Origin of the sequence: Veillonella sp. CHU110 (assembly GCF_003992255.1) — a bacterium.
In the GTDB taxonomy this organism is placed as follows: domain Bacteria; phylum Bacillota; class Negativicutes; order Veillonellales; family Veillonellaceae; genus F0422.
Genome location: NZ_RQVA01000011.1, coordinates 1 through 57,671, shown reverse-complemented (window position 1 = coordinate 57,671; position 57,671 = coordinate 1). Strand labels below are relative to the sequence as shown.

Annotated in this window: 64 protein-coding genes (1 of these 64 running past the window's edge); 8 read left to right on the top strand and 56 right to left on the bottom strand. The window is 41.0% G+C overall.

Annotated features, from left to right (window positions below):
• From EO122_RS06030 to EO122_RS06010, 5 genes are all read right to left on the bottom strand, one after another.
• A protein-coding gene (locus tag EO122_RS06030) for a DUF3290 family protein (protein WP_127009793.1) crosses the window boundary here: on the bottom strand, positions 1-336 show its 5' portion. Its footprint begins 126 nt before the window's first position; the window shows 336 of its 462 coding nt (coding positions 1-336); it begins with the start codon at positions 334-336; its stop codon lies off the left edge, out of view.
• A gap of 18 nt (positions 337-354) precedes the next feature.
• Positions 355-906 carry a TIGR01440 family protein gene (locus EO122_RS06025; RefSeq protein ID WP_127009792.1) on the bottom strand — a complete coding sequence of 184 codons (552 nt, stop codon included), beginning with the start codon at positions 904-906 and terminating at the stop codon, positions 355-357.
• Between the two features lie 210 nt (positions 907-1,116).
• Complete coding sequence (locus EO122_RS06020; RefSeq protein ID WP_127009791.1) at positions 1,117-1,827, bottom strand: lactate utilization protein C; 711 nt, start codon at positions 1,825-1,827, stop codon at positions 1,117-1,119.
• Between the two features lies 1 nt (position 1,828).
• Positions 1,829-3,274, bottom strand: a complete 1,446-nt coding sequence (locus tag EO122_RS06015; protein ID WP_127009790.1) for a LutB/LldF family L-lactate oxidation iron-sulfur protein — start codon at positions 3,272-3,274, stop codon at positions 1,829-1,831.
• An 11-nt stretch (positions 3,275-3,285) separates the two neighbouring features.
• Positions 3,286-4,023, bottom strand: a complete 738-nt coding sequence (locus tag EO122_RS06010; protein WP_127009789.1) for a (Fe-S)-binding protein — start codon at positions 4,021-4,023, stop codon at positions 3,286-3,288.
• 526 nt (positions 4,024-4,549) lie between these two features.
• On the opposite strand from EO122_RS06010, the gene EO122_RS06005 reads away from it, so the two are divergent.
• Positions 4,550-5,722 (top strand): S-layer homology domain-containing protein, encoded by a 1,173-nt coding sequence (locus EO122_RS06005; RefSeq protein WP_127009788.1) that lies wholly within the window; start codon positions 4,550-4,552, stop codon positions 5,720-5,722.
• 182 nt (positions 5,723-5,904) lie between these two features.
• Here the strand turns inward: EO122_RS06005 and dapF are convergent, their stop codons facing one another.
• Complete coding sequence (gene dapF / locus EO122_RS06000; RefSeq protein ID WP_127009787.1) at positions 5,905-6,744, bottom strand: diaminopimelate epimerase; 840 nt, start codon at positions 6,742-6,744, stop codon at positions 5,905-5,907.
• Between the two features lie 227 nt (positions 6,745-6,971).
• Between dapF and EO122_RS05995 the strand changes: the two genes are divergently transcribed.
• Positions 6,972-7,727, top strand: coding sequence for a DeoR/GlpR family DNA-binding transcription regulator (locus EO122_RS05995; protein WP_126937958.1), 756 nt, complete (start codon positions 6,972-6,974; stop codon positions 7,725-7,727).
• A 178-nt stretch (positions 7,728-7,905) separates the two neighbouring features.
• On the top strand, positions 7,906-8,349 hold the full coding sequence (gene mscL / locus EO122_RS05990) for a large-conductance mechanosensitive channel protein MscL (RefSeq protein WP_127009786.1): 444 nt from the start codon (positions 7,906-7,908) through the stop codon (positions 8,347-8,349).
• A 503-nt stretch (positions 8,350-8,852) separates the two neighbouring features.
• Here mscL and EO122_RS05985 read toward each other — a convergent pair.
• Complete coding sequence (locus tag EO122_RS05985; RefSeq protein ID WP_127009785.1) at positions 8,853-10,787, bottom strand: ESPR-type extended signal peptide-containing protein; 1,935 nt, start codon at positions 10,785-10,787, stop codon at positions 8,853-8,855.
• A gap of 360 nt (positions 10,788-11,147) precedes the next feature.
• Positions 11,148-12,479 carry a putrescine-ornithine antiporter gene (potE, locus tag EO122_RS05980; RefSeq protein WP_127009784.1) on the bottom strand — a complete coding sequence of 444 codons (1,332 nt, stop codon included), beginning with the start codon at positions 12,477-12,479 and terminating at the stop codon, positions 11,148-11,150.
• A gap of 270 nt (positions 12,480-12,749) precedes the next feature.
• On the opposite strand from potE, the gene EO122_RS05975 reads away from it, so the two are divergent.
• A complete protein-coding gene (locus tag EO122_RS05975) occupies positions 12,750-14,174 on the top strand; it encodes a sodium:alanine symporter family protein (RefSeq protein WP_127009783.1) in 1,425 nt (474 codons plus the stop codon).
• Positions 14,175-14,369: 195 nt separating this feature from the next.
• Here the strand turns inward: EO122_RS05975 and addA are convergent, their stop codons facing one another.
• The 7 genes from addA to EO122_RS05940 form a co-directional block, all read right to left on the bottom strand.
• Positions 14,370-18,203 (bottom strand): helicase-exonuclease AddAB subunit AddA, encoded by a 3,834-nt coding sequence (gene addA, locus EO122_RS05970; protein WP_127009782.1) that lies wholly within the window; start codon positions 18,201-18,203, stop codon positions 14,370-14,372.
• Positions 18,190-21,579 (bottom strand): PD-(D/E)XK nuclease family protein, encoded by a 3,390-nt coding sequence (locus tag EO122_RS05965; RefSeq protein WP_127009781.1) that lies wholly within the window; start codon positions 21,577-21,579, stop codon positions 18,190-18,192. The genes addA and EO122_RS05965 overlap by 14 nt, the downstream gene beginning before the upstream one ends.
• A gap of 113 nt (positions 21,580-21,692) precedes the next feature.
• Positions 21,693-22,190: a preQ(1) synthase gene (queF, locus tag EO122_RS05960; protein WP_126938411.1), complete on the bottom strand. Its 498-nt coding sequence runs from the start codon at positions 22,188-22,190 to the stop codon at positions 21,693-21,695.
• Complete coding sequence (locus tag EO122_RS05955) at positions 22,183-22,683, bottom strand: QueT transporter family protein (protein ID WP_127009780.1); 501 nt, start codon at positions 22,681-22,683, stop codon at positions 22,183-22,185. The genes queF and EO122_RS05955 overlap by 8 nt, the downstream gene beginning before the upstream one ends.
• Before the next feature lie 191 nt (positions 22,684-22,874).
• Complete coding sequence (locus tag EO122_RS05950) at positions 22,875-23,540, bottom strand: hypothetical protein (protein ID WP_127009779.1); 666 nt, start codon at positions 23,538-23,540, stop codon at positions 22,875-22,877.
• Positions 23,541-23,556: 16 nt separating this feature from the next.
• Entirely contained in the window at positions 23,557-24,273 is a 717-nt protein-coding gene (locus EO122_RS05945; RefSeq protein ID WP_127009778.1) for a hypothetical protein, read from the bottom strand.
• A complete protein-coding gene (locus EO122_RS05940) occupies positions 24,266-24,754 on the bottom strand; it encodes an ECF transporter S component (RefSeq protein WP_127009777.1) in 489 nt (162 codons plus the stop codon). The genes EO122_RS05945 and EO122_RS05940 overlap by 8 nt, the downstream gene beginning before the upstream one ends.
• 185 nt (positions 24,755-24,939) lie before the next feature.
• On the opposite strand from EO122_RS05940, the gene EO122_RS05935 reads away from it, so the two are divergent.
• Both EO122_RS05935 and EO122_RS05930 read left to right on the top strand, forming a co-directional pair.
• On the top strand, positions 24,940-25,617 hold the full coding sequence (locus tag EO122_RS05935) for a response regulator transcription factor (protein WP_127009803.1): 678 nt from the start codon (positions 24,940-24,942) through the stop codon (positions 25,615-25,617).
• Positions 25,618-26,985, top strand: coding sequence for a cell wall metabolism sensor histidine kinase WalK (locus EO122_RS05930; RefSeq protein WP_127009776.1), 1,368 nt, complete (start codon positions 25,618-25,620; stop codon positions 26,983-26,985).
• Positions 26,986-27,129: 144 nt separating this feature from the next.
• Here EO122_RS05930 and EO122_RS05925 read toward each other — a convergent pair whose 3' ends face one another.
• From EO122_RS05925 to EO122_RS05910, 4 genes are all read right to left on the bottom strand, one after another.
• A complete protein-coding gene (locus EO122_RS05925; protein WP_127009775.1) occupies positions 27,130-29,376 on the bottom strand; it encodes an autotransporter outer membrane beta-barrel domain-containing protein in 2,247 nt (748 codons plus the stop codon).
• Positions 29,377-29,740: 364 nt separating this feature from the next.
• Positions 29,741-30,949, bottom strand: a complete 1,209-nt coding sequence (locus tag EO122_RS05920; protein WP_127009774.1) for an MFS transporter — start codon at positions 30,947-30,949, stop codon at positions 29,741-29,743.
• 156 nt (positions 30,950-31,105) lie between these two features.
• Positions 31,106-31,543 (bottom strand): MarR family winged helix-turn-helix transcriptional regulator, encoded by a 438-nt coding sequence (locus EO122_RS05915; RefSeq protein WP_126938402.1) that lies wholly within the window; start codon positions 31,541-31,543, stop codon positions 31,106-31,108.
• 31 nt (positions 31,544-31,574) lie between these two features.
• Positions 31,575-31,991 (bottom strand): Rrf2 family transcriptional regulator, encoded by a 417-nt coding sequence (locus EO122_RS05910; protein WP_126938401.1) that lies wholly within the window; start codon positions 31,989-31,991, stop codon positions 31,575-31,577.
• Positions 31,992-32,323: 332 nt separating this feature from the next.
• Between EO122_RS05910 and EO122_RS05905 the strand changes: the two genes are divergently transcribed.
• Positions 32,324-33,694 (top strand): NCS2 family permease, encoded by a 1,371-nt coding sequence (locus EO122_RS05905; protein ID WP_127009773.1) that lies wholly within the window; start codon positions 32,324-32,326, stop codon positions 33,692-33,694.
• A 119-nt stretch (positions 33,695-33,813) separates the two neighbouring features.
• Here EO122_RS05905 and EO122_RS05900 read toward each other — a convergent pair whose 3' ends face one another.
• The 6 genes from EO122_RS05900 to EO122_RS05875 form a co-directional block, all read right to left on the bottom strand.
• Complete coding sequence (locus EO122_RS05900) at positions 33,814-34,122, bottom strand: hypothetical protein (protein ID WP_126938399.1); 309 nt, start codon at positions 34,120-34,122, stop codon at positions 33,814-33,816.
• A gap of 136 nt (positions 34,123-34,258) precedes the next feature.
• The gene (truA, locus tag EO122_RS05895; RefSeq protein ID WP_127009772.1) at positions 34,259-35,038 is read right to left on the bottom strand and encodes a tRNA pseudouridine(38-40) synthase TruA; all 780 of its coding nucleotides are present in this window, start codon (positions 35,036-35,038) and stop codon (positions 34,259-34,261) included.
• Between the two features lie 8 nt (positions 35,039-35,046).
• On the bottom strand, positions 35,047-35,853 hold the full coding sequence (locus EO122_RS05890) for an energy-coupling factor transporter transmembrane protein EcfT (RefSeq protein WP_127009771.1): 807 nt from the start codon (positions 35,851-35,853) through the stop codon (positions 35,047-35,049).
• A complete protein-coding gene (locus EO122_RS05885) occupies positions 35,843-36,712 on the bottom strand; it encodes an energy-coupling factor transporter ATPase (protein ID WP_127009770.1) in 870 nt (289 codons plus the stop codon). Before EO122_RS05885 ends, EO122_RS05890 begins: the two co-directional genes overlap by 11 nt.
• The gene (locus EO122_RS05880) at positions 36,697-37,539 is read right to left on the bottom strand and encodes an energy-coupling factor transporter ATPase (RefSeq protein WP_127009769.1); all 843 of its coding nucleotides are present in this window, start codon (positions 37,537-37,539) and stop codon (positions 36,697-36,699) included. Before EO122_RS05880 ends, EO122_RS05885 begins: the two co-directional genes overlap by 16 nt.
• 410 nt (positions 37,540-37,949) lie before the next feature.
• Positions 37,950-40,823 (bottom strand): YadA-like family protein, encoded by a 2,874-nt coding sequence (locus EO122_RS05875; RefSeq protein WP_164725973.1) that lies wholly within the window; start codon positions 40,821-40,823, stop codon positions 37,950-37,952.
• 384 nt (positions 40,824-41,207) lie between these two features.
• On the opposite strand from EO122_RS05875, the gene EO122_RS05870 reads away from it, so the two are divergent.
• Positions 41,208-42,953, top strand: coding sequence for a class I SAM-dependent methyltransferase (locus tag EO122_RS05870; protein WP_164725972.1), 1,746 nt, complete (start codon positions 41,208-41,210; stop codon positions 42,951-42,953).
• 113 nt (positions 42,954-43,066) lie between these two features.
• Here EO122_RS05870 and rplQ read toward each other — a convergent pair whose 3' ends face one another.
• From rplQ to EO122_RS05715, 31 genes are all read right to left on the bottom strand, one after another.
• Positions 43,067-43,405 (bottom strand): 50S ribosomal protein L17, encoded by a 339-nt coding sequence (rplQ, locus tag EO122_RS05865; RefSeq protein ID WP_009353923.1) that lies wholly within the window; start codon positions 43,403-43,405, stop codon positions 43,067-43,069.
• Positions 43,406-43,419: 14 nt separating this feature from the next.
• The gene (locus EO122_RS05860) at positions 43,420-44,427 is read right to left on the bottom strand and encodes a DNA-directed RNA polymerase subunit alpha (RefSeq protein ID WP_127009767.1); all 1,008 of its coding nucleotides are present in this window, start codon (positions 44,425-44,427) and stop codon (positions 43,420-43,422) included.
• A gap of 51 nt (positions 44,428-44,478) precedes the next feature.
• Positions 44,479-44,868 carry a 30S ribosomal protein S11 gene (gene rpsK, locus EO122_RS05855; RefSeq protein ID WP_009353912.1) on the bottom strand — a complete coding sequence of 130 codons (390 nt, stop codon included), beginning with the start codon at positions 44,866-44,868 and terminating at the stop codon, positions 44,479-44,481.
• A gap of 15 nt (positions 44,869-44,883) precedes the next feature.
• Positions 44,884-45,252, bottom strand: a complete 369-nt coding sequence (gene rpsM, locus EO122_RS05850; protein ID WP_009353922.1) for a 30S ribosomal protein S13 — start codon at positions 45,250-45,252, stop codon at positions 44,884-44,886.
• 22 nt (positions 45,253-45,274) lie between these two features.
• A complete protein-coding gene (gene rpmJ / locus EO122_RS05845) occupies positions 45,275-45,388 on the bottom strand; it encodes a 50S ribosomal protein L36 (protein WP_007391661.1) in 114 nt (37 codons plus the stop codon).
• 26 nt (positions 45,389-45,414) lie between these two features.
• Positions 45,415-45,633, bottom strand: coding sequence for a translation initiation factor IF-1 (gene infA / locus EO122_RS05840; RefSeq protein WP_127009766.1), 219 nt, complete (start codon positions 45,631-45,633; stop codon positions 45,415-45,417).
• A 22-nt stretch (positions 45,634-45,655) separates the two neighbouring features.
• The gene (map, locus tag EO122_RS05835) at positions 45,656-46,426 is read right to left on the bottom strand and encodes a type I methionyl aminopeptidase (RefSeq protein WP_127009765.1); all 771 of its coding nucleotides are present in this window, start codon (positions 46,424-46,426) and stop codon (positions 45,656-45,658) included.
• A 3-nt stretch (positions 46,427-46,429) separates the two neighbouring features.
• Complete coding sequence (locus tag EO122_RS05830; protein ID WP_126938391.1) at positions 46,430-46,993, bottom strand: adenylate kinase; 564 nt, start codon at positions 46,991-46,993, stop codon at positions 46,430-46,432.
• Between the two features lie 11 nt (positions 46,994-47,004).
• Positions 47,005-48,267, bottom strand: a complete 1,263-nt coding sequence (gene secY, locus EO122_RS05825) for a preprotein translocase subunit SecY (RefSeq protein WP_127009764.1) — start codon at positions 48,265-48,267, stop codon at positions 47,005-47,007.
• Position 48,268: 1 nt separating this feature from the next.
• A complete protein-coding gene (gene rplO / locus EO122_RS05820; RefSeq protein ID WP_009353906.1) occupies positions 48,269-48,709 on the bottom strand; it encodes a 50S ribosomal protein L15 in 441 nt (146 codons plus the stop codon).
• A gap of 19 nt (positions 48,710-48,728) precedes the next feature.
• On the bottom strand, positions 48,729-48,908 hold the full coding sequence (gene rpmD, locus EO122_RS05815; protein WP_009353936.1) for a 50S ribosomal protein L30: 180 nt from the start codon (positions 48,906-48,908) through the stop codon (positions 48,729-48,731).
• 14 nt (positions 48,909-48,922) lie between these two features.
• Entirely contained in the window at positions 48,923-49,423 is a 501-nt protein-coding gene (rpsE, locus tag EO122_RS05810; protein WP_126938389.1) for a 30S ribosomal protein S5, read from the bottom strand.
• Positions 49,424-49,441: 18 nt separating this feature from the next.
• Positions 49,442-49,804, bottom strand: coding sequence for a 50S ribosomal protein L18 (gene rplR, locus EO122_RS05805; RefSeq protein ID WP_126939411.1), 363 nt, complete (start codon positions 49,802-49,804; stop codon positions 49,442-49,444).
• 31 nt (positions 49,805-49,835) lie between these two features.
• Entirely contained in the window at positions 49,836-50,381 is a 546-nt protein-coding gene (rplF, locus tag EO122_RS05800; protein ID WP_127009763.1) for a 50S ribosomal protein L6, read from the bottom strand.
• A gap of 24 nt (positions 50,382-50,405) precedes the next feature.
• Entirely contained in the window at positions 50,406-50,804 is a 399-nt protein-coding gene (gene rpsH / locus EO122_RS05795; protein ID WP_126938386.1) for a 30S ribosomal protein S8, read from the bottom strand.
• 28 nt (positions 50,805-50,832) lie between these two features.
• Positions 50,833-51,102 carry a 30S ribosomal protein S14 gene (rpsN, locus tag EO122_RS05790; RefSeq protein ID WP_126938385.1) on the bottom strand — a complete coding sequence of 90 codons (270 nt, stop codon included), beginning with the start codon at positions 51,100-51,102 and terminating at the stop codon, positions 50,833-50,835.
• Between the two features lie 17 nt (positions 51,103-51,119).
• The gene (gene rplE, locus EO122_RS05785; protein ID WP_127009762.1) at positions 51,120-51,659 is read right to left on the bottom strand and encodes a 50S ribosomal protein L5; all 540 of its coding nucleotides are present in this window, start codon (positions 51,657-51,659) and stop codon (positions 51,120-51,122) included.
• A gap of 28 nt (positions 51,660-51,687) precedes the next feature.
• Entirely contained in the window at positions 51,688-52,005 is a 318-nt protein-coding gene (rplX, locus tag EO122_RS05780; protein WP_126938383.1) for a 50S ribosomal protein L24, read from the bottom strand.
• A gap of 16 nt (positions 52,006-52,021) precedes the next feature.
• Positions 52,022-52,390: a 50S ribosomal protein L14 gene (rplN, locus tag EO122_RS05775; RefSeq protein ID WP_009353930.1), complete on the bottom strand. Its 369-nt coding sequence runs from the start codon at positions 52,388-52,390 to the stop codon at positions 52,022-52,024.
• A gap of 24 nt (positions 52,391-52,414) precedes the next feature.
• The gene (rpsQ, locus tag EO122_RS05770; RefSeq protein WP_009353932.1) at positions 52,415-52,675 is read right to left on the bottom strand and encodes a 30S ribosomal protein S17; all 261 of its coding nucleotides are present in this window, start codon (positions 52,673-52,675) and stop codon (positions 52,415-52,417) included.
• A 39-nt stretch (positions 52,676-52,714) separates the two neighbouring features.
• Positions 52,715-52,915: a 50S ribosomal protein L29 gene (rpmC, locus tag EO122_RS05765; RefSeq protein WP_009353915.1), complete on the bottom strand. Its 201-nt coding sequence runs from the start codon at positions 52,913-52,915 to the stop codon at positions 52,715-52,717.
• Entirely contained in the window at positions 52,905-53,342 is a 438-nt protein-coding gene (gene rplP / locus EO122_RS05760; protein WP_126938382.1) for a 50S ribosomal protein L16, read from the bottom strand. Before rplP ends, rpmC begins: the two co-directional genes overlap by 11 nt.
• Entirely contained in the window at positions 53,342-54,007 is a 666-nt protein-coding gene (gene rpsC, locus EO122_RS05755; protein ID WP_126938381.1) for a 30S ribosomal protein S3, read from the bottom strand. Before rpsC ends, rplP begins: the two co-directional genes overlap by 1 nt.
• 18 nt (positions 54,008-54,025) lie before the next feature.
• The gene (gene rplV, locus EO122_RS05750; protein ID WP_009353926.1) at positions 54,026-54,361 is read right to left on the bottom strand and encodes a 50S ribosomal protein L22; all 336 of its coding nucleotides are present in this window, start codon (positions 54,359-54,361) and stop codon (positions 54,026-54,028) included.
• Positions 54,362-54,372: 11 nt separating this feature from the next.
• Positions 54,373-54,654, bottom strand: a complete 282-nt coding sequence (rpsS, locus tag EO122_RS05745; protein WP_126938380.1) for a 30S ribosomal protein S19 — start codon at positions 54,652-54,654, stop codon at positions 54,373-54,375.
• A 22-nt stretch (positions 54,655-54,676) separates the two neighbouring features.
• Positions 54,677-55,507, bottom strand: coding sequence for a 50S ribosomal protein L2 (rplB, locus tag EO122_RS05740; protein WP_126938379.1), 831 nt, complete (start codon positions 55,505-55,507; stop codon positions 54,677-54,679).
• Between the two features lie 23 nt (positions 55,508-55,530).
• On the bottom strand, positions 55,531-55,815 hold the full coding sequence (rplW, locus tag EO122_RS05735; RefSeq protein WP_009353943.1) for a 50S ribosomal protein L23: 285 nt from the start codon (positions 55,813-55,815) through the stop codon (positions 55,531-55,533).
• Complete coding sequence (gene rplD, locus EO122_RS05730) at positions 55,815-56,438, bottom strand: 50S ribosomal protein L4 (protein WP_126938378.1); 624 nt, start codon at positions 56,436-56,438, stop codon at positions 55,815-55,817. Before rplD ends, rplW begins: the two co-directional genes overlap by 1 nt.
• Positions 56,439-56,463: 25 nt before the next feature.
• Positions 56,464-57,105 (bottom strand): 50S ribosomal protein L3, encoded by a 642-nt coding sequence (gene rplC, locus EO122_RS05725; RefSeq protein WP_009353879.1) that lies wholly within the window; start codon positions 57,103-57,105, stop codon positions 56,464-56,466.
• Positions 57,106-57,124: 19 nt separating this feature from the next.
• Positions 57,125-57,436 (bottom strand): 30S ribosomal protein S10, encoded by a 312-nt coding sequence (gene rpsJ / locus EO122_RS05720; protein ID WP_126938377.1) that lies wholly within the window; start codon positions 57,434-57,436, stop codon positions 57,125-57,127.
• A 159-nt stretch (positions 57,437-57,595) separates the two neighbouring features.
• Positions 57,596-57,671 (bottom strand): hypothetical protein (locus EO122_RS05715; RefSeq protein WP_164723757.1); only part of this gene is annotated, 76 nt, incomplete at its 5' end.

Sequence of the window (57,671 nt, the reverse complement as noted above, 5' to 3'; positions counted from 1 at the left end):
AATCATACGATCATGAACACGCAAGGAGTTCACACGAACTTTTTCTTTGTTAACATGCTCTGTTTCACTGAAATTATTCAGAAACTGAACCATATAGTTGGATTCTTCAGCATTATCTACATCTCGCGTATAGTCATTGACTTGTAGGCCTAGTAAAAAAACTAGCCCTAGTACAATAATAATTCCTAAATCACGAAACTTCGTATCGAAACGATTGTACATCACTTTCACACCTACCACTAGTAAAGCCACTAGCAAAATAGATGTCACAATGTATTGTAATAGAGATGTAAATTCTCCTCTTTGCACCACATAGGCATAGGTATAAAATTCCACAGATACCTCACAACTTTCTTACTTTAACGCCTCATTATAATGAGCTCGGTCGCCCCCTACAAATTTAGGTCGTACACGAGCTGCTGTCACATGGGCCGCTCCAATTTCTTTCACGGCTAATCGTACGGGAACTACTACATGTTTTAAATGCATACCGATGAACGTATCTCCAATGTCGATACCTGCATCAGCTCGCACACATTCTACCGCCACAGGGTCAGACCACTTCTCATAGGCCGTAGTCGCCATGGAGCCCCCTGCATGTTGTACAGGCACTACATTCACTTCTTCATATCCTCTGACTTCCGCTGCAGCACGTTCCATCAATAAGGCCCGATTTAAATGCTCACAACATTGGATAGCCACATCAAATCCATAGTCTCTTTGTACTTCTGAAAGAGCCTTGAATAATTCCGCTGCCACATCCAAAGAAGAATCCTTGCCAATATGACCACCTCGTACTTCACTAGTAGAACATCCAATCACAAGCAACTTACCTTGTCCTAACTTAGCTGCAACCGCTAATTCTTGCAACGCAGATTTCATTTGTTCGTATACAGATTCTTTCATAACAAGCACTCCTTTCTATCATCATAATGGTCAACGTATAACACCTTCACGTGACCCTCCTTAACTATTAGTATACACCATTTCAAGAGTCAATCAATAGTGCTTTATAGCATACTCGAGGCTTTCTCTCGTTTCCTAATACTCATCTATCTTATAATAAGCGACAAAAAACGCGATTTGCAAAAGCAAACCGCGTTTAATAAAATTAGCTTATTTTACCAAGATGAATGTTACATTGATAGGACCATGTACACCAACGACACGAACTAATTCGATATCAGCTGTATTGGATGGGCCAGAAATGTGAACCACATTCGTAGGGAACTTAGCTGGATCATTACGATAGATCTTTGCTAATTCTGCCATCGTTTGTGTCATACGTGGATGAATATTTTCAGTACGTAACACAGAAATATGAGTCAATGGCAATAACCCTAGGGAACGACCAGATTCTTCTGTACTTGGTTGGATTACTGTTGCTGTTTCCGCAATACCCAAGATTGGGAATGTAATACCAATGTTAGAATCTTTCGCTACATTGATATTCGCTTCGCGACCTTTTGTAGCATCCCATTGATAGAATGTAGCTTGGTCTTCACTCAATTGTTGGAATGCTGCTTCTAAACCATATGTTTCTACTTCTGCAGATTTAGGGTACACAACACTACCGCCACCACGAGCTACAATTTCGTCCACCAAAGCTTGGCTTAATTGAGAAGCCTCCACTTCGATAAGTTTAGTACCTAAGCGTTCTGCTTCGGTTTTGAACATCTCTACTACTTGTTCATGGCTAAGATCAGAATACATCGTTTCTTGAGGTCCTTTTGAAAAATCAAAAGGTGTTACAGATGTAGGAATTGAGTCACGGCCTAACGCACGAGATAGGCGACCTAAAAAGGCTTGTTTTTTTGCTTGATCCATTTTATTTCTCCTTTCCCTTTTGTGCTACGTGTTTCGCATATTCATCACGGAATTTACTCATTTTGAGTACGCCCATGTCTTTAGCTTTCACCCAGCCACCAACTACTGGTAATACTTTTGTCCAATCTGCCATATGACCATTTTTACTCATTAGCTTCATGCCGATGGCACCCATTTTGGTACCCATATCGAACAAGAAGGAGTTTGAGAATACTGTTGCCACTGTGTGGAAGATGCTACGTTCAATAGCTGGACGCATTTTCAATTTATCTGCAATCACTTGACGATGTTTCAATAATAGTTCATGCAATGGAATCTTAACTGGGCAGTGTTCCCAACATTCGCCGCACAATGTGGATGCGTAAGGAAGATCGCCAGCTTCTTCATAACCAACCAATAGTGGAGTTAATACAGCACCCATTGGTCCTGGATAGATAGAGCCATAACCATGACCTGTAATATGACGATATACAGGGCAAATATTCATACATGCACCGCAACGGATACAACGTAACATTTCTTCGAAATCGCCACCTAAAATACCAGAACGGCGGTTATCAATGATGATGATATGTAATTCCTCTGGACCGTCAGCTTCACCTTCACGAGCAGGACCTGTAATCATGGAGAAGTAGTTAGAAATTTTAGCGCCTACAGAGGAACGAATCAACATTTCCATCATAACATCCAAAGAGGCAAAGTCTGGCACCAAACGTTCCATACCCATCAACGCGATTTGTGTTTTAGGCATGGAGCTCGCCATACGACCATTACCTTCGTTGGATACGATAGTAATAGTACCTGTTTCAGCAACACCAAAGTTACATCCAGTGAATCCTACATCAGCGCGCAAGAAACGATCACGGATATATTTACGTACGAAACGTGTCATTTCTTCTGGATTTTCAGTACCTTGGTAGCCTAATTTTTTCGCAAATGTATCACGAATACGATTACGTTCGAAATGCAATGCTGGCACTACGATATGAGATGGAGGGTCAAAGTCTGCTGTTTGAAGAATAAATTCCGCCAAGTCAGTTTCGTTAACTTCGATACCCGCTTTAATTAATTCATGGTTCAATCCGATTTCTTCAGATACCATTGTTTTAGATTTAACAACCATTTTTGCTTCTTTTGCACGAAGTACTTCCATGCAAATTGCTGTTGCTTCTTTATCATCAGCTGCAAAGTGCACATGTGCACCAGCTTTTTCAGCATTTTCAGCAAATTGATTTAAATAGTAATCTAAGTTCGCCAATACATGGTCGCGCAAATCAGCAGATTCATTGCGGAAGTCTTCCCATTCTGCTACTTGATCGACTACAGCTTTACGTTTTTCATAGAATACATCCTGTGCTGTTTGAATGGCTTTTACTTTGAAGTCATTAGCAAGCACATCATTAACGCGTGTCTTAAACGGACGTTTATCGTACACAATATTACTCATGGTGACTCCTCCTATCGACTATTCAATAATTCCGCAATATGCATTACACGGATATGACGATCAATTTCGCCTTCTTTGTAAAGTCGATCTAGCATACCTTCAATATTCATCAAGCAAGCCATATCAGAGCCTGCTACAATGTTAGCGCCAGAATCAGCAATATTCAATGCTTTTTCTTTTGTCATAGCAGCTGAAATTTCAGGATTTTTCACTGTGAAAGTACCACCAAAGCCACAGCAACGCTCTGCACGATGCAATGGTAAGTATTCTAACCCTTGAATATTTTCCAATAATTTCATAGGTTGTTCTTTGATTTCCATCAAGCGTGTTACGTGACAAGATTTATGGTATGTCACTTTATCATTAAAGCGCGCTCCCACATCAGTGACACCTAATACGTCAACGATGAATTGCGTGAACTCATAAATTTTAGAGCTCAATTTTTCAGCTCGTGCTAACCATTCTGGTTCATCTTTTAAAATATGATGATATTCATCACGAATCGCAAATGCACAAGAACCAGACATGCTCACCACATAGTCAGCATTCTCGAATTGTTCAATTGTGTTCTTAATAGCCCCTTTGGCAGCATCATTGTAACCAGAGTTAACAAACATCTGACCACAGCATACTTGTTTTTTAGGAACTGTTAATTCGCAGCCAAGGTTTTCAAGTACCTTTACACCTGCCATGCCTACATGAGGGTAGAACATATCAATCAAACATTGTTGAAATAAATGAATTTTCATTTCTTCACATCCTCAACTTTAAAGTAAACTACTATCACTTGATTGGCAAAATGCAGCAATCGTAACATCTATGTCCTATAATAGAATCTTCCATCCTATATAGTCTCCGATGATATTATTATATAGTAATTTTTATGTAATTACAAAAGACTTGCAATATTAGCAAGAAGCCATTTTTATACCTTTTTGCTAGTCATTATCAATCAGCTATTTTTGTAGCAAAAATCACACTCTATCCGCATTCTATCAAGCCTTATAAGAACAAGGCTTATATTATTTTTATGTATTTTAATACATTCAATTTCTACTTTAAAAATACACCTGTCTTTTATTTTTTTAATTCCTACTTGTAAACAGGTTTATAACCAAAACTCATGATAGAGATAACTATTCCTATATAATTCATCTCCTATGAACCCCTATACATTGACATTTGTCACTCTTTTTGCATAGTAGCATTCTTTTAAATATGGTATGATAAACATAAGAAATTCATAAGTAGATTCCAATAGTCAGGAGGTATTTGATGAAACGTATATATACAGCTTTAGTACTCACATTAATTCCAACATTCCTATTGCAGGCTAAGGAAGCGTCTCCTGTATTCACGACAACTCCTTCTACGCAAGTATCTGTGAATGGGCCAACAACATTTACCTATTCGCAACCAAATAGCCTACAAACCTTTGAACGCATTCAAAAGTATCGTTTTACAGATGTAACCCCTCAATTTTGGGCCTATAATTCCATTACAAAGATGACTAAAGAAGGATTTATGAGTGGATACAAAAATGGAACATTCAAACCGAATGATCCACTTTCTCGCGAAGAAGCTGCTTCTTTATTTAGTAAAATGATCGGTGAGCCACCATCTATTATGTTGGCTAGTTCTTTCACTGATATCACATCCGATCGCTGGTCTTCTCTCGCTATTGAAAGTGTAGCTAGAGCTAATATCATCAGTGGCTACGGGGACAAAACATATCGCCCTGAGCAATATATGTCCCGCCAAGAATTTGCTGTAGTAGCCGACAAATATCTACACTACCAAGGATATAGAACCGAAGATCCTACAGCCCTCGACAACATTCATTTTAGCGACCAAAAGTTTATCGCTCCTTGGGCCCAATCTTCGGTCCGTGAATTAGCCTTATTTGGATTTATCAACTACAGTAACACCGGGCTGTTTAATCCAGAGAAATATGTTACTCGCAGTGAAGCTGCGGAAATTACATATCGTATGCTCTATTCAAAAGCAGCTGAGACATTACAAGCCACCATCTCCCAACAACAAATGGAAGAAACCGCTCGTAACCTTATCAAAAAAACATTTGGCGAATCCTATGACTTCCACAATCGCGGAGCTATGTTCTGGCGTGATGGAAATCTAGTCATTTCCTTTACATCCCCTAACGATGTAAAAGCCATTACTGCAGAAACAGCTTACATCCAAGATAAACACTTCTTGGACAATCATATTATCACCACTGGCTCCTATAGCTTAGGTGACTTTGATACATTACAAACTGATGCTGCCTTTTTATATCGTCAATTAGAGCCAAGTGGTACCATCCTAGGCGTGACACCAACCCCAAATGTAGATGGTCTTATCGTAACAGTAGATACCGTAAAACCAGCTACCCTTACGGCCTTCACTAAAAAATTTGGCAAGAAAATTCAGTTAAAAACTAATTCATAAGGTATGGATTCATTGACACGATTCTATGGAAACTGAACTAATACAGCCAAGCGTATCTGATGTAAAACCGCACTATACTATTAGATTTATAATAGTATGATAACTCACACAAAAAGAGGAAAGTTGACACAGCTTGATCAACTTTCCTCTTTTCTTTTATATACGTACATGCTAGCACCTATCTAGCAAGTTACATCCTCCAACTCCAGGCTAAACACTTCTGTAGCAGGCCCAGTCATATATACCGTGCCATCTGCTTCATAATCGATGCGCAATGTGCCCAAGTACAATTCTACATCTACAGACCGTCCAGTGAATCCCTTCTCATGGGCCATGACAGCGCTGGCGCAAGAGCCTGTACCACAAGCGAGCGTAGCTCCTGCTCCACGTTCCCAAGTACGGACTTTTACTGTCCTATCATTCACAACTTGCACAAAATTTACATTGGTACCTTTTGGAAATAATGGGTGCTTTTCAATCTTTGGTCCCAATACTGTAAGAGGTACTGCTGTCACATCGTCCACAAACACTTCGGTATGCGGCACACCTAGTAGGACAGAGCTCACCTCATAAGACACACCCTCTACATCAATCGTATGTGATAATACTTTTTCAGATTCAACATTCATAGGAATGTGGCTAGCCTTAAATGTAGGTTGGCCCATTTTTACTTTCACTAATTGTGCCACACCTTGCTCTGCAATAATTGTGGGCTCCATAATCCCTGCCAATGTTTCTACAGTGAATGTCTCTTGTCCGATAATTTTGCGATCATAGGCATATTTTGCAAAGCATCGAATGCCATTCCCGCACATTTCTGCTTCACTGCCATCGGAATTGATGATACGCATTTTTACATCGGCTACTTCGGATGGCATAACAATTACCAATCCATCGGCTCCGATGCCGGTATGGCGATCACACAATCGTCGGGCCATCGTTGTCACATCTAATGTGGTAGTACCATCATCAAAAAACACAATAAAATCATTTCCTAAACCGTGCATTTTTGTTAATTTCATACGTATCTCCTTATCTGTATTATACAATTCCTATCCGCACAGAGCGGATTATTAATTTATCGCAAAATATGGCCTTTACTTTTATACATTTTGATGAAATCCACCATAGCCTACTATAATTTATTTGCCATTTATATTACCATGAATATAGGAAAATGAATAGACGCAATGCGTTATATTTCCCTATCGTAGTACTAGGTTAATCATACATTGGAGGTGATTTTACTATGCTTCCTGAAGAACGTTATGCCGCTATTCTACGTCGCATCAAGCAAAATCGAGTTGTTACAGTACATGAGTTAGTGCAAGCTTTGTCTTCTTCTGCCCCTACTATTCGAAGAGATTTGGCTCACCTACACAACAAAGGGTTGCTGCAAAAGGTTCATGGTGGGGCTACGAGTCTGACCCCGGATCATAGTAGTATGGAGTTAGATACACTTCCTAAATCCATTACCTATCGAGATGCCAAAGAATCGATTGCCTTAGCTGCTTCTGAATTGATTAGCTCCACAGGCTTTATCTTTATCGACGCAGGCAGCACTACAGAAATGGTATTGCATTACTTGCAGCATACTCATGCTACATTCGTTACAAATGGCATTCACCATGCTACACTATTAGCTTCACGCCATATGAAAGTTATTCTTTTAGGGGGTACGGTCAACCCCATTTCTTCTTCTATCGTAGGAAGTGTGGCCCTCAACCAACTAGAATCCTATAATTTCACACAAGGATTTTTTAGTACCCACGGCATCAGTTTCCGCTCTGGTTTTACAGCAGAAGATCCATTGGATGCAGCGGTGAAAGAAAAAGCTATACAAAAATGTCGTACTGCCTATGTATTGGCAGATCCTTCTAAATTTGACCATATTTCTTCTGTTACATTTGCTACGATCGATAAAGCATCCATTATTACTACAAAATTACCAAATGAGCTCTATCGAAACTATGCCAATATCCAAGAAGTAGATCATCATCGTTAATACAAAAGCTGTCATTCATTGGGCTTATCCCATATGGTGTGACAGCTTTTTTGCAATCTATACATCATCGCTTATCTAGCCATCTAAACTTCTGTCTTTATATCTATCTTTTTCGATGTAATTGCAGTATAATATAGATTATGTCTTTTATATTATGCATTTTGAAATGGAGATTATAATGAGTTTTTTAAAAGATTTCAAAGACTTTGCTATGCGTGGTAATGTAGTAGATTTAGCAGTCGGTGTTATCATTGGTGCTGCGTTTGGTAAAATTGTTACTTCTTTAGTAAACGATGTGGTGATGCCTCCTATCGGTTTATTATTAGGCGGGGTAGACTTTTCGAATTTATTTATCCCTTTAACTACTGGTGCCGCTCCCACTACCTTTGCAGAAGCAAAAGCAGCTGGGATCCCTATGATAGCCTATGGTCTTTTCTTGAATACAGTGTTTGAGTTCCTTATCATTGCGCTCTGTATTTTCACTGTTATCAGCCAAATCAAGCGATTTACACCTGCAGAAGCACCGGTGGAAGCCCGCAAATGCGACTATTGCCGTGAAGCTATTGCTGACGATGCAACACGTTGTCCTCACTGCACAGCCGAACTGGCTATCAAAGAATGATAGATTCCCCAAATACTAGCATCAATCTTTTTGAATTTTAACTTTATTTAATGCTAATAGGAAAGGACTGACACAAGTGTCAGTCCTTTACCTATAATTAGTATTATGTGAAATGCATAATGCATGATCACAACAAACTTACAATCTACCTTTATATGTACATTGCTTTTCAAATATAGCATAACTAGATATTTAAAATCAAGTTTTAAAGTATTCATTTCGCAAAGGTCTACAACCCCCTTAAGATAAGGCTTTATCTAGACTATACGCAACCATCCATAACAGTAGATAACCCTGATAAATACAGGTTTATATATGCGACAATTATCATCTTGATTTCACCTGTTTAACGAATATATCCCCCTACATATAAATTGTATTTCACAAATCATAAATTCTACCTGTTATACAGCCCCATTTATTTTTTATATATTTATAAAAAAGAGGAAGATTGACTTTTAATCAGCCATCTTCCTCTTTTTCATATTCACTTTAGTTTTTTATTATTTTCCTGCTTGTTGTATATTTGCCATAGCATTCATCAACATAGCAATTTTTTGATCTTGTTCTTGCAATTGAGCTTTTAAAACATCAATTTCTTGAGCCATAGCCTTTCTGGATTTGGATACACCATTATGTTGGCCTAATTTAAGGCTCACGCCTACATTGACCATATTTTGGCCATTGCCCATAGCACCACCAATGCTGAACATAGTGTCTTCATTAGGACGGTAGAAAGCACCTAATGCTAGCGCATTACCGCTGCCATAACTACCATAGCCTGCCGCCACATTCCATTTGTCATTTTCATCAAAATCTAATGGATGTAATGCTGCCAAGGCTGCAGAACCAGCTACTGCTTTGTCCATGCGAGAGTTTACACGGTTTTCTAAGGCATTCATATTTTGACTGGTATTAGATGTATTAGCATTGATCTCTTTTATTTTTTCGTTAATTGTTTCTTCAATGCTGTCTTTCATAGTAGATACATCATTTTTCACTGTATTCACGTCTTGTTTCACCTTAGAAACATCTTTCTTAATATTAGAAATCTCAGTTGTATTTTTTCCAACAGCCTCTTTAGTTGTGGATACATCTTTTTTGATAGTATTTACAGTCTCTTTAACAGTATTCACATCTTGTTTCATTGTATTTAGCTCAGATTTATCAGCCTTTTTCTCAAGTTCACTATGTAATTGTCCGCCATTCACAGCATCTTTAGAATCAGCTACAATACTTCCATTACCCACATTGGTAACAGCTTGGCCATTTGCATTTAATCCATTAGAGGATACATAATTTTTACCACCAATAGTAACACCATTAGCATCTACTTTTGTAGTACCTGTTGTAACACTATTCAATGTAATATCGTCTTTAACTGCCACGGTATACACAGATTGGCCATTTGCACCAGTAGATGGAGTTACAGTTACATTTTTCCCTGCTGCTACTTCTGTTTTTGTTGCTTTAATAGATTCTTCAATTGTATTCTTGCCTGTGCCACCAATATTTGTCATTGTAATAGCACCTGTGTCTGCTACGGCTGCATTGCCGCCTAAGATAGTTTTTACAGACCCTGCGATAGTGCTCATCGTGCTTGCTACAGCATGTAATTGGCTACCATTCACTGCATCTGTAGATGTAGCCGTAATTTGACCTGCTGCTACATTTTGGATTTGCTTTTCTTTACCCGCTGTACCAATAGAGACAACAAATCCTTCTCCATTCGCTTTTCCATCACCTGCAAAGCCAGTGAATTTTAAGGATGTACCATTTGCTGTCACTGTAGCTTCTGCTGTATCTACTGCTGCCGTTGTTTTTGCATAAGTACCCAATGCGACAGAATGTGGCATCGTTGTTCTAGCTGCTTCTGCTGCATTGTAACCACCACCAATGGCGACACTTGTAGGATTTGCTTCTACACGAGCACCAATAGCAATACCATACCAAGAAGATTTGGCACTATCCCCAATAGCAACTGCACGATTGCTTGTAGCTTGCGCACTACCACCAATAGCTACGGTAGACTGTCCACTATTACCAGCACTACCAGATTTACTACCTGTGCCAATAGCTACTGCATTTTCACCTGTAGTACTAGCATTCGCACCAATAGCAACACTATTCGCTTCTTTTGCTAGAGCCCCTACGCCTTGTGCCACTGTATTAGCCCCTTCGGTACTAGCATTATTACCGATAGCTACGCTATTAGCTCCTTGTGCTGAGGAGGCTTCTCCAAAAGCAACATTTGAGTCTCCACCAGTACCCGCTTCATTCAATGCAGCATGTACAGGCCCTACAAAAGCTGTTACTGCTAAAACAGCACCTAATACGCCTGCTTTCACTGCTTTACCATTGACAGTACTCGCCAATTCAGACACTACTACATACATATTTTTTGTTTTGTTCCATACAACTCGATACATTTGATTCATTTCTATTCACCTTTCTATCACTCAATACGTATGTGTATCTTCCCATTACATACATGACACTACCATGTATATGCCCAGTATACATATAAATTTTACAACTATTGTTATACCTCTATATTTGATATTTATCTTTCATCAATGGATAGTAGGAACATAGGATTTAACTTCAAAAAAATTCCTTATCCTCATGACTATCGACACTATGAAAGAAAAAAGAAATACTGTACCAAAACGTAGTTCTTGATACAGTATTAACACTTCTGAGAATATAATACACAATATTTATGAAAGTTTCATGAAGTTTTACAAAATATGACTAAACTTTTATATGTGCATGCATTCACTTTATATTCTATTTTATTAATTTGCGCCCTTACCAATGGCTTTCACCAAACGAGGTCTCCAATGAAATGCCGCTTGATATGCCACATAACCAAAGGCAATCACAATGGCACCCCCTTGCATTGGCATGGATCCACTCGCATAGATAGCATAGCTATCATAGACGATAGCAATAAAGCTCATCACATAGATCAATCGACGCAACGATACAGGAGCTCCTTCTACAGCAAGCATTTTGTTTACCGCAAAGCAGCATAGAATGTAAGGGAATACATTCGTCACTACCGCTAAGTTCACCAACTCTGCAAACTGTTCACTCAAGCTTTCATCGGTCGTCATCAAGGCCATGACCCCTTGCAACACCAAGAGAATCACGATCCCACGCACTGGTGAATCTGCTCGGTTTACACGAGCGAATACCTTAGGAAAGAATCCTGCCTCTGCACAGCCTTTGAAGACACGGCTCAATGTGAATTGCCATCCCATGATAGCACCAAAGCAGGAAATTGCCATCAAGGCCATCACAAATTTACCTACTACACCATCAAACATGTAGGCAAAAACAAGACCAAATGGCGCCGTAGAGTTCACTAACTCTAGGTTAGGAATAATCCCGGCCATAATATTTGTCGATACAATATACACCACGGCTACTGCCAAAGTGCCAAAAAATGTCGCAATGGGAACGTTTTTCTTAGGGTTTTCTACGGCATCTGCATTTGCTGCAGCAGATTCAAACCCTAAAAATCCCCATAATGTCAATGAAATCGATTGACTTACCGCATCAAATGTTGGTAAGTGTTGCGGATTCCATGCAGATAAATACATATCTAAATCAAACCAATACCAGCCAAAGGCCCCAATAAATAAAACTGGTAGCATGGTGCCCCAAATGGTAATGTTACTAATACGCCCTGTGCTAGCATTACCTCGTACATTGACGAGTGCTGTTACTATGAGCAAAATAATGGTGGCTACACTGACTTCTAATGGCGTCGGTGTCAAGTCAAATAGCACAGCTCCATAGCCAATGATTGAAATTGCTATCGCTACATTGGCGATCACCAAGGATATGGCATAGGAATAGTTTGCCATAAAGTGTCCTGTGCGACCAAAGCCATATTCTACATAGCCCCCTAGGCCTCCATGCTTTTTCGTAAATAGCCCACATTGAGCAAAAATATATGCTAAAGTTAACGACCCAAACACGGTCACTAACCACGATAAGATAGATATGGTACCTACCTGTGCTAACTGAGATGGTAGCATAATAATTCCAGCACCCAACATATTAGCTGCCACAATGGACGTCAGTTGGAATACAGACATTTTTTTAGCGGTGGTGTTCATGTATCAAGCCCCTTTCCAAACATCACTTGAATCTATTTCAAGTTTCCGTATCATCAAAACCGCTAGCATAGCTAGTCCTTACGGAATGAGTTTGGATGTAGCTACGCAGTCCCATTTATATATCGATTCATTGTAACACCTTTTTCACCTCATGGATAGATATTTTTTCATATTTTATTGGTATCTCTACAAGTTTCTAGAATTTATAAGCCTTCCTATGATATACTATAGAATATATGCTTTGTCCATGTGAAAAGAAAGGATGTCCTTATGCAAGAACAAATCTCACAACTAATTGGCGATGTCAATGGGTTTCTATGGAATTACATTATCATCGCACTTCTCATCATTGCAGGATTTTGGTTTACGTCTATCACAAAATTTGTGCAAGTACGTAAAATTCCTGAAATGTTCCGTATCTTAAAAACGGGCGCTATTGAAAAAAGTAAAGGTGATCATCACATTTCCCCATTCCAAGCATTTTGTATCAGTGTCGCTTCTCACGTAGGTGTAGGCAACATCGCTGGTATTGCTATCGCTATCTCACTAGGTGGCCCAGGCGCTATCTTCTGGATGTGGTTCATCGCTATTTTAGGTTCCGCTACAAGTTTCATCGAGAATACATTAGGGCAAATTTACAAAGAACGCCGTCCTGATGGGTCCTTCCGCGGTGGTCCTTCCTACTACATTCGTCATGGATTAAACAGTCCATTTCTATCCATTGTATTTGCAATTCTCATCAGTGTAACCTATGGTTTAATCTATAACTCTGTGCAAGCAAATACAATTGCTTTATCGTTACAACCATGGAATATTGATCCTTCCTTATCTGGTATTATCGTAGCCGTTTTATCCGCTCTTGTTATTTTCGGTGGTGCAAAACGTATTGCCCAAACAGCTGAGTTTTTAGTGCCATTCATGGCTGGTCTATATGTGTTAATTTCTATATACATTGTCCTTGCTAACATCTCTGTGTTCCCATCCGTTATCGCAGCTATCTTCACAAATGCTTTCACATTTGATTCTGCCGCAGGTGGATTTGTGGGCGCTGCTGTTATGCAAGGGATCAAACGTGGTCTATTCTCCAACGAAGCCGGCGAAGGTTCTGTACCAAACGCATCTGCTTCTGCTGATGTAAACCACCCTGTAAAACAAGGTTTAATCATGTCCCTTGGAGTATTCGTAGATACAATTCTTGTATGTAGCGCTTCTGCATTCATCGTCTTAGTATCTGGCGATTATGCTCACACAGATTTAACAGGGATAGCATTAGTACAACATAGTATTGGTCAACAATTAGGCTCCTGGGCGCCTGCTTTGATTGCTTTATTTGTATTCATGTTTGCCTACAGCTCCATCATCGGCAACTATTTCTATGGTGAAGTAAACATTGCACACATGACAAAAAACAACAAGTTTGCCATCAATCTATTCCGTGCTCTTGTAATTATCATGGTATATATCGGTTGTGTATCCGAATTAAACTTTGTTTGGAATTTAGCTGACTTATTCATGGCCTTCCTAGTATTATGTAACGTAACTACTATCCTACGCCTAGGAAAATTAGCTACCATTGCATTGAAAGATTACTTTGCTCAAAAAGCAGAAGGCATCGAAGATCCAATCTTCGTCCGCGATATCTTACCAACTCAAAAAGGTATTACTTGGTGGCATAAAGGTCACGAAAACGAATAATGACATACTGAAAGGGTCCTTCGGGACCCTTTTGCCTATTAAAATATAAAAAATAGAGGAAAGTTGATACTTTTTGATCAACTTTCCTCTATTTTATTGGGAACTATTTTGTTACCGCCCCTCGTATGTAATGCTATTCCCTGACAACCCCTTATATTCTATAGCATCTATTGTATGTTGCTTAAGGAAAGTCATTTACACAGGTATAGATCGTTCTAATCGGAAGGAGTAAATATATACTTCTTTTACAGGGTATGGTGTCAATCGTTCCAACGCCTCTTTATAGAGCATCAACTGGATACGATACCGTTCTATTAATTCTGCTTCTTCTAAACGGTCCGTTTTGTAATCTACCAAGACCCACGCATCCTCTTCTAAGAACGCCGTATCGATGATCCCTTGTAGGAACAATTCTTCTCCGTCTACCATCTCTGGATACACACGATTGGCTGGAAATAGCATACTAAATGGCAACTCTCGTTCCACACGCTTAGATCTGAGCAATCGCTGTCCTAGTTCACTATGAAAGAAATCATACACACGCTTTTCACTAATAACTTTTCGTTCATCTTCGGATAGATATCCTTGTAAGGTTAAAGTATCTAAGGCTTTACGCAGCGCGGGTCGTGTATAGGATTGTAATGGCAACCACTGCATCACAGTATGCATCAATGTGCCCCAACGAGCCCCACTTTGCATAGGTACAGTTTCTTCCATCGATTGTAAGGTCACTGCAAAAGGTCCTAAGTCCTCTTCAAAGTCCTCTATTCCTAAGGTATCTAGCTCCATAGGAGTACCCTGCATAGGGAATCCTATACTTTCATCCTCTATCACAATATCATGTGCGTCATATTGAGCATCACTTGGTACCGCGACCTGCAGCCTTTCTACTCCATATATTGGTTCTATCATCTGTTTGGCTAATTCTTCTAGCTCTACAAAGCGCCGTTTAATTTCCGATACAGAAATCTTTGCTGCTCGTTGTGTGGAAGTTTCATACGGATAGGTATGGGTAAACCGTGCTTCCAATGTTGGTTCTAATGGAGGTGTCTCGACGGGCTCTTGGCGTTCCACTAGTTGCAATTTACCATCTGCTGCAGGCCGTTCCGCCTCCATCACCGCATAGTCATTCCCATCATGCACGTGTAGTACAAACGGACACTCTTTATAAGGAATATCTGGGAACTGTGGACTTTCTACTTCTGCAAAGCGACGTAAGTCCGTTCCCCCTTGCACATGACGAGCCATACTGCGCAATATCCAGTCTAAATAGGAATTGCAGTCCAAAATATGCTCTTTCGTTAATGCCGCTTCTCCCCACTGCAAGATAGGCGCCACTAGTTCCCCCATCTTTTTCGTAGCTGGACGGTCGGTAGAACCATTGATGGAACCTTTCATGAATCCTGTAATAAACAGTTTATCTTTCGGCCGAGTCAAGGCTACATAGAGGATACGTTCCTCTTCTGCTTTTAAGTCTTCCTCCAATACCTGTCGCACAAAGAGCCACGGCAACGAACTATAAAGGACTCGTAAATCTGGGAAGTATCCCTTTAAGCCTAATCCATATTCCTTATGCAACAGCAAGGAACGGTTTAAGTCCATTTTGTTAAACTTCTTTTGTGTTCCCATGAGGAATACCACAGGAAACTCCAAGCCTTTACTTTTATGAATCGTCATAATGCGCACTACATTGTCTGCTTCGCTGACAGTTTTCGCCACGCTCAAGTCTTGGCCCGAAGCCTGTAAACTTTCAATAAAGCGCAAGAACCGGAATAGACCACGGTAATTGCCACTTTCATATTGTTTCGCCCGATCATAAAGAGCCAGCACATTACCACGGCGCACGAGACCATTTGGCATGGCGCTCACGTATTCTACTACGTGCAATGTTTCATAGATGTGCCAAATTAAATCGGTAATCCCTTGGCGGCGAGACATGGTGCGCCACGTATCCATAGAATCCACAAAGCGAATCCAGGCAGGATTTCCCTCGGTCTCTACAAAGTGACGGAGACCGCTCCATAAACTATCCTCACCTACGGCGATACGAAGTCGCCCTAAATCGTTTGCATCCATACCAATCAATGGAGATTGCAACACGATGGCCATCGGTAAGTCTTGCTCTGGATTGTCGATGATTTGTAACAAAGACAAGACAAATTGCACTTCCATAGCGCTAAAATAGCCCGTTTTTTCCTCTGCATAGGCAGGAATCCCTGCATGGCGAAGCAATTCTATCATACGATTGGCAGAGCCTGAAATGGATCGTTTTAAAATGACAATATCTCGCCATTCCATAGGTCGGAAGGACCCATCCTTATCTTGTACAAGGGCCCCTTGTTCACGAAGTTCTTGAATTTTCTTAATGACAAAGAGCATTTCTTTTTCATCATTTTCTAACTCTTCTGCTTCCTCATCCTCTTGGGCCTTATCTGTATCACAGCATAAGACATGCACTTCTACATCGCCACCAATCCAATTCGAAGGAGGGTCCTCTACCACACGTCCTGTATGGAGTGCTTCCGCCTCTCCATAGGTAAGACCTGCACCGTCTTCCGTCATGATTTGCGAAAAAATAAAATTCGTCACCGCCAATATAGCATCATGAGACCGGAAGTTTTGAGATAGATCGATGCGTCGTGTCATGCTATTTTCGTCATGACTAAAATGGTGATACTTGTCCATAAATAGCTGTGGATCTGCCATGCGGAATCCATAAATGGACTGCTTCACATCGCCCACATAAAATCGATTATCTTCCTTGGACACAAGGTTCACAATCGCCTCTTGTACTCCATTTGTATCCTGGTATTCATCGACCATTACCTCTTTGAACGTATCTTGCAACTCCAAGGCTACTTCAGAGGGCAGCAACGTTTCCTGCGAATCAGGGTCTACTAACAAGGCTAAACAAAGATGTTCCAAATCGGAAAAATCAATCATCCCCGCCTCTTGTTTGACCTCTTGAAAGCGCCCATGAAAGTCTTTTACAAGGCCCATAATTCCTTCCACTAAAGGTAGCAGCGTTTGAATTTGTTCTTGCCAATCTGCTTCGGTGATACCAAAGGCACCTACCGCCATACCTTGTAATAGAGTTTTTCCTTCGGTAAGTATGGCTTTGATTTCACTGAGGATGGCCGGGTCACCTTCATTCATCGCTTTTGTGGCTCGCAACACAGGAAAGCTAAACCCACTAATCCCTTGCACCGCCACTTGCATGGCATCCCATTCTGTGGCCTGTGCCATGGCTTGCAACAGCGTTTGCAATTCGCTGACCTTCTCCATCCACTTATCAAACCCTTGCCCCATAGCGGCTAACTGTTGGGCTCGTTCAAATCGTCCTAATAGGTATTCAATTTGACGTTGCTGTTCCTTCCAAAATGCACTACCCCACAGAGTCTCTACCATAGGCATCGTTAAGGCTTGACGATATCGATCACAAGCCGTTTCTAACCATCGCATAGGCTGACTTTGGGCTAAGGCAAAGAAATAGATCTGCAGTAACATCTCTCGCAACTGCCCATCAGATCGGTCTGTACTGAACATATCACTCACATCATAGATGTTGTGCGCCCCTGTTTCATAGGCCTCTAGCAACACCGCATCCAGTACGTCTTGTCGCATGAGTGCCAATTCGCCTTCATTGCCCACTGTGAAAGAGGGATCAATATCTAATTTATAAAAGTAACTGCGAATGACCCATTGGCAAAAGGAATGCAATGTAGAAATATGGGCAGATGGCAACATATTCAATTGTTCTTCTAAATACGGATCCCTTGTTTCCTGAAACTCTTCGGCTAATTTCACGCCAATACGAGCTTTCATTTCTGCTGCTGCTGCCTTTGTAAAGGTCACCACCATCAACTCTTGAATGGTCAATTCTCTTCGTTTTAATCGCTGTATCATACGCTCTACTAAGACTGCAGTTTTACCAGATCCTGCAGCGGCAGATACTAGCACCGTTTGTGATGGTAAGGCTCCAGGTTTGGGAGCATCAATCGCACTTTGTTGTGCCTTAGTCCATTTCATAGGTCGCTCCTCCTGTACGAACTTCTTCCATTTTTTCCAACGCTTCTTCCTCTGTCATAGTCCGAATATATCGATATTGCTTCTGTCCCGATTCAAATCGGCACAGTGCCTGATATTCACAATATTGGCAAGGTCGTAACTTATCCTTTTGATATGGGCTGACTGGGAAATGTCCTGCCATCATCTGTGTACCACTAGTGGAGATAATCTGCTTGGTATATTCTTTCATAAGACTAAATTGTTCCATCGTTTTCAAGTGCTTAGAGGATCGACTATCTGGGGTTCCATCTTTCTTGACAACGATTGGTACATAAGGAGAATTGCTTTGGTAGCCCCGTGTCATATCCATAGATTGTAATACATCACCATCTACGAAATAGCCACTATTCTTCAATACCTGAGAACCTTCTTTTTCCAGTTCTGCCTGTCTATGATTCACCACTTCTCCTAACTTGATTTGCGGATTTTGTACATAGGTGTAGACTGCTGCCGCTGTACCAATAGAATCTTCTGTATTCTTTTCCAGTGCCAGTAAATAGGTCATCAACTGCAGTTTCAATCCATAGTAAATTTCATCGGCCCGCACAGTGGTGCCTCCCGATTTGTAATCTATGACCGCCGCATAATGCCCTAAGGGTCCACGGTATTCATCGACCCTGTCGATTTGTCCACGAAGTAAGATACTTTCCCCTACACCTTCTCCTAAAGGAATGCGAACAGAATGCCAATCGGATTGACCCATGCCAAAGCTCTTTTCCACTTCTGTGGTAGCAAATTCACTCTTTTTCGACCAATCTACTAATCTCGACACCGTTGCCGATAAGGTAGACGTCAATCGACTATATAGTTGTGATTCATAGGCATTTCGCTCGTCTGTCCCCATCACTGCATCCGCCGCTTCATGGCACAGTTGTTCTTGTTCCTCTTCTGTCAAATCACGCCATTGTCGTTTAGTCCTCAATAAAGCTTCCCCTAAATACCGCAATGTATCATGTAGGAAGGTACCAATTTCAGGAGCTCCAAACGATTTTACTTTTCGTGGAGCTAACCGCAGTGCATATTGCGCATAGAAACTGTACGGACATCGATGGTATCGCTCTAATCGTGTGACAGACCCGGACAATACGTCACCACGCAATAATAATTGTCTCACAATATCTTTTGTAATCTGTGGGACTACATTGGAATCAAAAGCCCCTCGTGTAGCAAAGAACACATCTCCACGATACGAACTTTGAAGACCCCAATTATACAAACTCCACCAAATCGAGCTAATAGGTTCCCCTTTTTTCACCATACTCATACGGCTAGACAAAAGGCCTAAACTTTGTTTCACATTCCAAAGATACTCTCTTTCCTTATCTTCCGGTATAGATAGTGGTGCTTCTTCTACTGTTTTCACATACCCGTACTGTTGCAATCGTCGCACTACCAATGATGGTTCCATGCTCGCACCTTCTGCATCCGAAGTAGCATAGGACAAGTACAATCCTTGACTCGCCCGTGTACAAGCTAAATAGAACAAGAAGTTTTCGTTGAACATTTGCCCTAGTGCACCAGCTGCCAATTGCACGCCTACTTGTGCTAGCGCTTCTCGTTCACCATCTTTTAATATTCCCTCATCTCCCATTTTTTGTGGAAATACACCTTCATTGAGCCCCAATATATAGACTTCCTTTGCCTCTGTCATATAACTGCGGTCAATGGTGGTCACTATTACATGATCCAAAGATGGTGGCACGATGGAATAAGTTACCTCACTTAATCCTTCTTCTAACAGTAGGCCCATTTCTTCTGCGCTGAGGTAAGCTGTACCTGCGACTGCCATACATTCTTCTAAGAGTTGTATGGTGTGCTTATATAACTGCAGATGGCTAGCACTTTCCTGGACATCTCCTTTAGCTTCTGCCTCTGTGTACCATTGGTGCAATTGATTTGGAATACGCCAATCCTGCATGGTCTGAAATAAAAATTCGCCCCACTCTTGTGCCGTATGAGATACTTTGCAAAAATCATAGAAAGGACGCAATCGTTCCATCACTCGGTGACGGAGATGGTTCATTTCTTCTTGTAACTCTACTTCGCTCTCTTCCCCATAGTGCCAGCTTTCACGCAACCAAGCAGCCCCCGTAATGCCATGAGCTAAGCAATAGTTTTCTAAACGATCCACTTCACGGCGTTCTAAAGGAGCAAAATCCGTTTTCAACAAACGAAACACTCCATCATGATCAAAAAAGGTTCTAACACAGTGAAAGATGCCCTGCAAAAATTCTGCCAACGGATGGCTCGTCATCTGTTTACGTTGGTCAGAAAAATACGGGATTCCATAGGTAATACAGGCTTTTTCCAATAGATCTCCATAGGCTTCCATATCTCGCAAGATAATAGTGCAATCTTTCCAGCGATGCGCTGGATCCTGCTGATACGCTAAGATACGACGACATACAGCATCCACTTCTCGCTCACGATGATAGGCACGCACCATAGGAATCGATAGTTCCGTTGTATTTGGCTTCATCGGTGCAGAAAAAAAGTCTCTGTTCAATTGTTGTAGTACAGGTGTGCCTCGATACACCGTCTTCATCTCGTGAATGATCGCCTGTGGATACCATTTCATCAGGTCTTGATAGGTCTCCCAAGTTCGGTAATACAAGGATCCTTTACGACCATGTATATTGGCATCCAAGGATGGTAACGTCAATGTAATATGGCAGGATTCGCTCAAGGAAAATAAACGTTGCACCAACTTGTATTGGATGGGTGTAAACCAGTGAAATCCATCCACAAACACATGCACATGCTCCATGAGAGGTGACTGCGGCAATACAGCAATGAGGTCTTCCAAGGAATCTCCTACACCTAGTTCCTCCAAGGCCTCTTCATAACGACCTAAGAGCAAGGATAATTCTTCTAACTTCCTCCCCAAAACCATGGAGTTCACTTGCTTTGCTGCCTGCCCTAACTCTGCCGGTGACACGCCAAAGGCTTTGCATTCCGTAAGCACACTTTGCAATACATCCCCAAAATGGGCTTGCTTTGCCGCTTGCTTAAATAAATCTAGTTCTCCTTGTGATTGTTTTAAAAGCACTCGCAACAGCAATTTACGGCCCATGTCTGACAGCCCACGTTCTTTCACAAGCCCCAAGGATTGATACACTTGGTATGCCAAGCGTGTAATCCCTACTACGCGCACCGTGGTGAATCCTTTTTCACGGCGGAACTCAGCTAGTTTCCGCTCCATCATATATGTAGCAGGGTCCGGCACCAATAGAATGATCTGATGTTCCGGATGGTCCTGTAAAATACGTTCTATCTCTTGGAAGCAAGCCCATGTTTTCCCCGTGCCAGCTCTGCCTATATATACATATGGTTCCATGTCAAGCTCCTTTCCCTAACTCATGGTACGATGTATTCTATCTCTATCCTATCATGTATGACATACTTAGTAAAATTGCCAGGCCGCATCGACCTGGCAATGTATATATGTAATTACCGATAAGCCACTCTCTTCGGTTGCATATCATGGAAATGCAGACGCTCTTTCGCTGTCGCTTCCCAATCAGTTCCTGGCTTACCATAGTTGGCATACGGATCAATAGACAATCCACCACGAGGGGTAAATTCGCCCCATACTTCAATATATTTAGGCTCCATCAAGGCCACTAAATCTTTCATGATGATGTTAATGCAATCTTCGTGAAAGTCTCCATGGTTGCGGAAACTAAACAAATACAATTTCAAAGATTTACTTTCCACCAACTTTTCATCTGGCACATAAGAAATATAAATCGTTGCAAAATCCGGCTGTCCCGTCATAGGACAAAGGCTAGTAAACTCTGGGCAATTAAACTTCACAAAGTAATCATTTCCTGGATGTTTATTCGGAAATGCCTCTAATACATGGGGAGCATAATCTGTAGGATAATCCGTATGACTTCCTAATGCATGTACCCCTTGTAATTCTTGTGCATTGCGACCACTACTCATGAATCACTACCTCCTTCTTTCTATACACTACTCTCTCTAATGCATTGATGAGGAAGTAGCTAACCACACCACATACGAACTGACCTACTACGAGGGAACTCACTAATACCCAATACGGAACTGATAAGAAATAGGACAACCAAATAGGTACTATCAACCCCGGTACCAATGTAATAATCGGAATTAATACCCAGTTGCCAAATCCTTGACGTTTCGCAAGCACAATCAGACCTGTTGTGACTAACCCTACAATAGCTCCACCGATAGCATCTACTATACCGAAACCACCCATCACCGTATTGCTCACAAAGTTCGCAATCCCAAAGGCGGGAATGGTGAACGGAAAGATGGCTGACAATCCATATAATGCGGTAGCAATGCGCACCTGATACTGACCAAAGGCAAAGCCCTGTGTACCGATCATCAACGCCAAATACATGGCGATGGAAATGGCAGAAATCGTCAATCGTTGTGTGTTGTTAAATTGTTTCATTATAACTCCTTAGTTTTGTTTACAGACAGGAGGATCTCGAACTGTCTTTCTACTACATACTATGACCCTATGTCATAGTCACCTAGACCATTTCTAGGATTCATGGGACTATCCACCGATGACCGATCGATCCCAATGGATGTCCACTATTAAGTATACCGAATATATTCGATAAAAACAACTCCTTAAACTTACGTCGTAGGTATTTCTTCTTTCGTAGAAGGATCTTCTTTTGTACTTGTCATGGCTTCTTGTACTGCTGTATCCATAGGCTGCAAGGCATTCACATCTGATGCCACAGCACTAGGTATGACCATATGTAACTGACTGCTCTTACGCTTTCTTTTCTGGGATGTATGAATTTGTACAGATCCCTGCTGGCGCAATCCCCTCGTATCGATAGTGAAAGCATCCATCTTTTTCTGAATCTCTTGCTTAGATAAGGCTGGTCGCAGCACAATAGGAGTGCCAATTTCCTTGCTATCCTCTTTATGATTTCCTCGTTTTGCCGCTTTTACTGCTTCTTTTTCCGCATCTTTTTCAATGGTATAGTTCATAATCAAACGCCGATTTTCACTGTACAGCCGCAATGCAAGCATCTTATCACTTTCATTCATCACTTCACGAGTGGCCACCACATCCACAATAAGAGGAATCAATTCCTGTTTTGTAAACGATCGTGATCCCAGTTCGATGCCCTTCGTATCTGTGACTGCTCCATGCTTGACCAGTGTCATGAGCGCTTTGTATTCCCAATCAGAGGGACGTACTACACCGTAAGGATTAGCCTCTGCCTGTGCCACAGACAGACCTCCCACCACAAGCGCCAAAGCTAGATAATATCGTAATTGTTTCATATACAAATCCTTTCTCCTATGCATGACGACCTACATATTGAGCATCGGGAAAACAGCGTAACCATTCTGTTTCTCCCTCTGTACGAACGGCAACCACCACCGATGTAGCGGGACCACCACTGTGGTCTAATACCTCATCTGTCATAGCTATTTCATCCAGAGAGGCTCCCTGCAAGGAAGCCAATACCTGCAATTCTTGACGGATGCCTCGAGAACCAATCGGCACCATGCGCATGGTGCTAGGATGTGCTAAAGCACGGTGAAGCTCTTCGTAGGTAACAATCCATTCTGGATGGGCTACTACTTCTGGTCCTACCAATGGACGACCTAGTACGTATACCGCATAGGGTTCACCGTCGCCTCTCGCTTCCGGCGCTCCCAGTCCTAGGGCCGTAATGCCTACAGAGGTGGTGGTGACCTCCATATTACTTTCATGACTGCCATTAATAGGTACGTCTATACTAGCTCGTCGCAGTTCTTCTTGAATCCCTTGCACCACAGGGATTACTACCGCATCATAGGCACCGCCGATAAGGTATTGAATGGCTTTCACAGTCCCCTTAGCAGACAATATTTCCAACATCGCCACTCGTGTAGCAAAGGCCCCCACCATGGGGTAGGGCACTTGCAATACATCATGTTCTTGTAATCCGATTCCACTGCTAATATCACTGGCGATAAGCCAATCTTCGCTAGGTCCTAGCGATACCCGTGTTATATCTCGATCATTCATGCTTAGTTCCACCAAACACTCGATTCAGTTGACTCACCACAAGGGCTGCCAACACATAATTCCATACATAGCCCAAAGATAATGGACCCCACATAGGTCCGATTACCTCTGTGCTACCCATCATCAATGCCGTTATGGCTAATCCAATCCACACATTGATGATATATCCTACTATACCACTAACTACATAAGAGAAAGATGAAGTCATCTTGTGAAAGGTCACCCCCACCATTCCTGCCGTACAAGCCATAATCAATGCTACCACCCCATGTACTGCGGGCCCCAGAGGAAATCCCGAATAGGTCGCTGCCGCCAAATGACCTAAGGCACCTAGGATAGCTCCCGCCGCAGGCCCCAACACTAAAGCCCCTACAAAGGCAGGGGAAGAATCAAAAGATATGGATCCCCATAGATGAATTTGGCCCCCAATGGCACATACAGCAATCAAGAGGGCATATTTTGTCAACACTCGTATATTCATAGTTGTCACTCCTACTCTACCTCGTCGGATATATGCTATCTTTATTATAGGATACGCCCTAATAGAATGCAATCGTTCATAGTCTATTCATGTCGACCCTGTATACTTGTCATAGAATTCCCCTTTTATCTCACATGGAAATACGTTACAATACAAATATACTATCTCGTATGAAAGGAGCTATTATGAAAGTCCTAATTGTAGAAGATGAAGAAATGCTGAATAATATAATCGCCAAACGATTAAAAGTAGAATCTATGACGGTGGATCAATGTTATAACGGAGAAGATGGATTGGATTACATCTCAACTTCCAGTTATGATGTGATCGTTATGGATATTATGATGCCGAAATTAGATGGCCATGCGGTAGTTTGCCAAATGCGTGAAGACGGCAACAAAACACCTGTCTTGTTCTTGACAGCCAAAGATACCCTGCAAGACAAAGTATCTGGTCTTAACCTAGGCGCCGATGATTATCTAGTGAAACCATTTGAGTTTGATGAACTTGTGGCGCGCATCTATGCACTAGCTCGTCGTAATCGCAACCAAGCTACCGAAGATATCATTGCTGGTCCACTATGCATCAACGGCAAAAGCCGTGCTGTTTCACTCAACAATGAGCCTATCACATTGACAGCAAAAGAGTTCGATTTATTATTCTATTTAGCGAGCAATCAAAACATTGTCGTGTCTCGTCAACAAATTCTCGATCACGTATGGGAATATGATTATGAAAGTTACTCGAACCTGATTGATGTATACATCAAAGATTTGCGTAAAAAAATTGATATCGACGAAGATAGAAAACTAATTCAAACCGTTCGTGGTGTAGGCTACGTATTCCGCACCGAGGAGCCATAGATGATAGCTTTCGTCAAACGCTGCTTCCACTATGTGGAATCTCTCTTGATGCGCGTTCCCTTAGCCTATAAAATTACTAGTTGGTATTCCATATTTCTGGTACTTATGATTGGTCTATTAGCTGTCTTTGTGATCCAGTTCACCCATGTGTGGGATCAAAATGAAATGCGAACAGAATTACAGGAAAATGTAATCGAAGCTGCTAGTCATCCTAAAAAATATAAGCCTTTCGACGATGGTGTTTTTCTTGTGGTCTACAGTCATGATGGCATTGTATTACGGGGCAGTCTACCGGATGGTTTTCCAAAGTCAGCACCGCCTTCTTTCGATGCCATAACAGAAATACAAGCAGAGCAATCTTCTTTCTTGTATTACGATGCCCCTATCCAATACCGAACAGGCATGCAAGGCTATATTCGCGGCATAGTACCTATGAATTTATTAGACCGAAAAACAAATAATATGTTCTTTGCCTTATTAGTAGGCGGAGTATTATTCGTAACGATCGCTACTATCGGGGGCTTTTGGATTATTCGTCGAGGATTAAAACCAGTGCGCACCGTAGCCGATGTAGCTGCACAAATATCTTTGAAACGAGATTTATCAGAACGCATCGAAAATATTCCTCAATCGGGAGATATTATGTATCGATTGGTGTCTACTTTCAACAACATGCTCAGCAGTTTAGAAGATGCCTCTAATCGTGAAAAGCGATTCAATGCTGATATCTCTCATGAACTTCGCACACCGATTGCCGTCATTCAAGCGGAAAGTGATTATGCTCGTCAGTATGTAAGTTCTATTGAGGAAGCTAAAGAAAGCTTTGAAAATATTTTCACTCAAAGTAAAGGCATGACGGATATGGTGACGCAACTTCTTGAGATTGCCCGCCTAGATAGTCTGAAGGATATCAACAAAGTGCCCGTTTCCATATCAGATGTGGCCAATCAATTACTACTTACGTACTCACGCTTGGCCAAAGATAAGGGGCTCACCTTAACGAGTCACATCGATGAGTCTATCATCATCCCAGGAAGCCAAGTCTTGTTACAACAAGCGATGGCTAACTTATTGGATAATGCCTTTAAGTTTGCCCATTCTACAGTTCACTTTGAAGTATCTGCCACAGATGTCATTACTATTAGCGTCCAAGACGATGGCATCGGGGTCCCTGAGGAAAGTATCCCTATGATTTGGGATCGTCTCTACCAAGTGGATCCGTCTCGTACCTCAAAAGAGAACAAGGGCCTTGGATTGGGTCTATACTTTGTACATAATGTAGTCTTGTTGCACGATGGTACTGTCCATGTAGAAAGTACGCCGAATGAGCGCACTCTCTTTATGTTCCAGCTGCCAATCAGTGAATAATCGATCTATATAAAAGGGTCCTTTGGGGCCCTTTTTACTTTAGAAATACCAAAAAGCTATTAGTTGATCATTATGCAATCAACTAATAGCTTTATTAGTGTTAAGGAACTATTTTGTTACAGTCCCTATTGATGGAAGATGTAATTAGAAGTTATGTCGTACTCCCGCATCCATACGCCATGTAGTGTCTATAGTAGCACCAAAGTTTTTAGTGAATGTACCATATACATATGTACTTGGACGAACGCTCCAGGAGCCCCCAATTTCAGCATCAACCCATGTATCATTCAAATCAAGTTCTGTATGTACTGTTGGATTACCTGGTGCTGAATATGTTGTATTCACCTTACCAGAGAATTCATGAGCCAATGCAAGTTTTGCAAAGATGTTAGATGTTTGTGTTTCTCTACCAATGCCAAATCCCAATCGACCTACAGCAGAATTAACAGCGTCCGCTTTCACATGCATAGAGCCACTGCCAACAACATTAGTATCATAGGATACGCCGTTCAAATGGCCTACAATAAATTCTACGCTAGGATCCATGTAGAAACCATTTTCTTTCTTAATACGTTTACCGTATTCAGCACTTAAAGAGGTACCAAATGTATGATACTCCCCATTCAATTGATATCCCCCTAGTGAGTGAAGTTTGTAAGTATTGGACAAGCGGCTTCCACGAGCGATGATATCTAAGTAACGTCCATCATCATGTTGTTTTGTACCATATAACCCAATACCAGCAATTTTGCTGTCTCCGTTGCCAACAGCATAGGAGTTGCTAGACGTACTGTAATCTAGAGCACCGCCAAAAGTCCAACCAGTGGATACCTTATAATCATAACCAATTTGTACACCATTGTATCTCATATGAACATCGGCACCATTTGTCATGTTAGATTTGCCACCGATGTATTTAGCCCATACACCTTGGTTCGTATTAGTCAAACGAAGGTCCCCTAAACGACGTTGTAAATCGTTCGTAGTATTGTGCCAAGCTATCGCTGTAGATGCAAGAGCAGATTTCGCACCACTAACCAAGGAAGATTCACTAGCATGTGTTACCGTCGCCGTATCAGAAACAACAAGATTACCTTGTGCATCGAATGCATTGGTACCAAGTTCAGTCATAGCAGCCGGTCTTGTAATTCCTTCATTAACTTGAACAGCAGCAGCTAGTTTCTTATCATTCCCAGTATATTGCAATTTAGTGGCTAAGGATTTCATTTCTGCACGATAACTTGTATCGTCAGTCAAATTCTTAGCACTATCACCTTGTACAGTGATGTGACTATGATCAGCGGCATGTTGGATAATGATTTGGCCATTACCAGCTTCGCTCGCTGGCACACCTGTTTTATAATCAGCATTTACAAAACCACTATAGTTTTGAATCGTAATAGGACGAGCATCGATAGGATGAATCGTACCTGCTGCAGTTGGATTTGCACCACCTACAAGATTACGAACTTTACTGCCTTTATATAAGTATGCTGCATCATCTCCTGATGGACGTGGTTTTCTTGGTGTAGGTCGTTCCTTACCAATCCATTCATTATTCCAAGTAGCACCATTTTGTAAATAGATATCGGCACCAGAATTATGCGGATTTTTATTACTTTCAGCATATTCATTTAACACAGCACCAGTAAGACTAGAGCTAGATGTTGTGAAAGCGAGTCCGATATTGGTTGGCGCTTCATTATGATTTGGATCACGGCCATAATCTTTGTTAATCAATCCTACATTACCAATAGCCACTAAATCTTTCATACCTGGGTGTTTACCATCGACACCTGCATTCACATATACATCGCCCTCTTCTGCCACAACAGAATAGGTATCTGACGTTTTAAGAGGATACGTTATAATACGACCACCGCCATCAACAATAATATGACCTCGTTGATTCGCTTGCAATCCTACCCCCACAGCATCAATATCTACATTACCTTTCACATGAATATTGGTATCACCATAATCTCTCTCAGGATTATCCTTACTAAGACGTGGCACCTTACCGCCATAACCAGCATATACAGCACTCATATAATAATGCCCCAATTCTTTTTTATCTGCTGGTGCATCATTTTTTAAGCGTACAATAAGATCTTTATCTATAGTCAATTGAGATCCAAACCCATTATAAATCCCTGTTACATTTTTACTTTTACCGTTCTCCATCAAGCTTTTACCATGTACATTCACGGACAAAGTATCTTCTATATGTTTAACCACAGGCTCCGTTTGAACTGGAGAACCCATCGTTAAACCAGTTAATTCTTCTGCTTTATCACTGGATACAGTAATCTCTGTCGCCATTGCAGAATAAGACATTCCTGTTACTACTAATGCAGCCATTACAGCTGATACATGACGTGTAATTTTCATGATTACCTCTTTTCTATACGATGCTTATTATCTTCTCACCAAATGATATAGAATCTACAGCACCTTAAAAACACAGAAAGACCCCCTTAGTCCAACTAAGGAGGTCACTTATTCACACTTACACACTCGGCAAGCACTAGAAATACTAATTATTATTTAAACTCGTTATCATTATACATCGTTATTTTCATTTCGTACATACTCATATCCCTATAAGTAAGCTATTATGCATACTTTGCATAGTAAAGCATTACTATGCAAATTAGTTATAATTGACAAAAATTATCATAAATCTTTCATAGCGATATCATAGATAAGAATTGAGGCTTGATTATACTATAAAAAGGGTCCCAAAGGACCCTTTTCATTCCTGTATATTCGGCCGTTGTCCATACACCTTCAGTACAACATATCCAATGATAATCATACCTAAGCCCGCTACTGAGAATACATAGGAAATACCGAAATATGTGGCTACTAGACTCGCAAATAGTGGCCCCATCATATTCCCTAATTGTTGTGCTGTGGTGGCTAACCCAAAGACTCGCCCTCGCACAGATGGATCTGTGTTAACGGTCATCGCCGATCCCAAAGATGGGAAAATGCCAACTATAAATACTCCAATCAATAGTTGCAAGGCTCCAAACCACCATAAGCCGAATGGTAAACTTTGCAAGATAAGGACCATCCCTGTGCCCAATAGTGCATAGGATATCCCTTTAAAGTATCCCTTCCGCTGTCCATAGGCAGCCCATAAGTTTGTAGTAATCATCCCCATGACACCACCACCGCTGAGAATAGAACCTGCCAGCATGGCTGCTCCTTCCATAGATCCTTTTAGATCTCCTACATAAATAGCCACAATTGACTGTAGCATAAGCATAGCCGACTGCACAACAAAATAGAGTGCCAATATATGAATCAGTACGCGATTCCGCTTCGCTTCTCGCAGATCATCCATAAACGAAGACACTTGAACTGGTATCTCCGTTTCTACGATTGGTTCTTTCACAAAAATAGCCACGGCTGCTGTCACAATGAATAAGGTAATGCCCGCCACCAAAAAAACAGGTCGCATACCAACGGCCAGTTCTGTAAGACCACCTGTAAAAGGCCCTACCGTATTACCTAGAACTAGGCCCATCTGAAATATTCCCATAGCCGTGCCTACTCGTTCCTTCGGCACTGATAGAGATACCATAGTCATCGCCGCAGGCATAAATCCATTGGCAAACCCTTGAAATGCACGCACTAACAATAATTGAAATGCATCTTGTACAAAAGCCGCCATCAAATAGGACACGCCGATGAGTATCCCTGCCCGAATGGCCATCAATTTTTTGCCATGACGATCTGCCAAACGCCCCCATATAGGCGCCATCACGGCCGCTACAAAAAATGATATGGAAAAGGTAAGTCCAGACCAAAGAGCCAAGCCCTCCTGCTCCACACCTAGTTCTAATAAATAGACCGGTAAAAAGGGAATGATCATGGTATAACAAATCGCCAATAAGGACATGCCAATTGTCAATATCCAAACAGCGACCATCCCCGTTTGTTGTAATCCTTTCATACTTCACATCCTTTACATATATCTATGAATGTATTGTAACATATCTTAGAGCGATTCCACATCTTTTATTCCCATACAAATAACATAGAGGATACCTGATTTCTCATCATCAAGTATCCTCTATGTGTTACAAAAGAGTCATCTATATACTCTTTCTTATTTCGCACCTATATTGCGCATCATCTTTGCTAATAAGGCACGCAATGTTTGTTCTTCCTCTGCAGACAATCCAATAGCATCGTCCATCACATTCGGTAAATGTTTCACTTTTTTCTGCAAGGACTGTCCTTTTGCAGTCAATTGAATCACCATGGAGCGGCCATCTCCTCTGAAACGTTCACGAGTGATAAAGCCTTTCGCTTCTAATTTGCGTAACAATGGTGTCAATGTACCAGAATCTAGGCTAATTCTATCCCCAATCATTTTCAAGTTTGCTGTCTTGTATTCCCAAATGACCATCATCACTAGGTATTGCGTGTACGTTAAGTCCAACGCAGACAACACAGGTTGAAAGGAGCGAATTACTTCTTTCGCCGTAATGTACAGAGGAAACGCCAGTTGGCTTTCCAAATTCATTTGATTCTCTTTTTTCATCTTTCTCTTCCCTTACTCATTCCCTTACAAACTACACTGTAAAATGACGATCGATTACGTCTTGTAATGTTAAACTTTGCATATACTCTCGTAAGTGATTTTGTAAATGTTCCCATAATGGCAATGTACGACAACCTTCGCTTAACGGACATGTATTGACCTCGTCTTCTAGACAAGCCACAACAGCAATGGAATCCTCCGTAGCTGCTAAAATATCATATACCGTATAGTCTTTTGGTTCTTTTGTGAGCTGATACCCACCATATTTACCACGCACACTCTTTACATAGCCAGCGGCACCTAAGCGAGCCACAATTCCTTCTAAATATTTATCAGAAATTTTTTGACGCTCTGCTAGCTCCCGAATGGACACATTACGATCCTTACTATGTTCTGCTAAGTCTACCAATACTCTAAGTGCATATCGACCTTTAGTAGAAATTTTCATAAATAATACCTCTTCAAAAGTAGGATTTATTCCTTGTTAGTATTATATAAAGAATACCGAAATTTGTCTATATATTAATCTGCATATATAATGCATAAAATGCATATATACACTCCGCTATATGAATATATAATACTGTAAATAAAGTTTTTTACACCTCGCAAATTCTATATATGCCTTTGTTAACTTTTCATTATCTATTTATTATCTGTAGTTATTATAAATAAAAGTTTTATAATTTTTTTGAATAAATTTTGCCAGCCCCTCTATATTATCCATGTGTACTGTGCTACAATAAGGGAGTACTATTGTTTATTTCTAGGAGGGGTACCATGTTAGAACGGTTATTCGCACTAAAAGAGCGAAATACTACGATCCGTACGGAAGTCCTTGCAGGGCTTACCACATTTATTACCATGGCATACATTCTATTGCTAGCGCCAAACTTATTGAGTTTAGCTGGTATGGATAAAGATGCCGTATTAATTGCCACAGCCTTAGGTGGTGGTTTAGTCACAATCGCTATGGGCATGTTTGTCAACTATCCAATTGCATTGGCACCAGGCGTTGGTCTATTAGCATTCTATTCATTTACCGTTGTTCTCGGTATGGGATTGAGTTGGCAAACAGCATTAGGTGCCGTATTCATATCCGGTCTTGTATTCCTTGTGCTCACATTAACAAGAATTCGTCAACTCATCATCGAAGCAATTCCCACATCATTAAAAATTGCCATTACCGTAGGGATTGGCTTATTCATTTGTATCATCGGTTTAAAACTATCTGGCCTTATGACCATCGCTTTATCTTTACAACCAGGTACGTTAAATGATATTGTCAGCGCGAAAGGACACGGTGCTCCTGCTCCTTCTGAAACATTATTGACACTTGGTAACTTAGGCAATCCAGAAGTACTATTATCCTTATTCGGGTTATTCTTCTCTGCCGCCTTGATGGCTCGCCGTGTACCAGGCTCTCTATTGATTGGTGTCATTGTCACATCTATCCTGGCCTATGCCACTGGCGTAGCTACGTTGCCAGACTCTATGAGCATTATGGCCATTCCTGATTTCAGTAAAGTAGCCTTTATGGAGTTAGATATCGCCTCTGCCTTCCATGTAGGCCTGGTGACGATTATTTTTTCTTTCACCTTCGTAGAATTGTTTGACTCTATGGGTACCTTGATTGCGACGGCCTCTAAAGCAGGCATTGCAGATCCAAAAAAAGGTGAATTCCCTGGTCTTGGTAAAGCTATGATTGTAGACTCCCTTGGCGTTAGTTTCGGAGCTATGCTAGGTTCCAGTACGATTACAGCCTTCGTTGAAAGTGCTGCTGGTGTCGGTGCTGGTGGACGCACAGGTTTGACAGCTGTGACTTGCGGTATCATGTTCATCCTTTGCTTATTCTTTGCTCCTCTTATTGCCTTAGTACCGAATGCAGCCACAGCTCCTGTACTCATCTTAGTAGGTGCGTTGATGATGGAAGCTATTCGTGAAATCGATTTCTCCGATTGGACAGAAGGTTTCCCTGCGTACCTAGTGATTGTATTAATGCCGTTTACATACAGCATTGCGAATGGTGTAGCAGCAGGTTTAATCGTATATCCATTAATGAAGTTCATCACTGGACGTCATAAAGATGTACACTGGTTTATGTATGTATTAGGTGCTATCGTATTAGCTAAATACATTTGGTTCGAGTAATCATAAACTGTAAACATACAATACCTATACAAAAGGGACGTAGTCACATACGCCCCCCAATACAAAGAGGAACGTTGATGAAACAACATCAACGTTCCTCTTTTTTATATGCCTATTACTTATAATAAATCGTCTTCGTATACGGCTTCTTCAAAGAATAATGGCAATACATCATCGCTCATTTCATTCATCATATCTCGACCTGTTTTAGAGAACACCACAGATGCAGCAAAGCGCATCAATTCCGCTTCGTTCTCTGGATTTGCCACAAATTCATCAATGATTGTATCCATGTCTAAATGACGTTTCATAATGAAACGTGCCAACTTACGGCGATTCACAGGATCATTGACCAATGCATCTACATCGATCACATACTCTGGCATTTTAATCGCAATATGTGTATGGATTCCGTCTTCTTTCATCATAACCTCCTCTGCCTAACCGTATGGCTAAGCACTTCTACTATCTACTACTATATACTATTGCTACCTATATGGTATAGGATTTTTATACACCTTACTTCTATCTATGCAGGATAGAAGAGACAATTCGCCTACTCATTTATATATGATGGAATCTAGCCACGGCGGCGTCCAAACTGTCTGTATCTAGAAATACAGTATCTAAACACAAACCATGTGCTGGCGCTGTTTTACCGATTAACTGTCGGCTCTCTCCGGCGATAATACGTGGTACATCCTCTGGGTGAAAGCGACCTAAGCCTACATCCACCAAGAACCCGGCCATATTCCGCACCATGTGATACACAAATCCATCGCCGATGACATGAATACGCACAGTATGAGCTTGCTGCTGTACTTTCACAGCATACATCGTTTTGACAGGATCTTGCACCGTTGTATTGTGCCCTTTGAAAGAACTAAAATTATGGGTTCCCTCCAATGCTCGCCCCGCTTGTGCCATCGCTTCTATATCCAAAAGCTTTCGCACATGGTAGGCATAGCGCAGTTGCAAAGGATCCACAACAGCATCATTATGAATGGTGTAGATATATTCTTTGCCTTTCACATACTGATGGGGTGTCCAATCTGATGGCAGTTCCTTGGCCTCACGAACCACAATGTATGGCGGCATATGCGCGATGAGGGCGCGCATCAAATTGTGGACGGGAATCTTCCCCGTCGTGGTGAAAGCCACTACTTGTCCCCTCGCATGTACTCCTGCATCGGTACGAGATGAACCATAAATTGTGATCGGTTCATTACAAACTTTGGATAAGGCTTCTTCCAAATAGCCTTGTACGGTGGGACCATTCTGTTGCCGTTGGTATCCACATAGCTCCGTCCCATCATAGGCAACGATAAGCTGTATCGTTCTCATACCCTCTGTCATATACTAAAGCCCCAACGCAATACGGCAAGTAATACACTGACTACAACCACTGCTCCTACGCCATAGAAATCCAAGTTAGAATAGCTCAGCTCTTTCATACGAGTACGACCTTCGCCACCACGATAGCAACGAGATTCCATAGCTACCGCTAACTCATCAGCTCTACGAAAGGCGCTGATAAATAATGGCACTAATAAAGGCACCATATTCTTAGCCCGTTTCACCAAGGACCCTGTTGTAAAGTCTGCACCACGAGATTCTTGGGCTTTCATAATGCGATCTGTTTCCTCTAATAATGTAGGAATAAAGCGCAAAGCGATGGTCATCATCATCGCTAGTTCATGAGCTGGCACGCCAATGCGTTTCCAAGGATTCAACAATCGCTCAATGCCATCCGTCAATCGAATCGGCGACGTTGTATAGGTCAACAAGGAGGAAAAGACGATTAAGAAAATCAATCGTGCTGCCATGAGGCCCCCTAAGTTAAGACCTTCGCGACTAATATGAAGCCAACCGTAGGAGAATAGGTACTCCCCTGGTGTAGTAAAGATATGAATCGCCAACGTAAATACAATGATTACCCACAATGGCTTAATCGATAGCCAAATCAATCGCAGTGGCAACCGAGATAGAGCCATGCATCCAAAGGTAAAGGCTGCTACGATACTGTACGTTACCAAACTATCTGCAAAAAAGATAGCTATAATAAAGAGCATGGTAGCCATGATTTTTGCCCGTGGATCCATGCGATGCAGCACGGAATTCCCTGGGAAGTACTGTCCAATCGTAATATCACTTAACATGGCGCACCTCCTTTACATAGGCATATAAATCCTCTACTGCCTCTTGTACATGAACACGGTCAATATTCACCGGAATGTGGCGATCTGCCAAGGCTTGTAATGTCTGTGACAGAGGCGGTACATCGACGCCCGCAGATTGCAATGCTTCTCGATCATTGTGGAAAATCTCGATAGGATTCCCATCCAATAGCACCTCCCCTTGATGCATCACAATGAGACGATTAGCCATACGAGAAATATCTTCCATATTATGGGACACAAGGATCACAGTAATTCCTTTCTCCTTGTGTAATTTCATAATTTCTCCAAAAATTTCTTCTCGACCAAATGGATCTAGTCCCGCAGATGGTTCATCAAGAATTAAATAGGATGGGTCCAAAGCGATGACACCTGCAATGGCAACACGGCGCATTTGTCCGCCCGATAAATGAAAAGGTGACCGATCTGCATACGTATCGTAATCTAAACCTACAAATTCCATGGCTTCTCGCACACGACGGTCTACTTCCGCATCCTCATATCCTAAATTGCGTGGCCCAAAGGCAATATCTTTAGCTATGGTTTCTTCAAATAATTGATGCTCTGGATATTGAAAGACCATCCCTACTTGATGGCGAGTCTCTTTCACTTCTTTTGTTTTTCCCACCAAGTCAACGCCATTCACTGTGACAGTCCCTGACGTAGGATGTAACAATCCATTTAAATGTTGCACCAACGTCGATTTACCGGACCCTGTATGACCAATGATCCCTACAAATTCTCCTTCATGGATGGTCAAGTTAATATCATGTAAAGCTGTTTTTTCAAAAGGAGTTCCCTGTCCATAGGTGTAGGTGACATGTTCTAATTGAATTGACATAAGGCCTCCCCTAACTCTTCATTCGTAGTAATACCACTTGGCATAGCAATACCTTTATCTTGTAACCGCACCGCAATTTCTGATGGCACAGGTACATCAAGGCCTAACCCTTTTAAAGTATCTACATTCATAAACACTTCTTTCGGCGCCCCTTCATCAATGACTTCTCCTTGTTTCATCACAATGATACGGTCCGCTAAGGCCGCTTCTTCCATAAAGTGGGTAATGAAAACAATGGTAATCCCCTCCTCTTTATTGAGTCGATATACCGTATCCATTACTTCTTTACGTCCCTTTGGATCTAGCATAGCCGTCGGTTCATCTAAAATAATGCACTTCGGCTTCATAGCTAATACGCCAGCAATGGCAATGCGTTGTTTTTGTCCACCCGATAATAAATGCGGTCCATGTAAAGCATACTCCGACATATTCACAGAAGCCAGCGCAGCATCCACACGTTTACGGATTTCTGGAGCTGGTACTCCTAAATTTTCTGGTCCAAAGGCTACATCTTCTTCTACAATAGCCGCTACGATTTGATTATCTGGATTTTGGAATACCATCCCTACATTCTGGCGAATATTCCAAATTAAGCTTTCATCTTTTGTATCCATTCCTAAAACGGTAACGGTACCAGATGTAGGCTGTAACAATACATTAAAATGTTTGGCCAATGTACTCTTGCCACTGCCATTGGTTCCGATAATACTGACAAATTCCCCTTCCCTGATGTGAACACTCACATCCTTTAGGGCATGTACCTCACGGCCCATTTCATCTTGATAGACATGACTCATATGGTCCGTAGCGATCATAATTTCATTCATTCTTATTCTCGTTCCTCTCTACGTAAGTACAATTGTTACTTCGTATTACAATCTCTTTCATTATACCTTGTAGGGGGCTTTCATACAATAGGCAACCTATTTTGATTCTGAAAGGTTGACATATATAATCCTACTCCTATCTATCACTATGCCGTGCATAACGTCTATCCTTCTGAAAGTCCTGCATCATTTCTTCCATACCTAACAATAAAATGTTTCCTTCTAACAACATAAAGATAGCATTGGTGCCTTTTTATTGTCCTTAGGAACGACACGTACTGTATCCTCTACTACAGTAATGAAAAACAGTAGGTATACTCCCGAAAGAGTATACCTACTGTATGGAGAGATAGTATGATACGCTATAAGGAATCGAAATACCCTTATGCTGGATACACTAATCTATGTAATTATTTAGCTTGTAATCTTGCATAAAGATCATTTAATGCTGCTTTTACTTGTTCATTTTCAGCTGTTAAACGATCTACTGCACTTTGTAATTGAACTACTTTAGGAGACTCAGCTTTTGCAGTTTCACCACTACCAAATCCAATAGTAATACCAGCATTAGCCATTGTGCCACTACCGTTGCCGAAACTTACCCCTGCATGGTACATCAAGTTTTCACTAGTATAGTGAGCAGCACCTAATGCAACTGCACTTTGTCCGCGATATGTACCCACACCTGCCATGATTTGTGTAGTTTGACCAGGGTTGTATTGTAACGGTTTCAATGCTGCTAAGGCTGCTGCATTCGCACCTACTACTTTTACGTCTTTTTCTACTGTAGTGATACGTGCATCATGCGCTTTTTCAGTAGCTTGAAGAGCTGCGATATCTTTATCGTATTTTTCTAGCTTAACAGTAGTATTGTCTAATCCTTGGAATTTTGTTTCTAGTGCTTGTTTAGCTGCTGCAATTTTTGTTTCTGCATTTTTACCAGCTGTTGTAATAGCTTCATCTTTTGCTGTATCGATTTTGCCTGTTAACTCTGTTTTAGCTGCATTAATTTTTTCTTCAGCTTTTGTGCCAGCTTCTGTTACTGCCTCAGTTTTTGCTGTTGCAGATTTTTCAGTAGCGGCTTGAACTGCTGCAGCTGCTGCGTTTTTAGCTTCAACTGCTTTATCATCTGCTGCTTTTGCTGCTGCTTTTGCTTCAACTGCTTTAGCATCTGCTGTACTTGCTGACTCTTGAGCTTTTGTAGCTTTAGCGTCTGCTGCTGTTGCTGTATCTTTAGCTTCTGTGATTTTTCCTGTTAATTCTGTTTTTGCCGCAGTGATCTTTTCATCAGCTTTTGTGCCGGCTTCTGTAACTGCATCGTCTTTGGCTTTTTTAGTATCCTCATCGATTTTTTTGTCTAAATCGCCAATGGCTTCTGTAACTGCTTTTAAGCCTTCTCCTGCAGCTTTAATTTTATCTGCATTGTCTTTGATAGCCTCTGTAGTTGCTTTTAACCCTTGACCAAGTAATTGAATTTTTTCAGCATTATCTTTTACACCATCAGCATTAGCTGCAATATCATCAACAGTATCATCAATAGCAGTTTTCAGTTCACCGAGTCTTGTATCATGAGCTACAAGGAGTTTTTTAGCCTCATCAATTTCATCCGTGTTTTTATCGATGGCCTTTGTATTAGCATCAATAGCATCAGCATTATCTTTAATATCCCCATTTATATCTGAGATACTTTTATTGATACCAGAAATAGATTTATCATGTTCTCTATCTGCAGCTTCAAGTTTCTCAAAACGATCATTAGCAGCTTTAACATCAGTGGCAGAGTTATATTTAGCTTCTAGATCAGTAACTTTGTTAGTTAATTCTGTATCTTTTGCTTCTAAAGCTTGCTTCGCTGTTGCTAATTTACCATCTGCATCAGCGATCGCTGCTGCTTTCGCATCATCAATTTTTCCTGTTAGCTCTGTTTTTGCTTCATTAATTTTTTCTACAGCTTTTGTTCCTGCTTCTGTGATAGCTTCTGTTTTCGCTGTCGCAATATTTCCTGTTAACTCTGTTTTTGCTTCATTAATTTTTTCTTCAGCTTTTGTTCCTGCTTCTGTAATAGCCTCTGTTTTCGCTGTCGCAATATTTCCTGTTAACTCTGTTTTTGCAGTAGCTAATTTACCATCTGCATCAGCAATAGCTGCTGCTTTCGCATCATTAATTTTGCCTTCTAATTCAGTTTTTGCATCGGTGATTTTACCTTCTGCAGCAGTAATTTTACCTTCTAGGTCTGTTTTTGCAGTACCTAATTTACCATCTGCATCAGCAATCGCTGCTTCTTTTGCTTTAGTGATTTTATCTTCTAAATCTGTTTTAGCATCGGTGATTTTACCTTCTGCAGCAGTAATTTTACCTTCTAAGTCTGTTTTTGCAGTACCTAATTTACCGTCTGCATCGGCAATAGCTGCTTCTTTTGCTTTATTTATTTTATCTTCTAAATCTGTTTTAGCATCGGTGATTTTACCTTCTGCAGCAGTAATTTTACCTTCTATGTCTGTTTTTGCAGTACCTAATTTACCATCTGCATCAGCAATCGCTGCTTCTTTTGCTTTAGTGATTTTGTCTTCTAAATCTGTTTTGGCATCGGTGATTTTACCTTCTGCAGCAGTAATTTTACCTTCTAAGTCTGTTTTTGCAGTCGCTAATTTACCTTCTGCATCAGCAATCGCATCTGTTTTAGCCTTTTCAATTTTTGGTTCTAATTCAGTTTTTAATGCTGCTACTTTTTCATCTGCTTTTGTACCTGCTTCTGTAACAGCTGCTTCTCTAGCTCCATCGATTTTACCATCTACTTTAGCTAAGTCTTCTGTATTTTTTGCTACTTTTGGTTTTAACTCATTGATGGCCGCTTCATTCGCATTTGATTTTTCTGTATTAGCTTGGATTTTACCATCTCGTTCTGTATTAGCTTGTCCACCTGCAGTAGATCCGGTTTCTAAAGCTTGCACCTTACTTTCCAAAGTCGTTACCTTTGGTGTTAGTGCATTAATCGCTGTTTCGTTAGATTCAGATTTTTGTTTATTCGCAGCTACTTGTACATCACTTGTACTATCTACAGTATTTTGAATATTAGAAATCGTAGCATTAATTGTACGAACATTAGACTCTAAATCTGTTAACCGTGACTCTACATCATCTGCATTCACAGCACCCACGCCACTTGTTAATACCAACGCAGCTGCCACGATTGCTGCTTTTTTACCATTCGACTTCGCAAATTCCGATGTTACTACATAGCATTGTTTTGCTGCGCTATAGACAACTTTGAAAATCTGATTCATGATAATCATTCTCCTTTTATTTGCTGACTACTTATTATATATAACACGGATAAAGTGTAGGTATCATAACTGATAATTTCCGCTACAGTTTCATCTTTCCCTCATAATATCAGATTCAATACACTAAAGCAAGAAAAATATTGACTAAAATACATAGGTTATACTTTTTAGTCATATTTTATATAATTCATTTTTATATAGTAATGAGTATCATTTATTCATGTGTGCAAACCAAGCCTGTATACTATCTTTCACGTCACATCTAAACAGTATATAAATTGCCCTATTTCTGATATACTTATAAGTATATAACTATATGAAATAAACCACTCACTATAACTCATGAGTGGCTACTATGACACTTCAGAGAATAAAGGAGTTTTTATGCGATACAACACACGAATGACTAAAGAGCAAGCTAAAGAAATCTACGCTGACTTAGGGTATCTGTCCCAACCTTTCCCGTATGCGTCTGCTCCATTCCTTGAAAGTTACGCTCGTCTATTAGGTCTTTCACCGGCTCCTGCTAGCACAGCTCGTATTTTGGAAATCGGATCTTCCTACGGCGGTAATTTAATATCCCAGGCCCTCTTCTATCCAAGGGCGACTTTCACAGGCATTGAAATTGCCCCCACCCAAGTGGACGTAGGCAAGACCTACATCGACCAATTAGGTATCACAAACCTTGACTTGTTAGAAGGTGATGTGAATGAAAGCCACGTACAGCTCGGTACTTACGATTACATCATCGCTCATGGGTTCTATTCTTGGGTAGACGAGGAAACGAAAGACAATTTCCTTCACCTCTGCAAACAACATCTAGCAGAGAACGGTATCTTGTACATGTCCTATAACACCTATCCAGGTTGGCATAAGATGGACAGTGTTCGCGCTCTCTTGGAGTTTGCCAATAAAGATATCGACACCTTGAACCATCGTGAAAAAGTTCGCCACAGTAAAACGATAGCTAGTAAGCTAGGCGCTCTTATGCTTGAGTACGATACGGTAAAAAACCAACAGGCATCATTTTTACAGTCCTTGCGCCAAACATTACAAAAACAAGATTGCTATGTAGGTCACGACCATTTAGAGCCAGTGAACACACCAGTGTACTTTCACCAATGCATGGACCATATGGCAGAGCATGGGTTCACCTATCTCTGTGACTGCGATTTGAATTTATCATTCCCTGATGTGTATGACGAAACATTACGCACTAGATTACAAGACCTAGCCCCGCATGACTCATTGGCACGAGAACAGTACATCGACTTCATGCTGAACACAGCATTCCGCAAATCCTTGTTCACCCACAAAGGGGCTACGCCAAAACGCATCACAGAAACATCTGTCACTGATGCAGGCTTCCAACACAGCTTGGAACAATTCCTATTCACCCTACGCATTCCATCAGAGCATTTAGAACCCATTTTTGAAGACTTAGCAAAACGGATGCCTATCTCTGTAACAGATGCAAATCATGTTCATGAAAGTGTAGCAAATACCAATAGCGATACTAATCCTGCTAATTCATCTAATGATAACGCTAGTGATACTTCCGGCAATACTGATCATACTGAATCTATAGCTAAAGGCTTGGCAAATTTATTCCAACAAGAAGGTCCTCATTTCTATGTAAAAAACAATACATTAGTGACCTATACAGGAGAACATACCATTCCTGACATGTGCTTACCATTGTTCTATCAATTCCTAGTAGAACATATCATTCAAGGTGGCATCAGCCTGTCCGTGTTGGAAACAGAACATCCTTTCAAACATCATATTTTTAAAGAGAAGAAAAGCTACATCCCTGAGCGTTATATTCCATTCGTAGAGATTATGCCACAAGAAGGTGTGAACGCTTACATCTACCCTGGCAATCGCTACAATGATCCGATTAATGATTTTAATGAAGAAGATTTAGAGTTCATGAAACTCCTCAGCAAACCAACGACCAAACACGATGTAATGTGCAAAATCTACGAGGCTATGACAGAAGAATCCATTAGCCCTCTAGCCTTACAACAGTCCACCAAATACACCATGATCCTTGCGTTCTACGAAGAAATGATTCGACGTATGGAATACTTCGGATTCTTGGAAGTAGAGGAAACACAATTTAATTAATACCAAAACAGCGACTCCATCCTACCGGACAGAGTCGCTTTTTTGCTTATAAAGCAAAAAAGGCTGCAACAGAATGAGTGAAACTCATCCTATTACAACCAGATTGCTGTTGATTATACAAGCTCAAGAATAGCCAATGGAGCTGCATCGCCTTTACGAAGGCCAAGTTTGATTACACGAGTGTAACCACCGTTGCGCTCAGCATATTTTGGAGCAATTTCATCAAATAATTTTTTTACTGCATCTTCGTTCATAAGAAAAGCAAGAACTTGACGACGAGCATGTAAGTCGCCACGTTTGCCCAATGTAATCATTTCATCAACATATTTGCGAAGCTCTTTTGCTTTTGCTTCTGTTGTTTCAATGCGTTCATGTACGAAGAGAGATGTTACCATACCGCGAAACAACGCTTTACGAGCGGAACTGTTGCGGCCTAATTTTCTGTATGCCATTAGTCTTTCTCCTCTTATTCGCTTTGAGATGTTAGGGACTCATTGCTATCATTATATGATTTCAATTTCTCTAGAATTTCATCTACAGATTTTTTCCCTAAATTGCGGATTTTTCCTAGTTCATCTTCTGTTTTACCAGTTAAGTCACCGATTGTATGAATGTTAGCGCGTTTCAAGCAATTGAAAGCACGAACAGACAACTCAAGATCTTCAATAGGAATTGTCGTTGGTCCATTAGATTCAGCTTCTACTTCGCTATTTTCTTGTCCTCCAGCAGTTGTCAACTCAGCGTCATTATCTCCGATATCAATCATATCATGAGAGTGAGCTAAGCGTGTGAAGTTTCCTAAATAGGAAATCATAATTGCTGCAGATTTGGCAATAGCATCGGAAGCACTGATGGAACCATTTGTCCAAACTTCTAGTGTAAGCTTATCAAAGTCCATTTCGTTGCCCACACGGACATCACTGACTTCATATTTAGCTCGTAGAATTGGCGAGAAAATAGAATCAATAGGAATTTGTCCAATTTGATCATCTTCTCGTTTATTCTTAGTAGATGGTACATATCCTTTACCGCGTTCGATACGCACATCCATTACAAGATGAGCTGCTTCATCCATTGTAGCAATGACTAGTTCTGGATTTAAGACTTCAATTTCAGGTGGCATGAATTGAATCAAATCAGCCGCCGTTAATACTCCATCTTTACGAACATCAATATGAACCTCCATCGGAACAGGTGCTTCTTCATCAATGCGAAGGCACAACTGTTTAAGATTCAGAATAATATCGGATACATCCTCACGAACACCTTCAATCGTAGAGAACTCATGAAGTACATCGTTAATCTTGATGGAAGTAATTGCTGCTCCATCTAAGGATGAAAGCAAAATGCGACGCAAGCTATTACCGAGAGTAATACCATAACCACGATCTAATGGTTCACATACGAATTTACCGTAACGACCATCTTCGGTCATATGTACTTTCTCGATTCTTAGTTTTTTTTCTTCGCTCATCAGGTATACCCTCCTCTAAAACTTGTCACTATTCTAAGTATATAGCTCAGATTATACGCGACGACGTTTTGGAGGACGACAGCCGTTATGAGGAATTGGAGTCACATCTTTAATGCTAGTTACTTCAAGACCAGCTGCTTGCAACGCACGAATCGCTGCTTCACGACCAGATCCTGGACCTTTAACAAATACTTCTACAGTGCGAAGACCGTGTTCCATAGCTGCTTTCGCTGCTTGTTCAGCTGCCATTTGTGCTGCAAATGGAGTGGATTTACGGGAACCACGGAAACCTAGACCACCAGCAGATGCCCAAGAAAGAGCATTACCGTTTACGTCTGTTACTGTAACGATAGTGTTGTTAAAAGTGGAGCGAATATGCGCTGCACCAGATTCGATATGTTTCTTTTCTTTTCTTTTGGATCTAACTGTTTTCTTAGCCACAATATCCCTCCTTTATTATTTCTTCTTACCTGCGATTGCTTTACGAGGACCCTTACGAGTACGAGCATTTGTCTTCGTACGTTGACCACGGCAAGGTAGTCCCATACGATGACGTTTACCGCGATAGGAGTTGATTTCAATTAAGCGTTTAATGTTAAGGGCTTCTTCACGACGAAGATCACCTTCTACTTTATACTCTGCATCAAGAAGTTCACGGATTTTAGCTACTTCATCTTCACTTAAATCACGAACGCGAGTATCAGGGTTGATACCAGTTTTAGCTAATACTTCTTTAGAAAGAGTAAGACCGATACCGTAAATATAAGTTAAACCAATTTCCACACGTTTGTCACGTGGTAAATCTACACCGGCTATACGTGCCATCTATTCATCCACCTCCTATCAATTATCCTTGTTTTTGTTTATGTTTTGGGTTTTCGCAAATAACCATTACGCGGCCTTTACGTTTAATAATTTTACATTTTTCGCATATCTTTTTAACTGATGGTTTAACCTTCATAAGTACCTCCTTTGTGGACCCTATGCTTATTTAAAGCGATAGGTGATGCGACCACGGCTTAAGTCATATGGTGTCAGTTCCATAGTAACTTTATCACCAGGAAGGATACGGATAAAATTCATACGCATTTTACCTGACACATGAGCCAAAACGATATGACCATTTTCCAATTCTACTTGGAACATGGCATTCGGTAATGCCTCAACGACCGTACCTTCCACTTCAATAACGTCTTCTTTTGACATATCTTTATCCTCCGGTTACTGGTTATTGTATTAACCTCGGTGTATCACGCAATGTAAGTATTTCTGTACCATGTTCTGTAATGGCTACAGTATGTTCAAAGTGAGCAGCAGGTTTTCGATCCATTGTCACTGCTGTCCAGTTATCTTCAAGCACTCTTACTTTGTGCGTGCCCATAGTAATCATTGGCTCAATACAGATGACCATTCCTGGTCTAAGTTCTGGACCTTTGCCCTTAGTACCATAATTTGGAATCTGAGGGTCTTCGTGCATATTTTTTCCTAAGCCATGCCCTACAAAATCTCGTACAACACCATATCTATGGCGTTCTGCATGAGATTGTACAGCATGAGAAATATCTCCTACATGATTGCCAGCTACAGCTTGTTCAATGCCTTTAAATAGACATTCTTCTGTGACTTTAAGCAACTCATACACTTTAGGTTTTACCTCTCCTACTGGAACGGTAATTGCTGAATCTCCATGATATCCATTAATAGATGATACTAAATCGATGCTGATGACATCACCATCTTTGAGTATACGAGATGCGCTAGGAATCCCATGTACTACTTCATGATTTACGGAAGCACAGATAGTTGCCGGATACCCATAGTAACCTATGCAGCTAGGAATTCCTCCATGACTGCGAATATATTCTTCGGCAAATTGGTCTAACTCAAGCGTTGAAACGCCCGGCTTTACTAGTTTAGCAAGCTCGGTTAACGTTGCTGCTGTAAGTTGAGATGCCTTACGGATATGCTCAATTTCTTCGGGCGATTTAAAAATAATCATTGATTATTTCTCCAAAGCCTTAACGATATTTGCAAATACTGTGTCCACATCTTGTAAGCCGTCGATTTCTACATATTGACCGCTATTGCGATAATAATCGATCAATGGTTTAGTAGACTCTTCGTATACAGCAAGACGCTTTTGTACTGTTTCTGGTTTGTCATCATCACGATTTTCAAGACGTGCTCGTTCACTGATGCGTCGAACCAACTCTTCAGATGGAACACTTAAATTAAGTACAGCATCAAGGACGATATTCATTTCTTTTAAAATCGCGTCCAAAGAAACAGCTTGTGCTGTTGTACGAGGGAAGCCATCTAAAATGAAACCTGCTTTACAGTCATCCTTGGACAAGCGTTCACGAACGATGCCAATGGTAACGCTATCTGGCACTAATTGTCCAGCATCCATATATTTCTTAGCCTCTAATCCTAATGGAGTAGATTCTTTCACAGCGGCACGGAACATGTCACCTGTAGAAATTTGAGGGATACCATATTTTTCAATTAGACGAGCTGCCTGTGTGCCTTTACCAGCACCTGGAGGCCCCATTAATAAAATATACATATCATTATCTCCTATTTCACAAAGCCCTTATATTGGCGTGTTAACACTAAAGATTCTACTTGTTGCATTGTGTCTAATGCTACACCCACTACGATCAGTAGCGCTGTACCACCAAAGTACACACCTTGAATGCCAGTCAATCCACCAATCATATTTGGTAGGATTGCCACAAAAGCTAAGAAAAATGCACCTACTAATGTGATGCGAGTCATTACTCGGTCCACATAATCAGCAGTCGGTTTTCCTGGGCGAATACCTGGGATAAAACCACCGTGTTTTTTCATATTATCTGCCATATCCGTAATATTGATAGAGATGGCTGTATAGAAGTATGTAAAAAATAAAATCAATACAGCATACAAAATAGTTTGTATCGGCGTTCCCCATTGGAAATAACTTGCTACGGTTTGTACCCAAGGTACTTGAACAAATTGAGCCAATGTGGCTGGGAACATCAATATGGATGACGCAAAGATAATGGGAATAACCCCTGCTTGATTGACTTTCAACGGCAGGAATGTTGAGTGACCACCATACATTTTTCTTCCTACTACGCGTTTAGCGTATTGGATAGGAATACGACGTTGGCCTTGTGTCACAGCAATTACAAGAACGATCATAGCTACCGCAATGATAGCAAATAGAACCGCTTGAAATACATTGATTGTACCTACTTGTAGGTATTGGTATATGGTTTGAACTCCGTCAGGGAATCGAGCCACGATACCTGCAAAGATAATGAGTGAAATACCATTACCTATGCCATGAGCTGTAATTTGTTCCCCAATCCACATCAACAGACAAGTACCTGCTGTGAGGATGATGGAAATCAAAATAACAGACATGAAGCTATTGTCTATCAGCGCATTGCTAGCACGCAAGGCATATGTCATACCAAAGGCTTGGATAAAGCCAAGTACAACTGTACCATATCGTGTTACTTTAGCAATTTTTTTACGCCCTTCTTCTCCGTCTTTGCTCCACGCTTCAAATGTCGGTATTACAGCTCCCAACAATTGCATGATAATCGATGCATTGATGTATGGTGTAATACTCATTGCAAAGATAGAGAATTTACTTAATGCACCACCGGCAAACAAATCCAGTAAACCGAATAAGTTACCACTAGTGAATAAGCTTTCAATAACAGATGCCTCTACGCCAGGTACCGGGATATGGATACCTAAGCGAAAGACAATGAACATAAGCAATGTATAGGCTACTTTGTTTCGTAATTCCGTTACTTTTGTGATGTTCAAGAGGCTAGCTAGCACCCTAGATCACCTCTACTTTTCCACCTGCTGCTTCGATTTTTTCTACTGCAGATTTTGTGAAACCGTTAGCGATAACAGTTAATTTACGTTCTAAAGTTCCGTTACCAAGGATACGGATACCATCACGTACATTTTTCAAAATACCAGCTTCAATAAGAGCTACTGGATCAACAGTTGCACCGTCTTCGAAACGATTCAATTGGGATACATTAACTTCTGCATATTGAAGTGCAAAGATATTTTTGAAACCACGTTTTGGTAAACGACGATAAAGAGGCATTTGGCCACCTTCGAAGCCAGTGCGCACACCGCCACCACTACGAGAATTTTGACCTTTTTGACCACGACCGGAAGTTTTACCTAAACCGGATCCAAGACCACGACCTACACGAGTACGAGTTTTTTTGGAACCTGCAGCCGGAGCTAATTCATGAAGTTTCATTCGTGCACCTCCTTATCTATTATACTTCTTCTACTTTTACTAAATGTCTTACTTTATGAAGCATACCTTCGATTTGAGGTGTTACTTCTTTAACTACTTGAGAGTTAGTTTTTTTCAATCCAAGAGCTTTAACAGTCGCACGTTGATCTGCAGGACGACCGATTAAGCTTTTTGTTAATGTTACTTTAACTTGTGCCATCATAGGTCTCCTTATTAACCGTAAATTTCTTCAAGAGTTTTGCCACGAAGTGCAGCTACGTCTTGAGCTCGTTTCAATTGAGATAAACCTTCTAGTGTTGCGCGAACCATGTTGTTAGGGTTAGAAGATCCCAAGGATTTAGTCAAGATGTTACGAACACCTACTAATTCCAATACGGCACGAACTGGGCCACCAGCGATAACTCCAGTACCTTCAGCAGCTGGTTTCAAGAATACGCGGCCTGCGCCGAATGTTCCTGTAACTGTGTGAGGGATTGTACCATTTTTAATAACAACATGAATAAGGTTTTTCTTAGCATCATCAATACCTTTACGGATTGCATCAGGTACTTCCGCAGCTTTACCTAAGCCAACACCTACATGACCGTTGCCATCACCAACAACTACAAGGGCGCTGAAGGAAAAACGACGACCACCTTTTACAACTTTGGCTACGCGGTTGATGAATACTACTCTTTCTTTAAGATCAAGAGTTGTGTAATCAATTCTTGCCATGTCTATAGTTCCTCCTTCTTAGAATTTTAAGCCTGCTTCACGAGCGCCTTCTGCAAGGGCTGCTACACGACCATGATAAATGTAACCACCGCGATCGAATACTACTGTATCGATACCTGCAGCGATTGCTTTTTTCGCAACAGCTTCACCAACTGCTTTAGCAGCAGCTACGTTACCGCCGTAGGAAAGATTTAATTCTTTATCTTGAGAGCTAGCAGATACTAATGTTTTGCCAGCTACGTCATCAATGACTTGAGCATAAATATTGCTTAGAGAACGGAATACGTTCAAGCGAGGACGTGCAGCCGTACCGGAAATGTGACGACGTAAACGTAAATGACGTTTTGCACGAGCAATTTTGCGTTTGGATGTTCCTGCCAAGATGTCCACTCCTTTCTAATGTAAACTGTTATTACTTACCTTTAGCGCCAGCTTTACCTGCTTTACGACGAACAACTTCGCCTTCGTAACGGATACCTTTACCTTTGTAAGGTTCTGGTTTTCTCCATTTACGGATATCAGCTGCTACTGCACCAACAACTTCTTTGTCTGCGCCTGTAACAACGATTTTATTAGGAGCTGGAACTTCGATTGTAATACCAGCAGGAGCTTCCATCTCAACTGGATGGGAGAAGCCCAATGTTAAAGCAAGCTTGTTACCTTGCTTAGCTGCTCTGTAACCAACGCCATTGATTTCTAAAGTTTTAGTAAAGCCTTCATGTACGCCTGTTACCATATTTGCAACAAGAGCACGAGTTAAACCGTGTAAAGAACGGTGTTCTTTTCCATCGCTAGGACGAGTTACTGTGATTAGGTTGTTTTCTACAGTAATGTTGATGTCTGGATGGAAAGTACGAGTTAATTCACCTTTTGCACCCTTAACTGTTAACGTATGCTCGTTTTGAGATACTGTTACGCCAGCTGGGATCTCGATAGGCATTCTACCGACACGTGACATTCTTTCTACCTCCTATTGCTATGATTACCATACGTAAGCAATTACTTCGCCACCTAAGCCTTCTTTACGAGCTTGTTTGTCGCTCATAATGCCTTTAGATGTAGAAATAACTGCAATACCTAAACCGCCAAGTACACGAGGAAGTTCTTCCTTTTTCGCGTATACACGTAGGCCTGGTTTAGAGATACGTTTAATACCGGTAATTACTTTTTCATTATTAGAACCATATTTCAATGTTACTTTCAAAGTAGCATGTTTTTCATTTTCAACTGTTTCAACTTCCTTAACGAAACCTTCGTCTTTAAGGATAGCTAATACAGCAGCCTTCATTTTAGAAGCAGGGATTTCAACTGTTTCATGAAGTGCAGAGTTTGCATTACGGATGCGAGTCAGCATATCCGCAATTGGATCTGTCATTACCATCTTCTAAAAACCTCCTCTCGTTATCCTATTACCAACTAGCTTTTTTCACGCCAGGGATTTGTCCTTTGTACGCCAATTCACGGAACGCAATACGGCTAATACCGAATTTACGCATATAACCATGAGGACGACCTGTTAAGTTGCAACGATTGTGCAAGCGTGTTGGGGATGCGTTGGCAGGTAATTTGGATAAACCTTCATAATCGCCTGCTGCTTTTAACGCTTCGCGTTTTGCTGCATATTTTGCAACGATACGTGCACGTTTTTTCTCACGTTCGATCATAGATTTTTTAGCCATCTATCGTTTCCTCCTAATTATTTTTCAAAAGGCATGCCGAATTGTGCCAATAATTCACGAGCTTCTTCGTCAGTGTTAGCTGTTGTTACGAAGATGATATCCATACCTGTAACACGTTCAACTTGATCGTATTCGATTTCAGGGAAGATTAATTGCTCTTTTAGGCCTAATGCGTAGTTACCACGACCGTCAAACGCTTTAGCGCTGATACCACGGAAGTCACGTACGCGAGGCAATGCCGCATTAATCAATTTATCGAGGAATTCGTACATGCGTTCGCCACGAAGAGTTACTTTTGTGCCAAGAGGCATACCTTCACGAACTTTGAAGTTCGCAATGGATTTTTTCGCGCGAGTTACAACTGTTTTTTGACCAGCAATGATTTCTAAATCTTTAACAGCAGAATCCAATGCTTTGGAGTTACCAACAGCATCGCCTACGCCGATATTGATTACGATTTTTTCTAATTTAGGAATTTCCATTACGTTTCCATATTGGAATTTCTCTTGTAAAGCCTTCTTAATTTCAGAAGTATATTTTTCTTGTAAACGAGACATTTTGTAAAAGACCTCCTTTCCTTATCAATTAAAGTTTAGCGCCACTTTTAACAGCTACACGAACTAAAGAACCATTTTCCTCAACTTTTTTAGTACGCGTTGGAACTTTTTGCTCAGGATCTAACACCATTACGTTAGAAGCATGGATTGTACCTTCTTTTTCGATGATGCCACCTTGAGGGTTCGCTTGGCTAGGTTTCGTATGACGTTTAACTAGGTTAAGACCTTTTACAGTTACTCGTTCTTTTTTGATATCAACAGCGATGATTTCGCCTTGTTTACCTTTTTCCTTGCCGGAGATAACAACAACTGTATCACCTTTTTTAACATGTAGTTTTTGGGACATGTTGAGCTCCTCCTTCTTATAACACTTCTGGAGCAAGGGAGATAATTTTCATGAAGTCTTTTTCACGAAGTTCTCTTGCTACAGGTCCGAAAATACGTGTTCCGCGAGGGCTTTTGTCGTCTTTAATAACTACAGCAGCGTTCTCATCGAAACGGATATAGGAACCATCTTGACGACGGATGCCTTTTTTAGAACGAACAATAACGGCTTTAACTACGTCGCCTTTCTTGACAACGCCACCGGGTGATGCATCTTTTACAGAAGCAACGATTACGTCACCAATATTGCCAAATTTACGGTAAGAACCGCCCATCACTTGGATGCACATAATGCGTTTCGCACCAGTGTTATCGGCAACATTCAAAATTGTTTGTTGCTGGATCATGACTTTTCCTCCTTACATCACTGATTATTTTTGTCTTTCAATAATTTCTACAACTCTCCAACGTTTATCTTTAGATAATGGACGAGTTTCTACGATTTTTACGATATCGCCAACTAAGCATTCGTTATTTTCATCATGAGCTTTAAAACGTTTGCTTGTTACCATTGGCTTGCTATATAATTCGTGAGGTACTTTACGATCGATTTGTACAACAACTGTTTTATCCATTTTGTTGCTTACAACTTTACCTACACGTGCTTTTCGTACATTTCTTACTTCTGCCACGACTTTAAGCCTCCTATTCAATCCAAACAAAATTTGTTATTATGCGTTACCTTTAATTTCTTCTTCTCGTTGTACAGTTTTGATACGAGCGATAGTTTTTTTAACTTCACGGATACGCATTGGATTTTCTAATTGACCAGTAGCGAGTTGAAAACGTAGGTTAAACAACTCTTCTTTCAATTCGGAAACTTTAGTGTTCAACTCGGCAGCGCTCAAATTGCGAATGTCATTAACCTTCATTTACGTCACCACCCAATTCTTTACCCTTAACAACGAACTTCGTTTTGATTGGAAGTTTATGGCTTGCAAGACGCATAGCTTCACGAGCCACTTCTTCTGCCACGCCGTTCATTTCAAACATTACACGTCCTGGGCGAACTACTGCTACCCATTTTTCTGGAGAACCTTTACCGGAACCCATACGAACGCCTGCTGGTTTTGCAGTGATTGGTTTATCAGGGAAAATTTTAATCCAAACTTTACCACCACGTTTAATGTAACGTGTCATAGCAATACGGGCTGCTTCGATTTGACGGTTTGTGATCCAAGATGGCTCTAATGCTACTAAACCGAAATCACCATGAGCAACTTTGTTACCACGCATTGCACGGCCTTTCATACGACCGCGGAATTGTTTACGATGTTTTACGCGCTTTGGAATTAGCATTAGTTGTCACCTTCTTCCTTTTTAGATGTTTGTTTAGCTTCTGGCAAAACTTCACCTTTGTAGATCCATACTTTAATACCGATACAACCATATGTTGTATGTGCTTCTGCTGTTGCGTAGTCGATATTAGCACGAAGTGTGTGAAGTGGAATGGAACCTTCGCGGTAAGATTCGCTACGAGCGATCTCTGCACCGCCAAGACGACCGGATACCATTACTTTGATACCTTTAGCGCCTAAACGCATAGTACGTCCAACTGCTTGTTTCATTGCGCGACGGAAGCTTACGCGGCGTTCCAATTGTCCTGCAATACTTTCAGCAACAAGTTGAGCTTCCATGTCTACTTGTTTAATTTCAGCAATATTTACATCGATTTGTTTATCTGTGAAACGTTTTAATTCTTTACGGATATCTTCGATACCTTGTCCACCTTTACCGATAACCATACCTGGTTTAGCTGTGTGGATTGTTAATTTAATACGTTTATTTGTACGCTCAATTTCAATGCGGGAAATACCAGCAATGAAAAGTGTTTTCTTCAAGAAGTTACGAATTTTAACGTCTTCATGAAGGTTAGATGCGAAATCTTTATCAGCATACCATTTTGCGTCCCAATCTTTTACGATACCAACACGCAAGCCATGTGGATTTACTTTTTGACCCACTCTGTTTCCCTCCTTCGATTAAGCTCTTTCTTTAACAACTACTGTTACGTGGCTAGAACGTTTCAAAATTTTGAAAGCCTGTCCACGGGAACGAGGATGAATGCGTTTCATTGTTGGGCCTTGATCAACGAAGATCTCGGACACATAAAGATTATCTACATTCATATCAAAATTGTGTTCTGCATTTGCAATAGCAGATGTCAAAACTTTAGTTACTACATCGGCGCCAACTTTCGGAGTAAACTTCAAGATGGCAAATGCTTCGCCGATGTTTTTACCGCGCACTAAATCTGCAACGATGCGGATTTTACGAGGCGCAATACGAATATGTCTAGCGATTGCTTTTGCTTCCATGTTAAATCCTCCTATTTTCTGCCTGTAGTTTTTTCGTCCTTACCATGTCCTTTATAAGTACGTGTAGGAGCGAACTCACCTAATTTATGACCTACCATATCTTCTGTAATGAATACAGGTACATGTTTGCGACCATCATGCACAGCAATCGTATGGCCTACAAATTGTGGGAAAATAGTAGATGCACGGGACCAGGTTTTTACTACTTTTTTATCATTAGTTTCATTTAAGGCATCAATTTTCTTCAGAAGAGATTCTGCGACAAAAGGGCCTTTTTTAATTGATCTGGACACTGTTATATCTCCTTCCTATATCCTATTTTGTACGACGTTTAACGATTAGCTTGCTAGAAGCTTTCTTTTTATCGCGAGTTTTAACGCCATGAGCTGGTTTACCCCAAGGTGTAACAGGATGTTTACGACCTACTGGAGATTTACCTTCACCACCACCATGTGGATGGTCACAAGGGTTCATTGTAACACCGCGGTTGCCAGGACGAATGCCTTTCCAACGTTGACGGCCAGCTTTACCAATAGTGATATTTTCATGGTCAATGTTAGATACAACACCTACTGTAGCACGGCATTCTACACGTACACGACGAAGTTCACCAGATGGTAAACGAAGTAATGCGTAGTTGCCTTCTTTCGCCATTAATTGAGCGGAAGTACCAGCAGAACGAACAATTTGTCCGCCTTTGCCGATTTTCATTTCGATGTTGTGTACTTGAGTACCCAATGGGATATTAGCCAATGGTAACGCGTTACCTGGTTTAATATCGGATTCAGGACCGGAGTAAACTACATCACCCACTTTAAGACCATGTGGAGCAATGATATAACGTTTTTCGCCATCTGCATAGTTTAACAATGCGATACGAGCACTACGGTTAGGATCGTATTCGATTGTAGCTACGCGAGCTGGGATATTATCTTTAGTACGTTTGAAGTCAATAATACGGTATTGACGTTTATGACCGCCACCTTGATGACGTACTGTCATTTTACCAGTGTTATTACGACCACCTTTAGAAGTTACTTTCGCGAGCAAGGATTTTTCAGGTTTGCTTGCTGTAATTTCAGTAAAGGCAGACACTGTCATAAACCGACGACCAGCGGAGTACGGTTTAAATGATTTAATTGCCATTATTGGGCCTCCTTACTAGACTCTTATACACCTTCAAATAATTCAATAGTTTCGCCAGCTTTTAAAGTTACGATAGCTTTTTTATAATCGCTACGTTTACCCATTGTGCGACCCATGCGTTTAGTTTTTCCTAATACACGGATTGTGGCTACTTTTTCTACTTTTACGTTGAAGATAGATTCAACAGCTTTACGGATTTCTACTTTGTTCGCATTCAAAGGAACTTGGAAAGTGTATTTGTTTTCTTGCATTAACAAAGTTGTTTTTTCTGTAATGATTGGACGAATTAATACATCAAATTTGTTCATTATCCAAGCACCTCCTCAATTTTTGCAATAGCACCTTCAGCGATGAAGAGTTTGTCGTGATGCAATAAATCGAAGATATTGATATTCGTGTATGGAAGCGCTTTCACACCTTGAATGTTACGAGCGGACAATTCCACATTTACATCACCATCAGTGATGAAAAGAACTTTTGCGTCACCAACTTTAAAGTTGTTAAGAACGTTTAATACTTCTTTAGTTTTTGGTGCAGCTAATTTCAATTCGTCGATTACGAACAATTCGCTGTTATTTACTTTATCAGATAATGCAGATTTAACTGCTAAGCGTCTAGCTTTACGAGGCATAGCTTTGTAGTAGCTACGTGGTTGTGGACCAAAAGTGATACCACCACCTACCCAAATTGGGGAACGGCTAGAACCAGCACGAGCACGGCCTGTACCTTTTTGTCTCCAAGGTTTTTTACCGCCACCGCGTACTTCTCCTCGAGTTTTTGTTGCATGTGTACCAAGTCGTTCGTTAGACAATTGACGAACTACGGCTTGATGCATAACAGCAGCGTTTACTTCAACACCGAATACTGCATCATTCAACTGGATTTCTCCGACCTTAGCGCCGGACATGTTGTATTTAGTTACTGTTGGCATTATGTATCCTCCTTTCGACAATTAGTTATTTAACAGGTTTTACTGTGTTGCGAACCATCACTAGGCTACCTTTAGCACCAGGGATGCCACCTTTGATTAATAAAAGGTTACGTTCAGTATCAACTTTTACAACAGATAGACGTTGTACAGTAACTCTGCCACCACCCATTTGTCCAGGAAGTTTTTTACCTTTAAATACTTTACCGCCGCCACCGGAGATCATTGGACCGATGGAACCTGGTTCACGATGAGATTTGGAACCATGAGTTTCAGGACCACGGCTAAAGTTATGACGCTTGATTGTACCAGCGAAACCTTTACCTTTACCTGTACCCACAACATCTACTAGCTCACCTTCTGCGAAGATATCAGCTGCCAGAGTTTGGCCCACTGTGTAATCAGTTGCTTCAGCAAGGCGAAGTTCACGAAGATATTTAACTGGCGCTACGCCGGCTTTATCGAACTGGCCTTTTACAGGTTTAGTTAAATGTTTTTCTTTAATGGAACCGTAACCAAGCTGTACTGCATTGTAACCGTCGGATTCAACAGTTTTTACTTGCACTACTACGCTAGGTGTAGTTTCCACTACAGTGACAGGAACTAGTTTGCCTTCAGTTGTGAAGACTTGAGTCATTCCTAACTTTTTACCCAAAATAGCTTTAGACATAATCGCACCTCCTTATTTCTTATAATTTTATTTCAATAGATACACCAGCTGGCAAATCTAAGCGAGTGATTGCATCTACTGTTTTCGAATTTGGTTCAATAATTTCTACTAAGCGTTTATGTGTACGCATTTCGAATTGTTCACGGGAATCTTTGTTAACATGTGGAGAACGAAGAATCGTGAAAATGTTTTTTTCTGTTGGCAATGGAATTGGTCCAGAAACCAATGCGCCATTGCGTTTTGCAACTTCTACGATGCGTTGCGCGCTTTGATCTAATGCTTTGTGATCATATGCTTTTAAGCGAATACGAATTTTTTGTTGTTTTGCCATTGTTATATATCTCCCTTCGTCCATTTCCAGAATGAACTGCTCCATAGAAATTCTCCCTCGCGAGGGCAACCTTCTATATCATAGTTTATACACAACCTAAGAGCGGCAGGACTGCCGCTCCTTGATTGCACGGTTTATATAGATAATCTATCAGTTAGATTATGCTTCGATAGCTGTAACAACACCAGCGCCTACTGTATGGCCACCTTCGCGGATCGCGAAACGTAAGCCTTCT

Bases quoted from the DNA above. Each gene is read 5' to 3' on its own strand.
- EO122_RS06005 (WP_127009788.1), top strand. From the start codon at position 4,550: ATGAAACGTATATATACAGCTTTAGTACTCACATTAATTCCAACATTC.
- rplW (WP_009353943.1), bottom strand. From the start codon at position 55,815: ATGAACAAATTTGATGTATTAATTCGTCCAATCATTACAGAAAAAACA.
- addA (WP_127009782.1), bottom strand. From the start codon at position 18,203: ATGAAATGGACTAAGGCACAACAAAGTGCGATTGATGCTCCCAAACCT.
- EO122_RS06015 (WP_127009790.1), bottom strand. From the start codon at position 3,274: ATGAGTAATATTGTGTACGATAAACGTCCGTTTAAGACACGCGTTAAT.
- EO122_RS05875 (WP_164725973.1), bottom strand. From the start codon at position 40,823: ATGAATCAGATTTTCAAAGTTGTCTATAGCGCAGCAAAACAATGCTAT.
- EO122_RS05910 (WP_126938401.1), bottom strand. From the start codon at position 31,991: ATGAAAATTTCTACTAAAGGTCGATATGCACTTAGAGTATTGGTAGAC.
- rplQ (WP_009353923.1), bottom strand. From the start codon at position 43,405: ATGGCATACAGAAAATTAGGCCGCAACAGTTCCGCTCGTAAAGCGTTG.
- rpmD (WP_009353936.1), bottom strand. From the start codon at position 48,908: ATGGCACAAGTTAAAGTAACATTAACAAAAAGCTTAATCGGTCGTCCT.
- EO122_RS05940 (WP_127009777.1), bottom strand. From the start codon at position 24,754: ATGAATATACGAGTGTTGACAAAATATGCCCTCTTGATTGCTGTATGT.
- EO122_RS05925 (WP_127009775.1), bottom strand. From the start codon at position 29,376: ATGAAAATTACACGTCATGTATCAGCTGTAATGGCTGCATTAGTAGTA.
- EO122_RS05885 (WP_127009770.1), bottom strand. From the start codon at position 36,712: ATGTCAATTCAATTAGAACATGTCACCTACACCTATGGACAGGGAACT.
- queF (WP_126938411.1), bottom strand. From the start codon at position 22,190: ATGAGTAGTGGTCGCAATGCACAAGAATTACAAGGGGTACATGCATTA.
- rplN (WP_009353930.1), bottom strand. From the start codon at position 52,390: ATGATCCAGCAACAAACAATTTTGAATGTTGCCGATAACACTGGTGCG.
- EO122_RS05890 (WP_127009771.1), bottom strand. From the start codon at position 35,853: ATGTTAAGTGATATTACGATTGGACAGTACTTCCCAGGGAATTCCGTG.
- EO122_RS05985 (WP_127009785.1), bottom strand. From the start codon at position 10,787: ATGAATCAAATGTATCGAGTTGTATGGAACAAAACAAAAAATATGTAT.
- EO122_RS05935 (WP_127009803.1), top strand. From the start codon at position 24,940: ATGAAAGTCCTAATTGTAGAAGATGAAGAAATGCTGAATAATATAATC.
- EO122_RS05915 (WP_126938402.1), bottom strand. From the start codon at position 31,543: ATGAAAAAAGAGAATCAAATGAATTTGGAAAGCCAACTGGCGTTTCCT.
- rpmC (WP_009353915.1), bottom strand. From the start codon at position 52,915: ATGAAGGTTAATGACATTCGCAATTTGAGCGCTGCCGAGTTGAACACT.
- rplX (WP_126938383.1), bottom strand. From the start codon at position 52,005: ATGTCCCAAAAACTACATGTTAAAAAAGGTGATACAGTTGTTGTTATC.
- EO122_RS05955 (WP_127009780.1), bottom strand. From the start codon at position 22,683: ATGAAACAATTTAACAACACACAACGATTGACGATTTCTGCCATTTCC.
- rpsH (WP_126938386.1), bottom strand. From the start codon at position 50,804: ATGGTAATGACAGATCCAATTGCGGATATGCTGACTCGCATCCGTAAT.
- EO122_RS05870 (WP_164725972.1), top strand. From the start codon at position 41,208: ATGCGATACAACACACGAATGACTAAAGAGCAAGCTAAAGAAATCTAC.
- mscL (WP_127009786.1), top strand. From the start codon at position 7,906: ATGAGTTTTTTAAAAGATTTCAAAGACTTTGCTATGCGTGGTAATGTA.
- EO122_RS06025 (WP_127009792.1), bottom strand. From the start codon at position 906: ATGAAAGAATCTGTATACGAACAAATGAAATCTGCGTTGCAAGAATTA.
- EO122_RS05930 (WP_127009776.1), top strand. From the start codon at position 25,618: ATGATAGCTTTCGTCAAACGCTGCTTCCACTATGTGGAATCTCTCTTG.
- EO122_RS05860 (WP_127009767.1), bottom strand. From the start codon at position 44,427: ATGAGCGAAGAAAAAAAACTAAGAATCGAGAAAGTACATATGACCGAA.
- rplV (WP_009353926.1), bottom strand. From the start codon at position 54,361: ATGGAAGCAAAAGCAATCGCTAGACATATTCGTATTGCGCCTCGTAAA.
- rplP (WP_126938382.1), bottom strand. From the start codon at position 53,342: ATGCTAATTCCAAAGCGCGTAAAACATCGTAAACAATTCCGCGGTCGT.
- EO122_RS05950 (WP_127009779.1), bottom strand. From the start codon at position 23,540: ATGAAACAATTACGATATTATCTAGCTTTGGCGCTTGTGGTGGGAGGT.
- EO122_RS05905 (WP_127009773.1), top strand. From the start codon at position 32,324: ATGTTAGAACGGTTATTCGCACTAAAAGAGCGAAATACTACGATCCGT.
- rpmJ (WP_007391661.1), bottom strand. From the start codon at position 45,388: ATGAAGGTTAAACCATCAGTTAAAAAGATATGCGAAAAATGTAAAATT.
- EO122_RS05965 (WP_127009781.1), bottom strand. From the start codon at position 21,579: ATGGAACCATATGTATATATAGGCAGAGCTGGCACGGGGAAAACATGG.
- rplC (WP_009353879.1), bottom strand. From the start codon at position 57,105: ATGTCTAAAGCTATTTTGGGTAAAAAGTTAGGAATGACTCAAGTCTTC.
- rpsN (WP_126938385.1), bottom strand. From the start codon at position 51,102: ATGGCTAAAAAATCTATGATCGAACGTGAGAAAAAACGTGCACGTATC.
- rpsJ (WP_126938377.1), bottom strand. From the start codon at position 57,436: ATGGCAAAACAACAAAAAATTCGTATTCGCTTAAAAGCATATGATCAC.
- EO122_RS06010 (WP_127009789.1), bottom strand. From the start codon at position 4,023: ATGAAAATTCATTTATTTCAACAATGTTTGATTGATATGTTCTACCCT.
- EO122_RS05880 (WP_127009769.1), bottom strand. From the start codon at position 37,539: ATGAATGAAATTATGATCGCTACGGACCATATGAGTCATGTCTATCAA.
- rplE (WP_127009762.1), bottom strand. From the start codon at position 51,659: ATGTCTCGTTTACAAGAAAAATATACTTCTGAAATTAAGAAGGCTTTA.
- map (WP_127009765.1), bottom strand. From the start codon at position 46,426: ATGATTATTTTTAAATCGCCCGAAGAAATTGAGCATATCCGTAAGGCA.
- rplO (WP_009353906.1), bottom strand. From the start codon at position 48,709: ATGAAACTTCATGAATTAGCTCCGGCTGCAGGTTCCAAAAAAACTCGT.
- rplD (WP_126938378.1), bottom strand. From the start codon at position 56,438: ATGCCAACAGTAACTAAATACAACATGTCCGGCGCTAAGGTCGGAGAA.
- rplF (WP_127009763.1), bottom strand. From the start codon at position 50,381: ATGTCACGTGTCGGTAGAATGCCTATCGAGATCCCAGCTGGCGTAACA.
- EO122_RS05900 (WP_126938399.1), bottom strand. From the start codon at position 34,122: ATGATGAAAGAAGACGGAATCCATACACATATTGCGATTAAAATGCCA.
- EO122_RS06020 (WP_127009791.1), bottom strand. From the start codon at position 1,827: ATGGATCAAGCAAAAAAACAAGCCTTTTTAGGTCGCCTATCTCGTGCG.
- rplB (WP_126938379.1), bottom strand. From the start codon at position 55,507: ATGGCAATTAAATCATTTAAACCGTACTCCGCTGGTCGTCGGTTTATG.
- EO122_RS05945 (WP_127009778.1), bottom strand. From the start codon at position 24,273: ATGAATGATCGAGATATAACACGGGTATCGCTAGGACCTAGCGAAGAT.
- EO122_RS05830 (WP_126938391.1), bottom strand. From the start codon at position 46,993: ATGTATATTTTATTAATGGGGCCTCCAGGTGCTGGTAAAGGCACACAG.
- potE (WP_127009784.1), bottom strand. From the start codon at position 12,479: ATGAACACCACCGCTAAAAAAATGTCTGTATTCCAACTGACGTCCATT.
- truA (WP_127009772.1), bottom strand. From the start codon at position 35,038: ATGAGAACGATACAGCTTATCGTTGCCTATGATGGGACGGAGCTATGT.
- EO122_RS05920 (WP_127009774.1), bottom strand. From the start codon at position 30,949: ATGAAAGGATTACAACAAACGGGGATGGTCGCTGTTTGGATATTGACA.
- infA (WP_127009766.1), bottom strand. From the start codon at position 45,633: ATGTCAAAAGAAGACGTTATTGAAGTGGAAGGTACGGTCGTTGAGGCA.
- EO122_RS05995 (WP_126937958.1), top strand. From the start codon at position 6,972: ATGCTTCCTGAAGAACGTTATGCCGCTATTCTACGTCGCATCAAGCAA.
- rpsM (WP_009353922.1), bottom strand. From the start codon at position 45,252: ATGGCACGTATAGCCGGTGTAGATTTACCACGTGACAAACGTGTGGAA.
- dapF (WP_127009787.1), bottom strand. From the start codon at position 6,744: ATGAAATTAACAAAAATGCACGGTTTAGGAAATGATTTTATTGTGTTT.
- rpsE (WP_126938389.1), bottom strand. From the start codon at position 49,423: ATGGCAAGAATTGATTACACAACTCTTGATCTTAAAGAAAGAGTAGTA.
- EO122_RS05975 (WP_127009783.1), top strand. From the start codon at position 12,750: ATGCAAGAACAAATCTCACAACTAATTGGCGATGTCAATGGGTTTCTA.